This is a genomic window from Roseateles aquatilis (genome assembly GCF_002205645.1).
Classification (GTDB): domain Bacteria; phylum Pseudomonadota; class Gammaproteobacteria; order Burkholderiales; family Burkholderiaceae_C; genus Roseateles; species Roseateles aquatilis.
Window position 1 is genome coordinate 1 of sequence record NZ_NIOF01000022.1, and the last position, 55,954, is coordinate 55,954.

The window sequence follows — 55,954 nt, forward strand, 5'->3', positions numbered from 1 at the left end:
CGTTGAACGTGGTGGCCACCGGCCAGTACGACAACAAGAATGCCGGCACCGGCAAGGCGGTCGACGTGCAGTTCGCGCTGCAAGGCGCGGACGCCGGCAACTACCAGTTGGCGCATCAGACGGCCACCAGCACCGGCGCGATCACCCAGCGCGTCATCGACGTGGCCGGGGTCGGCGTGACCACCAAGGTCTACGACGGCACCCGCACCGCGCAGGTGACGACGCAGGGTCCGACCAACGCCATCGCCGGCGACGCGTTGAGCGTGGTGGCCACCGGCCAGTACGACAACAAGAACGCCGGCACCGGCAAGGCGGTCGACGTGCAACTGGCGCTGCAGGGCGCGGACGCCGGCAACTACAAGCTGGCCTCCGGCACGACCCACGCGACCGGCGACATCACGACCCGCACGATCCAGGCCCCGACCGTGGTGGCCGTGGACACCACCTTCAACGGCAACACCGGCGCCACGCTGGTGATCGGCGCGCCGCAGGGCGTGGTGGCCGGCGATCAGGTGGGGGTCACCGGCAGCGGCCGCTACGACACGCCGTTCGTCGGCACCGGCAAGGCGGTCAACGTGCAGCTGGCGCTGCAGGGCGCGGACGCGGGCAACTACCGCCTCGATCCCGCCTCGCTGACCATCAGCGGGACGGTCAAGGCGCAGGCCCAGTTGCCGGCGGTCGACGCGCTGGTCGTCCAGCCGATCGGCGGCAACGGCACGCAAGGCGGAGGCAACGGCTCGCCGAAGGTGAGCGGCGGCGGTGGCATCGGTGGCGGCTCCGGTCCCACCCTGTCCACCGTGGCGGCCGGCCCGTCGGGTAACGCGGGCGGCACCGTCGGCCTGGGCAACACGGGCACGTCGAGCAGCGGCGGCACTGGCGGTACCGGCGGCAACGCGGGTGCCGGCGGCGCCGGCAACACCGGCTCCGGCCAAAGCGGCACCACCGGCAACGGCGGCGCGCTGGGCGGCGTCGGCGGCAATGCCGGCAACACCGCCGGCACGGACGGATCGGCCGGCGCCGGCCTGAATGGCGGCGCCAACGGCAACGCTGGCGGCACGTCGGTGGGCACCGTCGGCGGCGCCGCGGAGGGGGGAGCCGCCGGTTCGAACGGCGCCAATGGATCCAATGGCGCGAACGGCTCGAACGGTGCGACCGGTGGCAATGGCGCCAACGGCGCGGGCGGCAACGCCGGCACCGGTGGCGACGCGGCGGGCCAGGGCGGCAACGCGGTCGCGCTGGCAACTCTGAGCCTGGAGCAGACGCTGCGCGACGGCGGCCAGATCAGCCTGGCGATGGAGGGCGCGCCGCACGAGCAGGCCCGCCAGAGCCAGCTGCCGATCTACGCCGACGTGGCCGGCGCGACGCCCCAGCCGCTGGGCATGTTCCGGGTCGACGACCTGGGCGACAGCCTCGCGCTGAAGCCGTTGCAACAGCCGGTGCCGACGACGGACCGCTCTTCGACCGGTGTGACCCGCCAGGTGCGCGCGGTCGTGGCGCTGGGCGCCGAGCACTCGACGACGCTGGACATCGTCCTGCTGGCCGACGGCACGCTGCGGGTGCAGGCGCCCGACGCGGCGGCCGGCCTGAGCGACGACCTGGTCGCGGCGCTGGCGCTGAGCGCCCTCAAGCAGCAGGCCGGCGTGGCGCCGACCAGCGTGCGCGCGGTGATGCTGCGCCGAGGCGGCTGAGCCGACCCGATCCCCTGACGGGATCGTGAACCGCCGCGGCGTCCCAGGACGCCGCGGCGGTTTCTTTTTGGGGACATCGGCGTCGCCCCATCGCCTCAGGGATCGGCCCGCGCGGCGAAAGCCCCTATGCTCGGCCCCTCCGCCGATTCGGCGACTCCTGCGCATCTCCGCTCCATGTCCGCCCCCACCGGTCCGTCCATTCGTGCCCGCCTCATCCTCGTGCTCGGCCTCGCACTGGCGCTGGTGGCCGCGTCGGCCTGGCTGGGCTGGTGGCAATCGCGGCAGGTGGCGCGCATCGCGCAGTCGCTGTACACGGACCGGCTGGTCCCCGTGGACCTGCTGCGCGACCTGGAGCACACGCTGGGCGCGCACCAGCTCGGCACGCTGCTCATCACGCAGGCGACGCAGCCCGACGCGGTCAAGTTGGACAGCGCCACCGCCCAGCGCATCGTCGAGGCCACCCGCCAGTCCTGGGACCGCTACATCACCACCCGCATGGTGCCGGCCGAGCGTGCCCTGATCGCGCGCACCCAGCCCCAGCTGGAGCAGCTCTGGGCCGCCATGGCCGCCTACTCGCCGCCGTCGCCCGAGGCGCTGCGCGACATCAACCAGCGCCGCCTGGCCGTGATGCGGATGATCGACGAGCTGATGGCATTCCAGCTCCGGCAGGCCAGCATCGACACCGACCGGGCCCAGGAAGCCGCCTCCGACGCCGCGCGGCGGGGCCTGCTGCTGGTGCTGCTGACGGCGGGCCTGTGCAGCATCGTCGTGCGCACCGTCTGGACGCGCTATGACGAAGAGCGCCGCGCGGGCCTGGCCTCGCGCGACCGGCTCCAGCAGCTCTACATCGCGCTGTCCCAGAGCAACCAGCTGATCGTGCGCCGCGAGGCCGACGCGCTGCTCGACCCGGCCGCCGAGCAGCGGCTCTTCGAGGGCATCTGCCGCATCTGCGTGGAGACCGGCCATGCGCGTTTCGCCGCCATCGTGCTGGCCGACGGCGACGAGTTCGAGCGTGTGGCCGAGCACGGCCCCGGCGATCGCCTGATGCCCGGCGCGCCGAAGCGCTGGTCCAAGGAAGCGCCGTTCGCGCGCAGCTCGATGGCCACGCGCGCGATCACCAGCGGCGCGCATCAGCTCAGCAACCGGCCGCTGCAGGACCCGAGCCTGGTCGTGCCCGGGGCGCCGGTGATCCCGCCCGGGGTCGAGGCGATGGCCGCCTTCCCGCTGCGCCGCCGCGGCGAGGTCGTGGGTGCGCTCAGCCTGCTGGCCGGCGAGCCGGACTACTTCGACCCGCAGGTGCTGGGCCTGATGGACGAGCTGGCCGGCGACCTGTCCTTCGCGCTCGATCATCTGCGGCGCGAGCGCGACCAGGCCATCGCGCTGGACGACGCCCTGAGCGCGCTGCAGCGCTACACCGGCGATTCGCAGATCACCACGCCCGCCGCGTTCCGGCCTGCGGGAGAATCGCCCGATGCAACTCCTGAGCGTTAACACCTCCCGCGCCGAGCCGCTGCCCATCGACGGCCGCACCGTGCTGTCCGGCATCCGCAAGAAGCCGGTCGGCGCCGCGGTCGCCGTCCATCCCCTGGGCCTGGCCGGCGACGAGCAGGCCGACCCCAGCGTCCACGGCGGCCTGTCCAAGGCGGTCTACGCCTACCCCGCCGAGCATTACGACTTCTGGCGCACGGTGCGCGCGCAGGCGCAGGTGGGCGGCTGGGACGACTCCCTGCCCTGGGGCGCGATGGGCGAGAACCTGAGCCTGTCCGGCCTGCTCGAGAGCGACGCCTGGATCGGCGACGTGCTGGTCTTCCCCGGCTGCGAACTGGCCGTCAGCGAGCCGCGCTACCCCTGCTTCAAGTTCAACGCGGTGATGGGCTTCAACAAGGCCTCCAAGCTGATGACGCAGAGCGGCTGGTGCGGGTTCTACCTGGCCGTGCGCCAGCCCGGCACGATCGAGGCCGGCCAGTCCTTCACGGTCCGGCCAGGGCCTCGCGAAGTGTCGATCGCGGAGCTGTTCCGGGCGAAGACGCGCAAGGATTGAGCGTCGGTCGCTGGCACGCCGGGCGGGCGTGCCTTTTCGGGTCGGCGTTCCGCGCCGGCATTCCGGGCTTCTGAGGCCCGGATCGTCCGCTCAGTCCGCCAGCGCCGGATAGTCCGTGTAGCCCTCGGCGCCGCCGCCGTAGAAGGTGGCGGAATGCGCCTTCGCGAGCGGCGCGTTGAGCTTCAGGCGGCGCACCAGGTCCGGGTTGGAGATGTAGGCGCGACCGAAGGCCACCGCGTCGGCGCGGCCCGAGGCGACGGCATCGATCGCCATCTCGCGGGTGTAGCCGTTGTTGGCGATGTAGGGGCCCTTGAAGCGCTCGCGCAGCGCGGCGTAGTCGAACGGCGCCACATCGCGCGGGCCGCCGGTGTGGCCTTCGATGACATGCAGGAAGGCCAGTTGCAGCGGCGCCAGTTGCTCCACCACGTAGTTGAAGAGCGCCTGCGCGTCGCTGTCCTGGCCGGCATCGTTCACCGGCGTGACCGGGGACAGGCGCAGGCCGGTGCGATCGGCGCCGATCGCACCGGCGATGGCGCGCATCACTTCCAGCAGCAGGCGGGCGCGGTTCTCGATCGAACCGCCGTACTGGTCGGTGCGGTCGTTGATGCTGTCGCGCAGGAACTGGTCCAGCAGGTAGCCGTTGGCGCCGTGCACCTCGACGGCGTCGAAGCCGGCCTCGCGCGCCGCCCGCGCCGCATGGGCGTAGGCCTGGATCATGGCGGGGATCTCCTCCAGCGTCAGCGCGCGCGGCGCGGACACGTCGACCATGCCGCCCTTGGCGAAGGTCTTGCTGTTGGCCTGCCTGTCGGTCGAGGAGACGGGCCGGCCGCCATTGGGCTGGAACTCCGTGTGGGAGATGCGGCCCACGTGCCACAGCTGCACGGCGATCTTGCCGCCGGCCTCATGCACGGCGTCGGTCACCTGCTTCCAGGCGGCGATCTGCTCGGGCGAGTGGATCCCGGGCGTGTCCAGGTAGCCCTGGCCGTCCGGCGTGATCTGCGTGCCTTCGCTGATCAGCAGGCCGGCGCTGGCGCGCTGGCGGTAGTACTCGACGGCCAGCGGGCCGGGCACCAGGCCGACGGAGCGGTCACGGGTCAGCGGGGCCATCACGATGCGATTCGCCATCGAGACGGCGCCGAGTTGCAGGGGGTCGAACAAGCTGGGCATGGCGGTTGGAGTTCCGGGCGATCACGGGGACCGCGAGTTTCAGGATGCCGCGCAGCTTAGCCAGATGACCGTCCCGCCGCAGCGCGTTGGCGACAGCCCGGACGCCGGCTGGGGCCTTGCCGAGGTGTCATGGGCGCGCCGGGGCGCTTGGCTACACTCGCCCGGTCCGCGCGCCCGCGGCACCACGCCGGTGCGCCTGCCCAGCCACGAACCGCGCAGTCCGTCTGCGGCCCCGCCATGTCCGTTCGTCCGCCTGCCGCATCCGCGCGCGTCCCTGCCGCCGCCGACACGCTCGATTCATCCGACCCCTGCGGTCTCCTCCACCCGTTGTGCTGGACGCCGAGCCGGCGCCTGCTGCTGCGGGGCGCGGCGCTGGTCGGCGCCGCGTCGTGGCTGCCGGCGGCCTTCGCCGCGCCGGGCAAGGTGCTGAAGGTCGGCCGCGACCATCCGGTGAAGACGCTGGCCGCGGCGGCGTCACAGGCGCAGGCCGGCACCACGATCGAGGTGCAGGCCGGGGACTATGCCGGCGACGTGGCCGTCTGGTCCCAGGACGACCTGACCCTGAAGGCGGTCGGCGGCCGGGTCCGCCTGCTGGCCAACGGCGCGCACGCGCAGGGCAAGGGGATCTTCGTGACGACCGGCAAGCGGATGACCATCGAGGGCTTCGACTTCATCGGCGCGCGCGTGCCGGACCGCAACGGCGCCGGCGTGCGGCTGGAGCGCGGCTCGCTGACGCTGCGCGACTGCCGCTTCCAGGACAACGAGAACGGCCTGCTCGCGGCCAACGATCCCGCGATCGAGCTGCGCATCGAGTCCTGCGACTTCGGCGCCATCGCGCCCGGCGAGGGGCGCACGCACAACTGCTATGTCGGCGCGATCGGCAAGCTGTCGGTGATCGGCAGCTGCTTCCATCACGGCGCGACCGGCCATCTGCTGAAGACCCGCGCGGCGGTGAACCACATCTTCTTCAACCGCCTGACCGACGAGACCGGCCGCGCCAGCTTCGAGCTCGAGTTCCCCAACGGCGGCCTGGCGCTGGTGATGGGCAACGTCATCCAGCAGAGCCCGTCGACCGAGAACTACCACCTGATCGCCTACGGCAGCGAGGGGCTCGCGAACCCACGCAACGAGCTGCACCTGATCAACAACACGCTGGTGGACCGACGCCCGGCCGGCGGCGTCTACCTGCGCATGGCGCAGGGCGCGCAGAAGCTGCGGCTGATCAACAACCTGCTGTACGGCAAGCACGAGCTGCCCGCCGGCCCCGACCGCGAGCAGCACCACAACTACTTCGTCGAGCTGGACAGCTTCGTCGACGCGGACCGCTACGACTTCCGGCTGCGCCCGGCATCGCCGCTGCTCGGCCGCGCGGTGGACGCGGGCTCGGTCGACGGCCAGTCGCTGCGACCCACGATGCAGTACCAGCATCCCTGCGCGCTGAAGGAGGTGCCAGCGGGGACGGCGTATTCGCCGGGGGCGTTCCAGGTGTGACGGCTCAGTAGATGGCCTGCTCGCGGGCCAGCGCCATGCGGCGGCCGCGGGTGATGTCGATTCCGTTGTCCCATGCATCCATCGAGGCATCGCGGTCAACGCGTGAATACCGCAACGGCGCGGGGCTCGCGCCGGCGGCCGCGCTACAGTCCTGCCCATGCTCGCTTACCGACACGCTTTCCACGCCGGCAACCACGCCGACGTGATCAAACACCTCGTGCTGTCCGAGGTCCTCCGCTACATGGGGGAGAAGGACAAGGCCTACACCGTGGTGGACACCCATGCCGGCGCCGGCGGTTATGCGCTCGACGGCCGCTACGCGCAGAAGAACGCCGAACACCTCGGCGGCATCGCCGCCCTCTACAACCGCAAGGACCTGCCCGAGCCGCTGCGCCAATACGTCCAGCTGGTGCGCGAGTTCAACCAGGACGGCCCGCTCAAGCAGTACCCCGGCTCCCCCGCCATCGCCTACATGCTGATGCGCGAGGTGGATCGCCTGCGCTGCTACGAGCTGCATCCGACCGATCAGCGCATCCTCGCCAGCTACCTCGACGAGCGGCCCAACACGCAGGTGCTGCTGCAGGACGGCTTCGCGGCGCTCAAGAGCGAGTTGCCGCCGCCGTCGCGCCGCGGCGTGGTGCTGATCGACCCGCCCTACGAGATCAAGGCCGACTACGGCAAGGTGATCGCCACGCTGCGCGAGGCGCTGCAGCGCTTTGCCGACGGCACCATCGCGATCTGGTACCCGCAGCTGCAGACCGTCGAGTCCGCCCAGTTGGTCCAGCGCCTCAAGGCCTCCGCCGAACCGGTCGCCAAGAAGGGCTGGCTGCACGTGCGCCTCACCGTCGCCCAGGCCGACGAGCGCGGCTTCGGCATGATGGGCAGCGGCATGTTCGTCGTGAACCCGCCGTTCGTGCTCCACGACAAGCTGGCCGAATGCCTGCCGACGCTCGTCGACACGCTCGGCCAGTACGACGGCGCCAACTACCTGCTGGAACAGCAGACCGCCTGATCGATCGGCGGGTCCAGGCCCGCCGCCGATCCTGCGACGACGTGCCCCGAGGGGCACGTTTTCACTTCGGCGCGGCGATCAATACCCGACGGTGAAGCGGCGGCGGATGTGCTGCGGGCGCTCCAGCTCGTCAACGATCGCGACGGCCAGGTCGGCGGTCGAGACATGCGCGGGACCATTGGCGTCCATCACCGGCGTGTCCAGGCTGACACGGTAGCTGCCGCGGCGCTCGCCCGGCTCCAGGTGCACGGCGGGCGACAGGAAGGTCCAGTCCAGCGCGCTCTCGTGGCGGATCAGGTTCAGCGCCTCGCGGGCGGCCAGGGCGCCGGCCTTCCATTGCTCGGGGAACTCCGGCGTGTCGACGATCTGCACGCCCGGCGCCGCATACAGGCTGCCGGCGCCGCCGACCATCAGGAATCGCTTCACTCCGGCGCGCTTGACGCCGTCGAAGGTGGCGCGGGTGCCGGCCAGGAATTCATCGTAGAGGTTGGGGACCGACCAGCCCGGGTTATAGGCGCTGACCACCGCGTCGGCGCCCCCGACGGCGGTGGCCACCTGCTCCGCGCTCTTCACGTCGGCCTGACGGACGGTCAGGCCCGGGCGCGCCTGCAGCTTGGACGGGTCGCGCGCCAGCGCGATCACCTCGTGGCCGCGGGCCAGCAATTCCTTCAGCACTTCGCTGCCAACGAATCCGGTAGGGCCGATCAGGGCGACTTTCATGGGCGTTCCTTTCATGGGGTTGGGAAGCGACCGCCGCCAACCTCGATGACGGGGCGTGTCGCGATGGGATGAACTGTAGGAACTTCACAATCGCCGCAGAAGTCCTCAGAATCCGCCTTCATTCTTTAGATCAACTACAGAATCCTCCGATGCTGGACCAATTGCGCCGCATGGCCGTGCTGGCGACGGTCGTCGAACAGGGCAGCCTGGTGGCGGCCGCGCGGCAATTGCAGACGACGACATCCGCCGTCAGCCAGCAACTGCGCGCGCTGGAGCGCGACATGGGCGTGACGCTGCTGCACCGCTCCACCCGCCGCATCGGCCTGACGCCGGCGGGCGAGCGCTTCGTGCAGGGCTGCCAGGCGATGCTGGCCGCGGCACGCGAGGCGCAGGCGCAACTGCACCATCTGCGCGACGCACCCGACGGCGAGCTGCGCATCAGCGCCCCGGTCGGCTCGGCGCGGCAGATCGGGCCGGCGCTGGCGCCGTTGCTGGCGGCGCATCCGGCGCTGAGCCTGCACCTGGAGGTCGACGACGGCTTCACCGACCTGGTCGCGAAACGCATCGACCTGGCGGTGCGCTTCGGCCGGTTGCCCGACAGCAGCTGGGTCGCGCAGCGGATCGGGCACAAGACGATCGGCCTGTACGCGGCGCCGTCCTACCTGGCGCGGCGCGGCGTGCCGGCCTCGATGCCGGACCTGACCCGGCACGACTGGCTGGCGCTGCGCACCGACGCGGGCGGGCCGCGCGGCATGACCCTGCGCGGCCCCGACGGGCGCGAGGAGGTCCTGCGCGTCACCCCGCGCGGGAGCAGCAACAACCAGCTCAGCCTGCAGCAGCTGTGCGAGGCCGGCATGGGCCTGGCGATGCTGAGCCCCGAGGACGTCGACGAGGCGCAGGCGCAGGGCCGCCTGTTGCCGCTGCTGCAGGGCTGGTCCCTGCCGCTGCTGCCGGTGCACGTGATGACGCCGCAGCGCGACGCGCAGCCGGCCAAGGTGCGCCATGCCATCGAGGCGCTGCGGCTCGCCTTCTCGGGCCCCCGCGGCGACGCTCAGGCCTTGCCCGCATAGAGCCGTCGCACGGCACGGCTACATTCGGCGGATGTCCTTGAGTCCTGCCGCGTGGGCCCGCATCGTCCCGTTCGCGCTCTTCATGCTGCTGTTGGCGCTGCGGGGCGCCATTCCCGAGACAAATGCCTGGGGCGTCGATCCGCGCTGGATCTACGGCCTGAACCTGCTTGTCGTCGGCGGCGCGCTGGCCTGGTACTGGCGCGGCTACGGCGAGCTCTCGCGCCAGAACCGGCCGACGCTCCGCGAGGTGGGGCTGAGCGTCATCGCGGGCCTGGTCGTCTTCGGGTTGTGGATCTCGCTGGATGCGCCGTGGATGCGGCTCGGCGAGGCGACGGCGGCCTTCGTCCCGACGACGCCGGACGGCCGCGTGGACTGGCCGCTGATCGCGATCCGATGGATCGGCGCGGCGCTGCTGGTGCCGGTGATGGAAGAGCTCTTCTGGCGCAGCTTCCTGATGCGCTGGATCGCCAGCCCCCAGTTCGAGACCGTCGACCCGCGCCAGGTGGGAGGGCGCGCGGTGATGATCTCGACCTTCGTGTTCATGCTCGCCCACACCCTGTGGCTGGCCGCGATCGTGGCCGGGGCGGCGTATGCGCTGCTCTATCGATGGACGGGGAAGCTGTGGTGCGCCGTGATCGCGCATGCGGTCACGAACGGCGTGCTGGGGATCTGGGTGGTGTATTCCGGGCGGTGGGAGTTCTGGTGACAGAGACCGGGCATCGGGACGCCCGTCAAGGGCGGCGTCGGGCGCCACGCCTGAATGTGTTTCCATGCTCGGCCGACTATCGCGAGACCAACGAAACGTTGCGCATCCTCGCCGTTCGCCACCAGCGTCGCCGACCCATTGACGAGGTGGCAAGGATCGGTGCCGACCCGGGCGCCGAGTGATACTCCGCGCCAAACAGCACCGGGAAGACCTCTTCCGTGACGACAGTCCCGCCATCGCCACCGGATCACGGTGTCGTCCCCACCGCCCTCACCCAGCGAGCCGTCCCATGAGCGAGCCTTCCCACACCAGCCAGTTCGCCCTGCTGGGCCAACGCCGCTTCGCGCCCTTCTTCTGGACGCAGTTTCTCGGTGCCGGCAACGACAACCTGTTCAAGTTCGCCTTCACCGTCCTCGTGACCTACCAGCTCAACGTCAGCTGGCTGCCGGCCGCCCAGGCCGGCCTGGTGATCGGCGCGCTGTTCATCCTGCCGTTCGTGCTGTTCTCGGCGACCAGCGGCCAGTTGGCCGACAAGTACGACAAGGCGCGGCTGATGCGCCTGGTCAAGACGCTGGAGATCGGCATCATGGCGCTGGCCGCCTACGGCTTCCACGTGACGAACGTGCCGGTGCTGCTGGGCTGCGTGTTCCTGATGGGACTGCACTCGACGCTGTTCGGGCCGGTCAAGTACGCCTACCTGCCGCAGCACCTGACCGACCGCGAGATCACCGGCGGCAACGGCATGGTGGAGATGGGCACCTTCGTGGCCATCCTGGTGGGCAACCTGGCCGGCGGCCTGCTGGTGGCCACGCCCATCGTCGGCGCGCAGCACGTGGCGATCGCCTGCGTCGTCGTGGCCGTGCTGGGCCGGCTGACCGCGCAGGCGCTGCCCGCCAGTCCGTCGACCGATCCGGCGCTGGCCATCAACTGGAACCCGGTCACCGAGACCTGGCGCAACCTCAGGCTCGCGCACGAGCAGCTGGCGGTGTTCCGCTCGTTGCTGGGGATCTCGTGGATGTGGTTCTTCGGCGCGGTGTTCCTGGCCAACTTTCCGGCCTTCGCCAAGGAGGTGCTGCACGGCAACGAACAGGTCGCGTCGCTGCTGCTGGTGGTGTTCTCGATCGGCATCGGCATCGGCTCGCTGCTGTGCGAGGTGCTGTCGCGGCGCCATGTCGAAATCGGCCTGGTGCCGCTGGGCGCGATCGGCATGAGCGTGTTCGCGATCGACCTGTACTTCGCCTCGCGCGGGCTGCCGCCGTCGGCCTCGATGGGCGTGGGCAGTTTCCTGGCGCAGCACGCGCACTGGCGGGTGCTGGCCGACCTGGGCCTGCTGGCGCTGTTCGCCGGCCTGTACAGCGTGCCGATGTACGCGCTCATCCAGATGCGCGCGCAGCCCTCGCACCGCGCGCGCATCATCGCGGCCAACAACATCCTGAACGCGCTGTTCATGATCGCCAGCTCCGTCCTGGCCGGCGCGATGCTGGGCGCCGGGCTGACCATCCCCGAGCTGTTCCTGGCCGTCGGCCTGGCCAACGCGGTGGTCGGCCTCTACATCTTCCTGATCGTGCCCGAGTACCTGCTGCGCTTCATCGCCTTCATCGTCTCGCGCCTGATCTACCGCTTCCGCCTGAGCGGCGACGAGCACATCCCCACGCGGGGCGCCGCGGTGCTGGTCTGCAACCATGTGAGCTTCGTCGACGCGGTGCTGCTGATGGCGGCCAGCCCGCGGCCGATCCGCTTCCTGATGGACCACCGCATCTTCCGCATCCCCCTGTTGGGCTGGATGTTCCGGCTGGCCAAGGCGATCCCGATCGCGCCGCAGAAAGAGGACCCGGCCACCTACGAGGCCGCCTTCAAGGCCGCGCAGGCGGTGCTGGACGACGGCGAGCTGGTGTGCATCTTCCCCGAGGGCGGGATCACCCGCGACGGCACGCTGCAGCCGTTCAAGGGCGGCGTCATGAAGCTGCTGGAAGATCGTCCGGACCTGCCGGTGGTGCCGCTGGCGCTGCAGAACCTGTGGGGCTCGTTCTTCTCCCGCGTGGAGCAGGGACAGGCGATGGTGCGGCCGTTCCGGCGCGGGCTGTTCTCACGCGTCGGCCTGGTCGCCGGCACGCCGATCGCGGCGCGCGACGTGTCGCCGGAACTGCTGCGCGAGCGCGTCGCGGCACTGCTCGGCATGGCCGCGCCCGTGACGCCCGGCGCCCCGCTCAAGGCTTGAGGCCCGAAGCCTGAACCCGGGCCCGCGCCTCCTCAGGCCTGCGGTCGGCGCGATCCGCGCCGCAGCATGCGGCGGATGCGCAGCTTGATGGCACGCGCCATGCGCCAGGCGGCGCTGGCGCGAACCCAGGCGAGCAGCCCGTCCTTCCACACGGTCCAGCGCGTGTACAGGCGCGCGAACCAGGGCAGGCTCATCAGCGCCGGCTGCGTCAGCGCGAACAACCGCGCGACGATCGCGGTGCCCAGCACCTTCGCCAGCACGATCACCGCGACCCCCAGTCCGGGCCGACCGCTGCCGATGACCCACAGCGCCAGCAGCTTGACCGGCAGCAGCAGCAAGCCCGGCAGCAGGAACACCACCAGCGCCACGTAGGGCGGCAGGCGCCGCACCGCCGCCTCCAACTGCCTGAACACCGGCAACCGGCCGATAGCCGCCATCGCGCGCTGCAGCGGCTCCCAGCCCCATTCCTCGAAGAGGATCACCAGCGCCAGGATCAGGCGCACGGCCCAGCGCAGCGGGGCGAACAACAGCTTGAGCATGGCCGGGATCATGCCAGGGCCGCCGCGGGGGGACGCATGACAGAATCGCCGGCCCAGGCCGGGATTCCCGCCACTTGCGATTCACCCGGGACCCATTTTTTCGACCCGTTGCAGGCGCGTCTCCGACGCGCTTCCGACGCGTTCCCATCCCGCCGTCGACCCGCTTCCGACCGTTTCAGACCGGCTCCGCCCTCCCCATGCAAGCTCCGATTTCCTCCCTGCGCGCCGCGGCGGTCGGGCACCTGTCCGCCGGCCGCGCGCCGCAGGCGCTGGCCGCCTATCAAGCCCTGCTGGCCAGCGCGCCGGGCGAGCCGGACGACTGGTACAACCTGGCCTTCCTGCAGCGGCAGGCGCGTGAGTTCGCGGCGGCGCTGGCGTCCTACGGTCGCGCGCTCGAACTGGGCGTCGGCTCGCCGGAGGAGGTCCACCTCAATCGCGCCGTCATCCTGGCCGAGGACCTGCGCCGCGCGGACGACGCCATGGCCGAACTGCGCCGGAGCCTGCACCTGGCGCCGGGCTACGTGCCGGCGCTGGTCAACCTGGGCAACCTGCACGAGCAGCGCGGCGAGCGCGACGAGGCGCGGGCCTGCTACGAACGGGTGCTCGCGGTCGAGCCCGGTCAGGCGTTGGCGCTGTCCCGGCTGGTCAACCTGCGCAGCTTCCGCGACGCCGACGATCCGTTGATCCAACGCTTGCGCCAGGCCCTGTCGCAACCGACGCTGCATCCGGTCGATCGCGCCGATCTGGCGCACGCGCTGGGCAAGGCGCTGGACGACGCCAAGGCCTATGACGACGCCTTCGCCGCCTACGTCCACGCCAACCAGGCCAGCCGCGTCAGCTACGGCCGCCAGCCGCTGCGCTACGACCGCGACGGCCATGAACGCCTGGTCGACGCCCTGATCCGCCAATCGCTGCAACCAGCGCCGGTGCCGGCCGGCGCCGACCCGGCGCCCGCGGTCTTCATCTGCGGCATGTTCCGCTCCGGCTCGACGCTGATCGAGCAGATCCTGGGCAGCCACCCCGGCGTCACCGCCGGCGGCGAGATCGACCTGCTGCCCGCGCTGGCCGGACAGCACCTGCTGCCGCTGCTGCGCCAGGCCGACCGGCCGCTGCCCGCGCCGCTCGCGCAGGAGCTGCGCCGCACCTATCGGGACGGCGTCGCGGTGCGCTTCCCCGGCGCGGGCCTGCTCACCGACAAGCGGCCGGACAACTTCCTGTTCATCGGCCTGATCAAGCAACTGTTCCCCGACGCGAAGATCCTGCACACGCGTCGTTCGGTGCTGGACAACTGCCTGTCGGTGTTCTTCCTGCACCTGGGGCCGACGATGCCCTATGCGCTGGATCTGGAGGACATCGCCCACTGGTACCGCCAGTACCGGCGGCTGATGGATCACTGGAAGGCGCTGTTCGGCGACGACATCCACGATGTCGACTACGACGCGCTGGTCGCGGATCCGCGCCCGCAGATCGAGGCCGCCCTGGCCCATTGCGGGCTGCCCTGGGACGAGGCCTGCCTGAACTTTCACGCCAGCAAATCGCTGGTCGCGACGCCCAGCAACTGGCAGGTGCGGCAGCCGCTGTATCAGCGGTCGTCGGGGCGCTGGCGGCACTACGAACGGCACCTCGGCGCGCTGCGCGCGGCGCTCGGCGCGTTCGCCGACGACAGCGCGAACACGTCAGGCTGAAGGCCCGGGCAAGGTCTGCCTCACTCGCCGCGGCTGATGCGGCCGACGCGGCTCCGATCCGGGAGGCGCGGCAAGGCGGACCGCGGCCATGTCCGGCGCTAGGCCTGGCCTTCGCCCACGGGCATGGCGAAGAGGCCCGCGGCGCGCAGCACTTCGAACGCCGCATCCGCCGCCTCGTCGGGCGTCAGGCGGTCCATCCGCACATGCAGCTCGGGGGCCTCGGGCGCTTCATACGGCGAGTCGATGCCGGTGAAGTCCTTGAGCAGGCCGGCGCGCGCGCGGCGGTACATGCCCTTGGGATCGCGCTGCTCGGCGACGGCCAGCGGCACGTCGACGTGGATCTCGAAGAACTCGCCCGGCGCGAGGCGTTCCCGCGCCGCCTGGCGATCGTGGCGGAACGGCGAGATCAACGCCACGATCACGATCAGCCCCGCGTCCGCCATCAGCGCCGCGACCTCGCCCACGCGTCGCATGTTCTCGACCCGGGCTTCGGCGCTGAAGCCCAGATCGCGATTGAGCCCGCCGCGCAGGCGATCGCCGTCCAGCAGGTAGGTGTGCAGCCCGCGCGCATGCAGGCGCTGCTCCAGCCGGTCCGCGAGCGTGGACTTGCCGGCGCCGGACAGGCCCGTCAACCACACCACCGCGCTGCGGTGCCCCTTGAGCGCGCCGCGCGCGTCGCGGTCGACCTGCGTCCGCGGCGCGACCACGTGGGGAGCGGCGGGCGTGGGCGTCATCTCAGATCCCGCGCGCCCGGTCCGCCGCGAAACGGGCGCGGAAGCCCTCGAAGTCCCCGGCGTCCAGCGACTCCCGGACTTCCTTCATCAGGTTGAGGTAGTAATGCAGGTTGTGCACGCTGGTCAGCATCGGGCCCAGCATCTCGCCGCAGCGGTCCAGGTGATGCAGGTAGGCGCGGCTGAAGTTCTGGCAGCAGTAGCAGGTGCAGGTCTCGTCGACCGGCCGCTCGTCGGCCTTGTAGCGCGCGTTGCGCAGGCGCAGGTCGCCGAAACGGGTGAACAGGTGGCCGTTGCGCGCGTTACGGGTCGGCATGACGCAGTCGAACATGTCGATGCCCTGCCGCACGCCCTCGACCAGGTCCTCCGGCGTGCCGACGCCCATCAGGTAGCGCGGCTTGTCGGCCGGCAGCTGATGGCCGATGTGGTCCAGCACGCGCAGCATGTCCGCCTTGGGCTCGCCCACCGACAGGCCGCCGATCGCATAGCCGGGCAGGTCCAGCGCCTTCAGCCCGGCGAGCGATTCGTCGCGCAGGTGCTCGAACATGCCGCCCTGGACGATGCCGAACAGCGCGTTCGGATTCTCCAGCCGGCCGAATTCATCCTGGCAGCGCCTGGCCCAGCGCAGGCTCATCTCCATCGACAGGCGGGCTTCCTTCTCGGTGGTGAGCTGGCCCTTGGACTCGTACGGCGTGCACTCGTCGAATTGCATGACGATGTCGCTGTTCAGCACGGTCTGGATCTGCATCGAGATCTCGGGCGTCAGGAACAGCTTGTCGCCGTTGACCGGGGACGCGAACTTGACGCCTTCCTCGCTGATCTTGCGCATCTCGCCGAGCGACCAGACCTGGAAGCCGCCCGAGTCCGTCAGGATGGGCTTGTTCCAGCTCTCGAACCGGTGCAGCCCACCGAACTGCTTCATGATGTCCAGGCCCGGCCGCATCCACAGGTGGAAGGTGTTGCCCAGGATGATCTGCGCGCCCATCTCCTCCAGCGAGCGCGGCATCACCCCCTTGACGGTGCCGTAGGTGCCCACCGGCATGAAGATGGGGGTCTGCACGACGCCGTGATTGAGCGTCATGGTGCCGCGCCGCGCGCGGCCTTCGGTCTTGAGCAGTTCGAACTTCAGCATGATGGGGCGGGATTGTCGCAGGCCGCCATAATCGCCGCCCATGAAAGCGCTGCTGGTCGACGATCACGCCCTGTTCAGCGAGGGCCTGGCCCTGCTGATGGCCCAGGCCTTCGACGGCGTCACCTGCCTGCAGGCGGGCACGCTGGCGCAGGCGCTGCAGGTCGGCGCGGCGCATCCGGACCTGGGCCTGATCCTGTTCGATCTGGGGCTGCCCGACAGCCAGGGGCTGTCCGGCGTGCGGCGCCTGCGCGAGGCCCTGCCCGGGCCGGCGCTGGTGGTGCTGTCCGCCGACGACGCGGCGCGGACGGTCCTCGACTCGCTGGATGCCGGCGCCGCCGGCTTCATCCCCAAGAGCGCCCAGCCGGGCCTGATGCGCGAGGCGCTGGGCCGCGTGCTGGACGGCCAGATCTACCTGCCGCAAGCCCTGCTGGGCAAGCCCGAGCCGGGCGCCGCCGACCTGTCCGAGCGCCAGCTGGAAGTGCTGCGGTTGCTGATCGCGGGCCACTCCAACAAGCACATCTGCCGCGAGCTGGACCTGTCCGAATCCACGGTCAAGACCCACCTCACGGCGCTGTTCCGCAAGCTGGACGTGCACACCCGCACGCAGGCCGTCATCAAGGCGGCCAGCCTGGGCCTGCGGATGACCCGCTGACCGGCGCGCGGCCCCGGCGCCCCGCGGCGCGGGACCGCGGAGCCGCCCGGAAGGTCCGCCCGTTCAGGGCTGGGTGATGCTGATGCCGAAGCTGTCGGACCCGTCCGCGCTGCCGTTCACCGTGAAGCCCATGCCGGGCAGCGGCATCACCAGGTTGGCGCCGAAGCGCTTCACGCCGGTGGGCGTCTGGCTGCTGCCGGCGGCGCGGTAACGCAGGCCGTTGCGCGGCTGGTTGATGGTGAAGCCGTCGACGCGCGCGTCGACGGCCCGCTCGCGGGTGTAGCTCTGCGCGGTGGTGTCCACCGTCTTCACCGTCATCTGCGTGTCCACCGGCGCGGTCAGGCCGGCGAAGGTCATGCTGGCGTCCCAGAACTTGTCGACCTGGCCGACGGTCGGCAGCGCGAGCGCCTGCTGGCGCGACGCCACCGCGATCAGGCCGGTGCCCGCGGCATCGACCTCGATACCGAACCACACCACCTGGCCGTTGGCGCCGACGAACGGGAACAGGCGCGCGCCCTCGCCGTTGGCATAGCCGCCATTGGCGTCCGCGACCCAGTTGTCGGCGGCGGGCCGGGGAATCCACGGCACGCAGGCCGCGAGGCCCAGGCAGTCGGCGCCGGCCGTGACCTCGCCCTTGGCGTTGATCGTGTGCACGCTGGTACCGACGCCGCTGGTGGCGATGTCCTGCGATTCGTGGCCGTAGAACATGACGTTCCAGTTGCCCTCGACGGCGGCCAGCGGCACGTCCTGCTCGGGCACCAGCACGATCGCGCGCAGCACCTGCCGGGCATCGGGCGCGGCCAGCACGGCCAGGCCGGACTTGGCGACATACAGGCGCGAGGCCCCCGCATCCATCGAGAACTGGCAGGCGCCTTCGTCCTTGAGCGCCTTGGCCGGCGTGCCGGCGGCGGTGTAGGTCAGCGCCTTGACGTCCAGCGTCACGCGCGTGGCGGCCAGTGCCAGGGTGGCGGCGCGCGGATTCAGCGCGCGGTAGTTGCCGCTGCGCAGGCCCGCGCAGGTGGCGGCGGCGGGCTTGAGCAGCGTCTGCGCGCCGGCCGGCGCCTTGTCGTTGGCCACCACGGCGGCGGCCAGGTCGGGCAACGTGGTGCCGGCCGACTTCAGCGCGGCGCCGAGCGCGTCGAGCTGCTTGTCCAGCGCATTCCCTTCCTTGCCGCCCGAGGCGGCCACCAGCGGTGCCTTGATCGGATCGACGCCCGTCAGGTCGATGACGCCCTTGAGGGCGGCGGTGATGGCGGAGCGGGCGTCGCCCAGGCCGGCCGCGGTGAGCTTGGCCTGCGCGGCCGCGTCGAAGGTGGTGAACAGCGCGGCGGCATCGCCACCGGCCAGGCGCGCCACGATCAGCTCGCTGAGCGGCGTGATGTTGGCCACCGCGTTGGTGCCTGTGCCGGCCTCGGCGACCGAGCGCAGCGTGGTCGTGCCGCCTGTGACGCTGAGCACGCAGGGCAGGCTGGCGCCGGTGATGGCGACGTTGAAAGTGCCGTCCGCCGCGGTGGTGCCGGTGCCGCTGGCGCCGACGCACTTGATCGACACGGCGGCCAAGCCCAGCGCGGCGCCGGTGGCGGCGCTGCCTGTCAGGGTGAGGCTGGCGGCCACCGGAGGAGCGACCGGCGCGGGACTGTCGCCGCCGCCGCCGCCGCAGGCGGTCAGGATGAACAGCGCGGCGGCTGCGGGCAGCGCGGCCAGGCGCAGGGCGGTGGAATGGATCGACGTGGGCATGGGCTTTCCCTGGGGTTCTGAGACAGGGGCCGATCCTAGGAAGCCGGGGTACCGTCGACCTATCGGCCAAACGGTTGAAGCGCGTGCGGTAGTTGGCGGCGTTCAGGCCGGCGCGCGCGTCTCGTGGGGCGTGGACAACGGGCCGGATCGCCGCGACGGCGGTGGTGTCGAGAGCAGGCGCAGCAGCGTGTCCGCGTCGAACGGCTTGTGCAGCACCGGCACGCCGCGCGCCGCGTAGTCGGCGAACAGCCCGGCCAGGCGCGGACCGACATCGCCGGTCATCACCACGGCGGTCGAGTCGAAACGCGCGCCGAAGAGCGCCAGCGCCTGAACGCTGTCGCCGTCGGGCAGGCGGTGATCGCTCAGCAGCACCGGCGCCGCTGGCGGCGCGGACGGATCGGCATCGACGTCGATATCGGCGAGCGCTGCTCGCAGATCCGTCAGGCTGGCCATCGGGACGACCTCCGCGCCCCAGGCGACGAGCCGCTCGACCAGCGCGTCGCGCAGGGCGCCGTCGTCCTCCAGCAACCAGACCGCGCGCCCCTGCAACGGCGCCGCGGCCGGTTCGACCGCCGCCGCCGGGCGGGCATCCGCCGGCGCGGACGGCAGCTCGATCCAGAAGCAGCTGCCCCGCCCCGGCCGCGACGCCAGCCCCAGCGCGTGGCCCATCAACGCGGCGCTGCGCCGCACGATGGCCAGGCCGAGCCCGAGGCCCTGATTGCGGTCCCGCTGCGGGTTGTCCAGCTGCACGAACTCCTCGAAGACCTGGCGCTGATCGGCGGGTGCGATGCCGCGTCCGCTGTCCCAGACCTGCAGCAGCCACCGCGAGCCGCGCCGGCGCACGCCCACCAGCACCCCGCCGCGCGACGTGTAGCGCAGCGCGTTGCCCACCAGGTTGCGCAGCATCTGGTCCAGCAGCACCGGATCGGAAGCCACGACCGCGTCGGTCGGGCGCAAGCGCAACCGCAGTCCACGGGCCTGGGCGTGGGGCTGCTCGTGCAACGCGATGGCGTCGAACAGCGGCTGCAGCGCCACCGGCCGCGGTGTCGGCGCGGCATTGCCCGCGTCCAGGCGCGAGAGGTCCATCAGCCCGCGCAGCAGATCCTCCAGCGCCAGCACGGCCTGGCTGAGCTTGTCCATCAAGGCCAGCGCCGGGCCGCCCATCGCGGCGACGCGCTCGCGCACCAGCCCGGCCAGCAGGCCGATCGCCGCCACCGGCTGACGCAGGTCGTGGCTGGCCGCGGCCAGGAATCGCGACTTGGCGGCGTTGGCGTCGGCCAGCTCGATGGTGCGCTCGGCCACGCGGCGCTCCAGCATCAGGCTCAGTTCCTCGGCCCGCTCCAGGCCGCGGACCAGCCGGTTCAGCAGCATGCCGGCGTAACCCGCCAGCGCGAACGGCGCGGTGTAGGCCATCCAGAAGAAGTCGGTGACCGGGAGCCAACTGCGCAGGAAGGCGTAGTCGTGCGCGCCGGACAGCACCAGCGCGCCCACGCCCAGGCACAGCATCGCGAGTGCCAGACCCCGCTGCCCCCGCAGCAGCCGTGCCATCAGCAACAGCGCGCCCACGCCCATCACGATCAGCAGCGGATAGACCACCTGCCGCACCGGCGCGAACAGGCCGACCGCCGCCGCGACGGCGCCCAGCAGCGGCAGACCCGGCAGCGCCAGGGCGTACACCCGTCGCAGGCGCGGACGCGGGCGGCCCGCCAGCTCGATGGAGAACAGGCCGAGCAAGGCGACGGTGCCGCACTGCGCGGAGTAGTAAAGCCAATCGCTGAGCCCCGACGAGAACGGCGACGCGGCGATGAAGTAATCGAAGTTGCGCATCGACGCGATCAGCCAGAGCGCGCCGAACAGCCCGGTCGCGCGCTCCTGCGGACGCCGCCACCACAGCAGCAGCATGCAGGCCGCCAACGCCGCGCCGGCGATGTTGAGGTGCTGCGGCCAGCGGGTGTCCCAACCCCGGTCCGACTCGTAGCGCGGCCGCAGGTCGGTGTCCGGACCGATCTCCACGGGCGACAGGCCGGCGCGGGTGCTGAAGGTCAGCTCCAGGCGCAGTTCGTTGTCGCCCCGACGAAACAGGGTGGGCGCCAGCGGGAGGTAGGCCGGCAGCAACCGAAGCCGCGCGCTGCCGTGGCCGCCCTGCTCATGGACCAGGCGACCGTTCAGGTAGATGCGATGCACGCTGGCCAGTCGGTCGATGCGCAAGCCCCAAAGCGTGTCGCCCGGCGGCTGGTCGAGGTGGAAGCGCAGCCGGTAGCGCGCGCCCCTCAGCGCGCCGCTGGCCGGCCCGGCCCAGGTGTCGGGCAGCGCCACGGTCTGCGCGACGGCCTCGCCGTCCTTCAGGCGCTCGGCCTGGCGAATCTCGATCGCGAGCGCGGGACGCGCCCAGAGCAGCGCGAGGAACAGGACCACCGCGACCAGCCATCCGACGGCGTCGCCGGCGGCGCGTCCGGCTCGACCGACGTCACCGCGCGCCCGATCCGGGCTGTCCATGCGCATGCCTCTCTCCCGATGCGCGGCGAGTCTAGCCGGACAATGCGCGCCCATGCCCCAGAGTCTTTCCGCTCCCGTCCACAGCGAGCTGGTGATCAAGAAGAGCCGCTTCCTCGGTTGCGTCGAGGCCGTACCGGATCGCGCGGCGGCGCTGGCGCGGGTCGAGCAGCTGCGCGCGCTGCACCCCGGCGCGGCCCATGTCTGTTGGGCGCTGATGGCGGGCGGCCAATCCGCCGCCAACGACGACGGCGAGCCCGGCGGCACCGCCGGCCGGCCGATGCTGGAGGTGCTGCGCCACCAGGATCTGGAGGGCGTGCTGGCCACCGTGGTGCGCTACTTCGGCGGGGTGAAGCTGGGCGCGGGCGGGCTGGTGCGGGCCTACACCGACGCGATCGCGCAGGCGCTGCTGACGGCGGAGAAGGTGCCGGTGGTGCGCTTGCGGACACTGCGCTGCACGCTGCCCTACGCGCAGGAGGGCCTGCTGCGCCGCGAGGCGCAGCGGGTCGGCGCCGAGCTGGTCGACGTGACGCACGGCGCGCTGGTGGAAGCGACGCTGCGGCTGCCGGAGACGGCGGCGGACGGCTTCGTCGCGGGGTTGAACGAGGCCGGGCAGGGGCGGATCGGGTGGTTGCGCGACAGGCCCTGAACCGCCTCGCGTCAGGCGTGGATCACAGACCGGTCATCAGCCGGATGCGTTCCAGCACGACGGGTTTCCTTCCCGCATCGCCGCCGAGCAGCCAGAGCAGTTGATCGTCGAAGGTCGGATCAGCGATCAGCGCCTCGAATTCATCGGCGATGAAGTCACGTGCTTCGCTCGGCGCCGCCAGCACCTCGGACACGATCTCGGGCCGCCCGTCGATCACGTTGATCACGTCCTCCAGATCATGGTGCAGATAGTCACCGCCACCTCTTGATCGGAACGCCTCGAGCTTGGTGGCCAGGAACATCGGTGCGGCGATGACACGGATCGTTCCGCCGCCGGGCAGCTGACGCGCCATCGCGGTCCTTGCGGCCAGGGCGTACCAACTGTTGGTGAAGTTCAGGATCCCCTCTTCGGTGGGCATGATGTCCACGATCGTGCCGCCCAGGTGCCACCGACAGATCACCTCCGCATCCGCCGACTCGCGGAACCCGCGCTGCTTGAGCCGCTCGCAGAACTCGTAGTACGACGCCCTAGGCGTCACTTCGGTCACCAGATCGACGTCCAATGTCGCGCGCACCACCGGCCGCGCGGCATCGGTGATGAGCATCCCCGTCGCGCAACCTCCGACGAGGATCACCTCGTCGACCAGAGCGCCCAGGGCATGGGCGACCAACTCGACGCCCGGGAGGTTCGGATCATCGTGCCTCATGCGAAGTAGCGGGGCAGGTGCTGATGAGCCAGCTCGCGTTCCCGCGACGCCCCCGCGCGGATGGCATCGATCAGGGCCATCACTTCGTAAAGACGCCGATCGCGCCTGGCGGCCTCTGGCACGGTCGGGTACAGCGGACACAGCGCGATGCCCCGCGTCGTGCCGTCCTTGTCGGGCCAGACCACGCGCAGATCGTCCGCGGCGGCGAACGCCGCGGCCAACGGCGGCGCCGATCCTGCCGTCGGGCAGCCCGTCGTCACCGGGCCGAAGACTGGCGGGAACGCGTACTTGAGCCCATGGACGATGAACTCCATCAGCGCCACGCGATTCGCGCGCAGCTCCCCGAACTCCCGCACCAAAAGGCCCGAGGCCTGGCCGCGTTGCACCGACGCATGGGCCTCGGAGGCGGACAGGTTCAAGCTGGCGGCCAACGTCGCGAAGGTCAGGCTATCGCCCGCCGTGGCCATCGCCACCCGACCCGCCATCAGGAGGTCTTGCGGCTTCAGGGCCGTCTGCTTCAACTGAACCGGTGCATGCCTCACGACGTTCGGGATTCGGAAATAGAGAATGACCGATCGTCGCATCACGGACCTAGAGAGGCAAGCCCGACGAATACGGGGATTCGATGCCTCGTGGAGGCCATGCGTTCCCCATTCCCGAATGACGAATGTGCGATGGATGCCTTAATTATTCTAAATTTAGAATAAATTGCAGTTGAAATGCAAAATCCGTTGGTTTAATCTCGATACGTCAAGTTTAAGCAGGACGGCGGTGCCATGCAGGTGATTCGCAGGAGAAGTCCCCGAGGCCCGACCATGCCGTTGGACGAAGCCATCGAACGGGTCGGCACCGCCCTCGAGCGCCAACAGCTGGAGGCTGCCTCGACGGAAGTCGTCGCGCAGCATCTGGGCTACAAGTCCGCCAACAGCGGCACCGCGCTGTCCGCCATCGCCAGCCTGAGGTACTTCGGGCTGCTGGACCGTCCCGAGGACGGCATGCTCGCCGTCACCCCGGCTTTCAAAGAGTTCCGCTTCAACCCAGACGAGCACCAACGACGAGAACTGCTGATCCGGTTCCTGCGAACGCCTCCCCTCTTCGCGGAACTGCTCGATCTCTACGTCGGCGGCCTGCCGTCGGATGCGAATCTGCGATATGAGCTGATCCAACGCGGCTTCCTGCCATCGGCAGCCGAGGCCTGCGCGACTGTCTTTCGCAGGTCCGTGGAATGGGTGGACTATTTCCGCCCCCAGCGGGAGAACGGATCGCCGGCTCCGGCGTCGTCGCCAATGGTCACCCCGCTCCCGGGCAATGGCGCGGCAAGCGCCCCGCCCCTGGAAGCCCCGGCCGCCATCGCCTCCACGTCGGACGCCGACGCCATCCCCGTGCGGCTGTCGGGGGGGCGTCGCGCCTGGATCGTGGTGCCGCCCCGACTCTTCGAGGCGGACAAGCTGCGTCTCAAGGCCCAGATCGATCTGCTGTTGACGGTCGAGCAGGAGACGGGCGAGGCCTGATCCGCAGGCGCCGCGGCGCCGTGCGCGACACCCGGACGCGGGGAGCACGGAGGATGGCCCCGTCATGAATGGCGAAGCCTCGCGGGCGCGCCCGGCCTAGAATCGCGGGCTGCTTTCCCCCACCCATCCTTACTGCGCGAGACGTTCCGTGGCCGCAACCATCCTCCAAAAGATTCCCGCCGGCGAGCGCGTCGGCATCGCCTTCTCCGGCGGCCTGGACACCAGCGCCGCGGTCCACTGGATGCGCGCCAAGGGCGCCGTCCCCTGCGCCTACACCGCCAACCTCGGCCAGCCCGACGAGAGCGACTACGAGGACATCCCCCGCAAGGCCAAGGCCTACGGCGCCGAGATCGCCCGCCTGATCGACTGCCGCGCTCTGCTGGTGGCCGAGGGCATCGCCGCCATCCAGTGCGGCGCGTTCCACATCAAGAGCGGCGGCGCCACCTACTTCAACACCACCCCGCTGGGCCGCGCCGTGACCGGCACCGCCCTCGTGGTGGCGATGCGCGACGACGGCGTCAACATCTGGGGCGACGGCTCGACCTACAAGGGCAACGACATCGAGCGGTTCTACCGCTACGGCCTGCTGGCCAACCCGGCGCTGAAGATCTACAAGCCCTGGCTGGACCAGACCTTCATCGACGAGCTCGGCGGCCGCAAGGAGATGAGCGAGTACCTCATCGCCAACGGCTTCGACTACAAGATGAGCGTGGAGAAGGCCTACTCGACCGACTCCAACATGCTGGGCGCCACCCACGAGGCCAAGGACCTGGAGTTCCTGAACAAGGGCATGAACATCGTCAACCCGATCATGGGCGTGGCCTTCTGGAAGGACGACGTCGCGATCAAGGCCGAGACGGTGTCCGTGCGCTTCGAGGAAGGCGTGCCCGTCGCCATCAACGGCCAGACCTACGCCGACCCGGTCGCCCTGTTCATGGAGGCCAACCGCATCGGCGGCCGCCACGGCCTGGGCATGTGCGACCAGATCGAGAACCGCATCATCGAGGCCAAGTCCCGCGGCATCTACGAGGCCCCCGGCATGGCGCTGCTGCACCTTGCCTACGAGCGCCTGGTCACCGGCATCCACAACGAGGACACGATCGAGCAATACCGCATGAACGGCATGAAGCTCGGCCGCCTGCTGTACCAGGGCCGCTGGTTCGACCCGCAATGCCTGATGCTGCGCGAGACCGCCCAGCGCTGGGTCGCCCGCGCCATCACCGGCGAGGTGACCGTCGAGCTGCGCCGCGGCAACGACTACACGATCCTGGACACCGTCAGCCCCAACCTGACCTACGCGCCGGAACGGCTGTCGATGGAGAAGGTCGAGGACGCCGCCTTCACGCCGGCCGACCGCATCGGCCAGCTCACCATGCGCAACCTGGACATCGCCGACACGCGCGAGAAGCTGGGCGTCTACAGCCGCGCCGGCCTGCTGGGCGCGCAGTCCGAAGGCAGCATTCCGCTGCTGACCGGCGGCGGCGAATAAACCGCCCGCCGCCGACCGCCCTCCCGCGCCCGACCGGCGCGGGCCGCCCGAAAAGACAAAAGCCGCTGATCACTCAGCGGCTTTTTTGTTGGCCGGCGCCTCGGGTCCTCGGGTCCTCGCGGGCCGGGCCCGCGCTCAGCGGCGGCGACGGCGGGCGATGAAGCCCAGGGCGCCCAGGCCGGCCAGCATCAGCGCGTAGGTCTCCGGCTCCGGCACGGCGGAGGTCAGCGCGGTGACGTTGGAGCTGAGGAACTCGGTGCGCAGGCCGGTGAAGTTGTAGCCGGCGGTCGCGGTGTTGTTGACGATGAACTCCAGGGTGTTCACGCCGGCCACGAAGCCGCTGCTGGCCGCGAAGGTGGTCCAGTCGAGGTAGCCCTTCTCCGCGCCCATCGTCGAGATGACGTTGCCGTTCAGCAGCACCGTGCCGTTGTTGTCCGCCGACCAGCGGCCGGTGAACGAGGCGGTGCTGGCGTTGAAACCGGTCAGGTCGAAGGTCAGCGTCCACTTGAACACGCCGGCCGTCGAGCCGGTGTCGAAGACGTCGCTCTGCGTCGCGGTCGGGACCAGCCAGGACGAGGTGGCGGAGTTCGCGATCCAGTTCGGGAACGGCGCATCGTTGCCGTTGGTGACGTAGCCGTGGCCAGACAGGCCGGTCGAATCGCCCGCGATCGCCGCGAACGAGTAATGCCCGTCGGCGCTGCCGGCGCCCAGGCCGCTGCCGGTGTTGACCAGGCCGCCGATGGTGGCGGCCGAGGCCAGGCCGCTGACCAGCGCGGCGGCGACAGCGATCGAGGTACGGGCAAGCAGCGTCATGTCGATTCCCGATGGAAAGGTGAATGCGGGGTGAGAGGCACGTCCCGTCGGTATTTTTTTCCGATCGTGGCCGTCGCGCGGAGCGCGCCGACACGGATAGCAGGATTCGGGCCTTGTGCGGTCCATTGTCCCTAAACCAGGCGGCCGGCAGTCCCCCATGGGCGCGGGGGTCTGTGGCGTGCGTGCCGATTCAGCGCCGGCGCTCCAGCAGCATCGCGTCGCCGTAGCTGAAGAAGCGGTACCGCTGCGCGATCGCGTGGCGATAGAGCGCCATGACCGGCTCGTAGCCGGCGAAAGCCGACACCAGCATCATCAGCGTGCTCTTGGGCAGGTGGAAATTGGTCACCAGCCGGTCGACGACCTGGAAGTCGAACCCCGGGGTGATGAAGATGTCGGTCTCCCGCGCGCCGGCCTTCAGGGTGCCGCCCAGCGCGGCCGATTCCAGCGCACGCAGCGTCGTCGTGCCGACGGCGGTGACCTTGCCGCCCGCCGCGCGGCAGCGGGCGATCGCGTCGACGGTCTCCGGCGCGACCTGGAACCACTCGCTGTGCATCTTGTGGTCGGCCAGCGACTCCACCCGCACCGGCTGAAAGGTGCCCGCGCCGACGTGCAAGGTCACATGCGCGGTGCCGACGCCGCGCTCCGCCAGGCGCGCCAGCAGGGCCTCGTCGAAATGCAGCGCGGCCGTGGGCGCGGCGACGGCGCCCGGCTCGCGGGCGAAGACGGTCTGGTAGCGGCGCACGTCGTCGGCCGAGTCGCCGTGCTCGATGTACGGCGGCAACGGCACATGGCCGTGCCGCTCCAGCAGCTCGAACGGGTCGCCCGACAGGCGCAGGTGGAACAGGCCGTCGTCCGGTCCGCAGCGGCCGAGCACCTCGGCGTCGAAAGCCTCGGCGAAACGCACCACCGCGCCGGCCTTGGGGCTCTTGCTGGCGCGCATGTGGGCCCAGACCTCGCGCGTGCCGGGCAGCACGCGCTCGACCAGCGCCTCCACCGCGCCGCCGCTGGACTTGGCGCCGTACAGCCGCGCCTTGATGACCTTCGTATTGTTGAAGACCAGCAGGTCGCCGGGGTTCAGCAGGTCCGGCAGCTCGCGGAAGATGCGGTCCACCGGCGGTTCGGCGCGGCCATCGAGCAGCCTCGAGGCGCTGCGCTCGGCGGCGGGATGCTGGGCGATCAGCTCGGGAGGCAGGGCGAAGTCGAAATCGCTCACCGTATACGGACGGGACATGCGCATGACGGGCCGGACGGACCCGTGACTGTCGAGAAATGGAAGCCGGGGATTGTCCCACGCAGCCCGGCGACGGGCGCCGCGCGCGGGGCCGCTACTGCCAGCGCGCGCCTTGCTGCAGCAGCGCCGCGAGGCGGCCGTTGCTGTGCAGGTCGCCCACGCCGCGCGCGAAGGCGGCGGCGAAGCGCTCACCCTCGGGGCGGGTCCGCGAGAACACCGTGTACAGCGGCAGCTCGGAGATCGCGGGCTCGACCCAGACCAACTTGCCGGCGCCCTCGCGCAACTGCGTCTCCAACAGATGGGCGCCGACGCCCTTGTCGATCAGCGCCAGGTCGACGCGACCGGCCAGCAGCTTGCGCAGGTTGGCCAGGTCGTCGACGGCGGTCTCGACCGGCAGCTTCGCAGCCTCGAAGCGCTCCGGGTTGGCGTAGCCGTTGACCACGCCGATGCGCTGGCCGCGCAGCGCGCTCATGTCGTCGACGCGGATCCTGTGGTCGGCGCGGCACATGAAACCGACCTGGTTCAGGATGCCCAGCGGCGGTGGGAACAGCATCGTGCGCTCGCGCTCGGCCGAGCGCCAGGTGCCGATGACGCCGTCGTGCTCGCCGCGCTGGAACTCCAGCAGCGCGCGCGCCCAGGGACGGAAGCTCAGCGTCATCGACTGCCCGGCCTGCCGCAGCGCGGCGCGGGTGATCTCGCAGGCGATGCCGCCGCCGGGCAGGGTGCTGCCGGTGTAGGGCGGGAACTCGGTCGCCACCAGCCGCACCGGCGTGTCCGCCGCGCGCGCCACCGTCGGCAGGACGGGCAGCGCGGCGACGAGCCGGCGAAGGCAATCACGACGGGTGGTCATGGGCGCGAGGCGGATGGCGAACTGCAGGTGGCGGCGGTGAGGTTCCTGGACGCGGCCCTTCAAGGCCGCATGGGTCCAGCCTAGCAGGCGGCGCTCCCGCGGACCTCCCCTCGGACCCGCAGGACGTGGCGAAGACGCCGCGTCGCGGCGGCAATCGGTCACGCGCGGCCATGAAAAATGTCCGCTGTCAAGTCTTTTGTGAGGTCATGCAGCGGCGCAAAAGGTCTTATGGGGCAATAGGTTAGCCTAGATTCGGGCTGCGGCGCGCGCTTGCTGCATTTCTGGCTAGGTGCCACATGGGCGCTTTGCGGTGGCAAACGCAGGGGCGCCGCAGCGGGCAAGATCGCATAGCCATCTTATGCCCCGGCCTGTCGCAATCCATCCCCAGAAAGCGAAAGCGCAACCCGAGGGCTGCGCTTTCATCGTGAGTGGGTGGTGGATGCGTCCACATCGTCAACCCGACTTCGGCGGTGCGGCCTTGCCCCTGCTTCCCTTTCTGAATCCCCGATCCCCCGCCATGAACGTCTCCAGCATGTGCGGGATCAACGTCGTTGCATCGACGGCCTCGCCATACGTCTGCGCGTGCAGTGCGGCGTAGGCGTCCAGGTCGGCTTTCAGGCTGGCCGGGCAGGTGAACGTCAGCTTCGTGCTACCGCTGGACGGCAACGGGCCGAGGCGGAGTTTTCGGGCGGTACTCATCGCGCACCTCCAAGCTGATAGAACATGGGTTGGTAAGGACGCAACACGAGGTCGCGCGCCACGATCACCCGAACCGGCAAGCCCGGTCGTGCTGTCAGCGTCGGCTGGATGTTCATGTTGCGCCGAGTGATCTCCTGGCCGACCTGATTGATGCTGTCCTGTGCGCTGTCGCGCCCGGCGATGACGATGCGGTTGCCGTCCTGGCGGTTCTCCGGCGCGGCCAGCTCGGCGCCCACGCCCAGCAGCGTCGTCAACACGGCGCCGGCGAAGACGCGGTTCCAGTGCCAGTCCACGTCGTCTTCCAGGCCGGCGTAGCCGGCCGGGTCGGTGCCCACGAGGTTGTCGAGCGTCAGCGATGACGTGTCGGGCAGGATGACCCGGTTCCATACCACCTGTACGCGGCTCTGCCCGTAGCTGACCTGGCTGTTGTAGCGCCCGAGGATGCGCGATCCCTGCGGGATCAGCAGGAACTTGCCCGTGGCCGTGTCATAGACGGGCTCCGTGACGGTGGCGATCACATCGCCCGGAAGATCGGACTTGATGCCTGTGACCAGCGCCCCGGCGATCACCGTACCGGCCATCACCTGATACGGCGACGCCGGCAGCGCCAGGTTGCCGGAATTGCGGGTTTCCGTAGAGCCGCCTTTCAGGAACGCCTCCTTCTGGTCTTGCCGGTTCTGCGTGGCGGTCGGGTCGGCGGGCTGGGCCGCCGTCGAGGCCGGCCCGGCGGCGAGCGGGTCGAAGGCTGCGAGCGCGCTTGCAGCACCCGGCGCACCCGGCGCCGCCTGCGCCACCGTTGCGGCCTGGCCTTGGCCCTGGCCGCCGGAGCGGAAGAACACCGACGAAGCCGCAGCGGCTTCCGCCTCTTTGCGCAAAGCGTCATTCGGATCGTGGCCGGGGGCCGCGTAAGCGGCTACGGCCGGCTGCTGCGAAGCGACGATGGCGGGGCCAAGATCGCCCGGCAGCGGCGGCCCCAACTCGGGCACCTTCCGCAGCTTCGAGTAGTCGGAAGGCAGGCCATCCAGCCCCTCGGACTTCGATACGCGATCCACGTTGTAAAGCTCGGTCTGTTCGCCAGTGCCGCGCCGATGCGGCTGCAATGACCAGATCGTGGCCCCGAGCACGGCGACCGACAGGCCGCCGACGAGGACGGCCAGCGTGCGCCGGTTCAGGCGCGTGACCGGACACGGCTGGGCGCGTAGCGCCACCGCCTCGGGCGCGACCTTGCCCGCCTGCGGCGTGGTGAGGTCGGGGGTGTCGTCCTGGCTCATGGTCAGTTCCCCCGCGTGCCGTCGGTGCGCTCGATCCGCACCACGTCGCCCTTGTCCCCGCCCAAGCGCAACTCGGCAGCGCCGAACAAGCGATCAACGATGAAATACGGCGAGCGGAAGCGGTAGTTCACCAATTGCCCGTCGCCCTGCGCACCGATCACGAACAGCGGCGGCAACTCGCCCTGGGCGATGCCGGCGGGAAACTGGATATATACCTTCTCGCCGTCATCGAAGGCGCGCAGCGGCTTCCACGGCGGATTGCTGCCACTGATGGCATAGCGGAAACGGATCTTCTCCAGCGACAGCCCGGTCTCGACCGGCGCGGCGGCGCTGGCCGCCTGCGCCTGGCGCTGCAAGGCGAGCATCTTGTCCTTGGGGTACTCCCAGGATATCGACGCCATCCATGTCTTCTCTGTCGAGGTCAGTTCCAGCAGATAGGTGCGTCGGCTGGTGGTTACAACGAGATTCGTCTTGAGGCCCGAGCGGATGGGCTTGACCATCACGTTCACGCGCAGCGCATCCCCGCTGCCGCTCGATGTGTCGCCCACGATCCAGCGCACCGTGTCGCCAGCGGCCACCGTCACCAGTTCCTCACCGGGCTGGAGCGCGATCACGGTCACGCGGCCCACGGCCGCATAGACCTGATACAGCGCGCCGTCCGTGAAAGGCCACACCTGAATCGCGTTGACGTAGCCCTCGCGCGTGGGCGCGACGCGCGCCTCGGTATTGGCCCGTGAGACGCGCACCTTCTCGTCGACCGGCTCCGGCGCCGGCTTGGCTTCTTCGCCCTCGGGCGCTGGCTTCAACTGTGCCGGCATCGGCAGCACCTCGGGCACAGCGACCGCCTCCACAGGTGCAGGCGGCTCCGGCAGCGGCTGCGCCTGCACCGGCTCATCGAGCGAGATGGTCGGCGGCGGCTTGCCCTGGGTGGCGCAGCCCGCCAGGGCCGCGAGCGCCAGCACGGAAACGTAAGTACGGAAAGACGGGTTCATGGCTTGGCTCCTTCGGAAGAATCCAGTTCGCGGCTCCACGACAGGCCGTTGACGTAGATGCCCAACGGGTTCTTGCGCAGGCGCTGTTCGGTGCGCGGGGTCTGCTGCACGATGGAAATCACCGCGTTCCAGCGTTCGGTGCCAGCAGGAGCGCCGTTGACGAAGCGTTGTTCCGTCCAGCGCACGTTGAAAGAGGCGTCGCTGGCGCGGGTCACGCTGGTGATCTGCACCGTCACCGACTCCTTGCCGATGCGCGCGAACGGATCGTTCACGCGGGCGTACTCGTTGAGCACCACGGCGCCCTTGTCGGTGGTGTAGTCGTAGGCGTCCAGCCAGTTCTGCCGCACCACGATCGGGTCGATGGACAGCGAGCGCACCAGGCCGATGAAGCGGCCCAGGTGGTAGGCGATCTGCGCATCGCTGGGCCGGTACGGCGTAGCGGCCTCGCCCACGGCGCGCACTTGGCCCGCGTTGTCCACCTCGATGACATAGGGTGTCACGATGGATTGCGCCGAGCGCCAGACCAGGCCCCCGGCCATCAGCACGGCCAGCGTGAGACAGCCGAAGGCCATGAAACGCCAGTTCTTCGCCTGCACGCGGGCCGAGCCGATGCGCTCGTCCCACACCTGTGCGGCGGATTGGTACGGAGTAGCAGGCTGCGGCGTGTCGGCATAGCGCACCTGCGGTCGTTTGAATCGCATGGGTGTTCTCCTTGAAGATCAGGAATCGGAATCGCGCAGACTCGGCCCCTGGCTGGAACTGCCGCCGTCGCCCCCGCGCAGCGTGTGGGCGGCGGTGGTTGCGGCATGGGTGAGTTGCTGGCGGCGATGCAGGCGTTTGGCCCAGGCGGGTTGCTCCTGCGGCGCGGTGGAGGGCGTATCACCACCAGACGCTGGGCCGCCCGATGCGGCGGCTGTACCGCCTCCCGCCGAAGTCGTGCCTTCCTGGCGGAAAGCTGCGGCGGCACGTTCCTTCATCGAACGCGCGCCATCGGCCACCTTCTGCCCGGCTGCCTGAGCGCCTGTCTTGGCGACATTGCCGAAGCCCGCAGCGGCACCCTTGAGGCCGCCGCCGGCCGAAGCGGAACCGGCCTGGAACGCCGACCGTGCACTGCTGGCAGCCCCAGCGGCAGCCCGCGCGCCGCTGCCGGCCAGCTTGGCGGCAGCGGGCGCCATGCGCGCTCCAGCAGCTACCGCGCCGCCGACGCCCGTGGCTGCGGCGCCGACGGCAACGGCAGCGCCCGCAGCGCCCAGCGCAGCACCGGCCATCGCACCCGCGCCAAGCTGCGGCCCGCCAGACACCAGCCCGGTTGCAATGCCTGGCCCGAAGATGCCCAAGGCCAGCAGGGTCAGCGAGGCCAGCATCACGACCACGGAGTGGTCGATGGATGGCTCGGCGGGATGTACCTGAAACTCGGCGAACAGCCCCGAGCCGATGCCCACAATGACGGCGAGCACCAGCACCTTGATGCCGGACGACACCACGTTGCCCAGCACCTTTTCGGCGAGGAACGCGGTCTTGTTCCACAGCGCGAACGGCACCAGCACGAAGCCGGCGAGCGTGGTCAGCTTGAACTCGATCAGCGTGATGAAAAGCTGGATCGCCAGCACGAAGAAGCACAGGATGACGATCAACCACGCGAGGAACATCACGACGATGGGCGTGATGTTCACGAACACCTCGGGGAAGCCCGCCATGTTGCCGATCTGCTCAAGGATCGGCGCACCGGCGTCGATGCCGACCTTGGCCAGCCGCCCAGGGTGTAGGAAGTTCTCCATGCTCAAGGTCGAGCCGCTGGCCGTTAGGCCCAGCCCGGCGAAGGAGCGGAACAGGATGCCGGCCAGCGTGTTGAAGTTGCCGATGATGTAGGCGAAGGCACCGACGTACAGCACCTTGCGGATCAGCTTGGCGATCACGTCCTCGCCCTGGCCGACGGCATGGCCCATCGCCCAGAACAGCCCGGCGATCGTCATGTCGATGACGATCAGCGTGGCGGTCAGAAACGCCACCTCGCCATGCAGCAGTCCAAAGCCCGAGTCGATGTAGCGCGAGAAGGTATCGAGGAAGCGGTCGATGATCGTTACGTCGTTCATGGTGAGTCCTCCTGCCCAGGCGCATCGGCATCGGCGGGTTCATCGAAGCTGGGCGGAATCGGCGGCAGGTCGGCTAGCGTCTGATACTCGCTCGGCCCGGTCTGGCCGGAGAGAAAGCGCCGCAGGTCGGCCTGGGCCACCTGCGCGCAAAACGCGCCGTCGTGCGCGCCCGTGCGGCACTGCGCGCGCAGCGTGTGCAACCGGGATGGATCGGCGGCCAGTGAAGCCACCGACAGCGGCTGATCGCAGCCGGACAGCAGGAACGCGAGAGCGAACACGACAGGCGCGTACTTCATGGCCGCACCTCGTCAGTGGTTGTAGAAATCGACGGCTTGCGGCGTGTACGGCGTGCCACTGCCCAGGAAGCGGCGCGTCATCTCACGTCCGCGCTCCGTGGCCGCCGCCTGCCGCGCCAGTTCCAGCGCGGCAGCGCGATCCTGCGTGATCTGGAGCCGCTGCGACTGGATCGACTGCTTGGCCTGCAAGGCCAGCAACTGGTTCATGGCCTGCATCGCCTGCAACGCACCTTCGGCTGACTGGCTCTTGCCCACGAGGTCGGCGAGCACGCTTTCGTCTTCGCCCAGGTTCTGCGAAACCTGGGCCTGCATCCGCATCGTGGTCTGCAAGCCGTTGAGCGTGTTCTTCCATCGCTCCTGCGTGTCGCGGTACATCTGGTCGCCGCTCACCGTGGCGGCGTACTGCTCGGGATACAGGCGCTGAAACTCCCGATCCAGATTCGTCACGTCGTAGGCCAGGCCGCGCGCCTGGTCGATCAGCCGCTGCGTGGTCGCCAGATTGGCGCGCAACTGGCCGACCACGCTGGATGGCAGGCTGGCGAGATTGCGCGCCTGGTTCATCAGCATCTGCGCTTCGTTCTGAAGCTGCTGGATCTGGTTGTTGATCTGCTCCAGCGTGCGGATCGCGGTCAGCGTGTTCTGCACGAGGTTGGTGGGATCGACCACGACCCATTGCGCATGGGCGGTGGCGGTGCAAAGCATGGCCGCGATTGCGGCGGCGACAAGACGCTTTTTCATGACAGGTTCTCCAGGGGTTGATCAGCGAGGGAACCCGGCGCAAGGCCGGGGAACGAGGGCAGCAGGTCGGCCGCCCAATCGAGGCCGCGATGGCGCAGCCAGGCGCCCGCGAAGCCGGGTACGCCGGCGTCCAGCAGCACGCGGTCTATGTCGCGCTGGTCTTGCGGCGTGGAAGCGCCCGCAAACGCCAGCGCGGCCGGCCCCAGGTCGAGGTCGAACAGGCGGTTGCCGAGGCGGGATTGGTAGTAGTAGTCGCGCTTGGGCTGCGCGGTGGCGACGATCTCGATCTGCCGGCTGTTGAGGCCGAAGCCTTCGTAGATCGTGCGAATCTGCGGCTCAGTCGCCTGCGGGTTCGGCAGGAAGATGCGGCTGGCGCAGCTTTCGATAATCGCGGGGGCGATGCTCGAATCCTTGATGTCCGCGAGCGACTGCGTGGCGAAGATCACCGACACGTTTTTCTTGCGTAGCGTCTTGAGCCACTGGCGGATACGCGCGGCAAACACCGGGTCATCGAGGAACAACCACGCTTCATCGAGGATCAGCAGCGTGGGCGATCCGTCGAAGCGTTCATCGAAGCGCGCAAAGAGGTAATGCAGCACGGCCATGACGGCGGCCTTGCTGTGCATCAGCTCCTCCATCTCGAAGCACTGCACGTCGGCCATGCCGAGCCGGTCGTGGTCAGCGTCCAGCAGCTTGCCGTGCGCACCACCGAGCACGTAGGGCGCGAGCGCCTGGCGCAGCGCGTTCGATTGCAGCAGCACCGACAGGCCGGTCATCGTGCGCTGCTCCACCGGCGCACCGGCGAGGCTTCCAAGCGCCGACCAGATAGCCGCCTTCTCGTCGGGGCCGACCGCCACGCCTTCGTGCAGCAAGCGGCCTTCGACCCATTCTGCGGCCCAGGTGCGGTAGCCCTCGCGGTCGATGCGTGCCAAGGGCTGGAAGGCGATTTCGCCATCCGTGCCCAGGTCGTAGTGTTCGCCGCCCAAGCCCAGGATCGTGGCCCGCATCGAGCGGCCCATGTCGAAGGCGAAGATGCGCGAACCGCGATAGCGACGGAACTGCATCGCCAGCGTGGCGAGCAAGACCGACTTGCCCATGCCGGTCGGGCCTGCGACCAGCGTGTGGCCCACGTCGCCGATGTGCGTCACCAGCCGGAACGGCGTCGCGCCATCGGTGCGCGTGACGATCAGCGGCGGGCCGTCGAGGTGGTCGTTCTTTTCCGGCCCCGCCCATACTGCGGACACCGGCATCATGTGTGCTAGGTTCAGCGTCGAGACGATGGGCTGGCGCACGTTGGCGTAAGCGTTGCCCGGAATGGATGACAGCCACGCATCCACGGCGTTGAGCGTTTCCGGGATGGTGACGAAGCCGCGCCCCTGGATGACCCGCTCCACCATGCGCAGCTTCTCGTCGGCTACGGCCGGGTCGGCATCGAGCACCGTCACCGTGGCGGTGAGATAGCCGAAGGCGACCTGATCGCTGCCCAGCTCCTGTAAGGCGGCATCGGCGTCGGTCGCCTTGTTGCTGGCGTCAGTATCGACCAACGGGCTTTCCTGCTGGAAGATCGTTTCGCGCAGCAGCGCGATGACGTTCTTCCTTTTTGCAAACCACTGGCGGCGCAGGCGGGTGAGTTCCTTTTCCGCCTCGGATTTGTCGAGACAGAGAAAGCGCGTACTCCAACGATATGCAAAGCCCAAGCGGTTGAGGTCGTCCAGAATCCCCGGCCAGGTCGAGGTCGGAAAACCGCGCACCGACACCACGCGCAGGTGCTGGTCGCCCAGCATGGGCGCCAGGCCACCGACCAGCGGCGAGTCGGTCAGCAGGGCGTCGATGTGGAACGGCACTTCGGGCACACCGACGCGGTAGCGCCGCGTCGAGATGGTCGTGTGCAGGTAGGTCAGCGTCTGGCTGTCATCCAGCCAGACGATTTCCGGCATCACGCCGTCGAGCAGGTCAAAGACGCGATCCGTTTCCGCGACGAAGGCTTGCAGCCGCTCGCGCCAGTCCACGCCATTCGTCGGTGTGTTCTCGTAGAGCATCTTGGCTGCACGGGCGCGGGATTCTTCCGGCGGCAGGTAAAGCAACGTCAGGTGATAGCCGCTCTCGAAGTGATGGCCCGATTCCTCGAAGGCGGCCCGGCGTTCTTCCTCCACCACCCACGAAAGCGGCTCGGGAAACTCCGAGTGCGGATAGTCGGCCGCAGGCCGGCGCTCGGCTTCGATGAACAGCGCCCAGCCCGATCCCATGCGGCGCAGCGCGTTGTTCAACCGCGCCGACGTGGCGATCAGCTCGCCTTGCGTCGCGCTGTCGAGGTCAGGCCCGCGAAACCGGGCCGTGCGCTGGAAACTGCCGTCCTTGTTCAAGACGACGCCCGGTGCGACCAGCCCGGCCCAGGGCAGCCAGTCGGCAAGCAAGGCCGGGCGCTGGCGGTATTCGGCGAGGTTCAGCATCGCGGCGTCCTCCCCTCACACGTCCAGCAGCGGGCGGTGCTTGATGTGCCGGGCGAAGACCTGCATGAACTGCGGATCGACGCGCGCACCCCACACCGCCAGCGAATGGCCGACGATCCAGAGCACGACGCCCGGAATCCACAGTTGCAGGCCCAGGCCGACAGCGGCGGCCAGCGTGCCGTTAGCGATCGCTACGGTGCGCGGCGCACCGCCCAGCAGAATCGGCTCGGTCAGCGAGCGATGCAGCGGCACCTCGAAGCCGTCCGCGAAGGTGTCAGGGGCACTCATACGACCGCCCCGCCGGAGAAGCTGAAGAACGACAGGAAGAAGCTCGAAGCGGCGAACGCGATGGACAGACCGAATACGATCTGGATCAGCTTGCGGAACCCGCCGGACGTGTCGCCGAACGCGAGCGCGAGGCCCGTGGCGATGATGATGATGACCGCGACGATGCGCGCCACCGGCCCCTGGATGGATTCGAGGATGGATTGCAGCGGGCCTTCCCACGGCATCGAGGAACCGGCGGCCTGCGCGGCTCCGGCCAGGAACAACAGCAACGCGGCCAGCAGCAGCCCTTGCCCCGCAGGACGGGCCAGGCAGCGCAGCCGCGCAAGACGCAAAGCCGGATTTGCAGAAAAACGGAAAGCAGGAATGGTCATCTGCGTCATGGCAGTTCTCCAAGTGAGTCAAGGGATGAGGAAGTCGCCGCAGCGGGTACGGCATCGGGGTTTGGCGACAACTCGGGAAACGGCGTGTCCAGCGCGTCCGCCTCCCAATCCGCCAATCGGTAGCCCACGCCGTCAAAGCCGACGACGCGGGCGATGCTCTCGATGCGGCGCTTGCGCCCGCGCCCGGCGATATGGATCACCACGTTGACCGCCTCGGCGATCAGCGCACGCGGCGGGTTCACCGCCACTTCGAGAATCAGTTGCTCCAGGCGCAGCAGCGCGCCGAGCGCGGAGCCGGCGTGGATCGTGGCGATACCGCCCGGATGGCCGGTGCCCCACACCTTGATGAGATCCAGCGCCTCGGCGCCGCGCACCTCGCCGACGACGACGCGATCAGGCCGCAGGCGCATGGACGACCGCACCAGTTCGGTCATGGACACGACGCCGGCGCGCGTGCGCAGCGGCACATGGTCGCGGGCCGCGCATTGCAACTCGATGGTGTCTTCGAGCACCAGTACGCGGTCGCCCGTGGCGGCGATCTCGGCCAGCAGCGCATTGGCGAGCGTGGTCTTGCCGCTGCTCGTGGCTCCTGCGATCAGGACGTTCTGGCGCTCGCGCACGGCGCGAACGAGAAAGCCCGCCTGCTCGGCGGTCATCATTCCGTCCTCGATGTAGCGCGACAGAGGGATGACGCCGATGGCGCGCTTGCGCAGCGCGAAGGCCGGCCCCGGCGCAGCGGGCGGCAAGATGCCCTCGAAGCGTTCGCCGGTTTCGGGCAACTCGGCGGACAGCAGCGGTTGCCCGCGATGGACTTCTGCGCCAACGTGGGCCGCGACCAAGCGGATGATTCGCTCGCCGTCCGTCTCCGGCAACTCCGCGCCCATCGGCGCGCGCCCACTGGAAAGCCGATCCACCCAAAGGGTGCGATCGGGGTTCAGCATCACCTCCACCACGTCCGGGTCTTCGAGCGCGGCGGCGATCAGCGGCCCCATCGCCGTGCGCAGCATCTGGATGCGGCGGTCGAGCGAGGTGGTGAGGGATGAAGGCGCGGCGCTCATGAGGCACGCTCCTGCGCTTGCGCGGCTGCCGCCGCGTCTTCCATCCGCATTGGGTCGGGATGCAGTTCCTCCACCACGTCGCGCACCAGGCTGCGGCCCCGCAGCAGGTGGCGGCCAAGCTGCTCGGTGAACTGCTCGAAGCGCGCCTTGCCTTGCGCGCGTGCCGCGTCTTGGTGCGCCTCGGGAACCGGAGTGCTCACGGTCAGGTAGTAGCGGATGAACAGCGCCAGCGTTTCGATGGCGATGTTCTGGTCGCGCTCCATGCGATCGGCCTGGCGCGAGAGGCGATCCAGCCGCTTGGCAATGGCCGCCTCGCGCTGGTCGGCGGCATCGGGCGACAGCCATGATGCGAGCGCCGCCGCGACGATGGACGACTTGGACACGCCTTTCTTGGCGGCCAGCTCATCGAGCCGCTTGGCGTGCTCCGGCTGGATGAACAGGTTGAGGCGATAGTGGCTCATAGCTCGATTCCGTCGTTGGGGTCGAGGGAAGCCAGCCGGGCGCTGCGCTGCATGGCCGGATCAAGCTGGCGAGGAAGGGGAAGCGGCAGGTCGTCGTCGTCATCGAGCAGCGCGAGGTCGGCCGTGGGAGCGGCCAGCTCGGAGTCGTAGGCGACGGTTTCGGAGAGTTCGGGCTGACGGCGCGGGCCGCCGTCGTCGGCCGAACCCAAGTTCTCCAGGCCATCAGCGGACGCGGCGGCCAGTGCAGCGGGCACGGACGGAATCGCCAACCCGCTCCAGTCGTCGGGCCGCAATGGCGGCGCGTCGGCGTACTGCCCATCCGCCAGCGCGGGCGGTGGCAGCACGCGACGCTTGAAATTGGCGTCCGCGTAGTAGCGCAGCTTCTTCGCCTTGATCGGCGCCACGCTGGACACCATCACCACGGCCTCGTCAGGCGGAAGCTGCATGACTTCGCCCGGCGTCAGCAGCGGGCGCGCGGTTTCCTGGCGCGACACCATCAGGTGGCCCAGCCACGGCGCGAGCCGATGGCCCGCGTAGTTGCGCTGCGCGCGCAGCTCGGTAGCGGTGCCGAGCGTTTCGGAAATGCGCTTGGCCGTGCGCTCGTCGTTCGTGGCGAACGTCACGCGCACATGGCAGTTGTCCAGAATCGAATGGTTCTGGCCATAGGCTTTGTCGATCTGGTTGAGCGACTGCGCGATGAGGAAGCTGCGGATGCCGTAGCCCGCCATGAAGGCCAGGGCCGTCTCGAAGAAGTCGAGCCGCCCCAGCGCCGGGAACTCATCGAGCATCAGCAGCAGCTTGTGGCGGCGCTGAATGCCGTCGGAGCCGTCGAGCGATTCGGTGAGGCGCCGGCCGATCTGGTTGAGGATCAGGCGAATGAGCGGCTTCGTCCGCGAAATGTCCGAAGGCGGCACCACGAGGTACAGCGATACCGGATGCTCGGCAGCGATCAGGTCAGCGATGCGCCAATCGCAACGCGAGGTGACTTCGGCCACCGTGGGATCGCGGTACAGGCCGAGGAACGACATGGCCGTGGACAGCACGCCCGAGCGTTCGTTATCGCTCTTGTTGAGGACTTCGCGCGCAGCGGATGCCACCACGGGATGTGGGCCACCACCTTCCTCGTTCACGAGGTGCGGCGTAGTCATCATCCGATGCAAGGTCAGCTCGAACGGACTGGCCGGGTCGGAGAGGAAGTTGGCGACGCCGCGCAGAGTCTTGTCTTCGCCTGCGTAGAGCACATGCAGGATGGCCCCAACCAGTAGCGCGTGCGAGGTCTTTTCCCAATGGTTGCGCTTCTCCAGCGCACCTTCGGGATCAACCAGAATGTCCGCGATGTTCTGCACGTCGCGCACCTCATGCGCGCCGCGCCGTACCTCCAGCAGCGGGTTGTAGGCCGCTGACTTCGCATCGGTCGGGTTGAACAGCAGGCAATGCGAGAAGCGCGAGCGCCAACCGGCGGTGATCTGCCAGTTCTCGCCCTTGATGTCGTGGATGACGGCCGAGGCTGGCCAGGAAAGCAGCGTCGGCACCACCAGGCCCACACCTTTGCCCGAGCGCGTGGGCGCGAAGGTCAGGACGTGTTCCGGGCCTTCATGCCGCAGGTACTGGCGGTCGTGCTGGCCGAGGAACACGCCGGCCGGCTGCGTGAGGCCAGCCTTGCGAATGTCATCCGCGTTCGCCCAGCGTGCCGAGCCGTAGGTCGTAACCAGCCGCGATTGGCGCGAGCGCCAGATCGACATACCGATGGCGACCACCACCGCCAGCAGGCCACTGCCGCCCGCGATGGCGCCGCCGGTATCGAACACGCGCGGCGCGTAGGCATCGAAGAAGAACCACCACTCGAACAGTTTCCACGGGTGGTAGATCGGTGTGCCGAGAAGATCGAACCAGGGCGAGCCAAGGCGTAGCTGGTAGCCAAGGGCTGCTGCTGTCCATTGCGTGGCGCTCCATACGCCAGCGATCACGATGCCGAATACCACGGCGATCTGACCGAACAGCACGTTCGTCCCTTGCATAACCTCGCCTCCGATCACGGCACACAGAGGTGCCGCAGCACTGAGGATCAAGGCGTTCGCGCAGGTCGGTCAAAGGCCGATGTGGCGGCAATTTAGGCCCAAAAAGTCAGATTTCCTTTAGTGGCGAAAGCAATAAAAACGCCGCAAGCGCGAGCGCATTGCGGCGTAGTGAGGTAACAGCGAGAACTTCGTCGCAGCGAAGCGACCGAGAGATAACCTACTTGGATTTTTGCTCGGGCCGATCACCGAAAAATCGCCGTTTGGCGGCTTCGGCAGCACGCAGACATAGTTCGTCGCCAACCTTCGCGCGGTCTTCCTTGCATTGACGTTGAATCTCTTTGATGCGTTCGGGATTGGCTACGAGCGCATCCACGGTTTCCGAAGGTTGAGAAGGACCGCATGCAGGCAGTGCAGTGACCAATATCAGCAATATCACTTTGTTCATAGCCTTATTCCTACTATCGGTCGCGTGGAAGGTCTTCGGGGATGCCGAGTTCATCAGCCGAATCAATAAAATCTACTCGTTCGATAAATCGAGCCAGCATTTCGGACGGCTCCGTATCGCGGCGCAGCAGATAGGTCATGAGCATAGTCGGCTTGCCCGCCAAGCGCCGGGCCACGACTCCCGGCTCGCGGCTGGAAGCAATGTGCGCCTCGCCCGCCAAGCCCAATGCTAAGCCGGCGGAGACTAAAGTCATCATCACGTCGAAGGTCGCCACGCGCTGCGCGATCAGCGGCTCTTGTCCGCATGTGCGTAGGAACCGATCGACCTGGCGCGCGTGGCCTTCGCACACTGCTGGGTCGCCCAGCGCCAGCGGATGGCGCAACACCTCCTTCAGCGGGATCTGTTTGAAGGCAAGCACCGGATGGCGGGCTGGTACCGCCACCATCAATTCGTCTTCCCATGCAGGAGTGACGATGATGCCATCACCTGCATCCTCTGCCATCGAGAAGCCCGCGTCATACAGGTCGCTATGAAGCCCCTTGATCTGCTGATCCAAAGGCACCTCGAACAATCGGATTTCCACCTCGGGGTCCTCTTCGCGGCTGCGCGCCAGCAATGCCGGCAGGCGCGAAGGCGTGACGCCATCGGACAAGGCAATACGCAACTGGCCGCAAAAGCCGTTGGCGGCGGACTTGACACTATCGCGGGCCTGCTCCAGCACTGTAAAGACTCGCTGAACGTGCTCCAGAAACAGCCGTCCAGCGCGGGTCAGTTGTGTGCTGCGAGTGGTGCGGACAAACAGGCGTGCGCCGAGTTCTTCCTCCAACTCCTTGATGGTGCGAGATAACGGAGATTGGTCGATGTGCAACCGCTCGGCAGCGCGGGCAAAGTGAAGCTCCTCTGCTACAGCGAGGAAACACCGTAGATGACGAAGCTCCACAAATCAATCTCCTATTAAGTGTTATTTGAACCTACACATTGAATCTTCTGTCCGGGGTAGTCACCGAAGGCCATGCGCCTATCCGAATCGGACAGGCGCTGGGACTTCTTTCTGACGCCATTGGGAGGCATCAGCAGATCGCGCGAATTACCCGCCGTGCTCCTGTTCAAGCAGCGAGCTGAGGCGAGCAACTTCATTGCTGGTAATGGCAATGTTCCGCCCGTCCTTCGTCGCCACTGAGGCGCCGATGGATTGATACACGGCGCGTCCGAAGCGACTTTCCTGTGCCATCTTTCCATCCTTGAAGACGTACAGCGTTCCCCCGTCAGCCAGCGGAACCATCTCCTTGGCTGCCTGGGCTGCTGCATGACCGGCGAAGGCAGGCACGGAGAGGGCGCTCAACAGGGCGGCAATGACAATTTGCGATTTCATGATCGACTCCTTTGTGAAAACGACGACAACTTGCGCCGCGCCGTTAAATGTAGAAGCGCGCGATCTACAGATCGCTTACCCGTGCATTACATTCAATTCATGTGCTGTCATTTGGTGCCAGTCAAGGATTAGGTGCCGTTGGGAGAAAGGATGCCAAGCCACGCAACGCTCGCCAAAACCAGAACGGCTAATGTCGCCTCCGTGAACAGACTCTGCCGTAGCTTGACGACCGCGTGTGCGTGGTTGCCTGTTCTCAATGCCGCCTCCAGACTTGGGCTCAGTCGAAACCGATTGGCTGCCGCCAGCGCGAGCATTCCTCCGAACAACAGGAGTTTTCCTACGAGCAGGCGGCCATAGAGCGTTGAGAAGAGCGGATCAAGCGATGGCCCAGCGATCAACAGGTAATTCAGGGCTCCGGTCACGACGAGTGCCGCCACGATCACAGTACCTATCCGAGCGAAACCATTGGATGTTCGGCTCAGGATCTCTACTGAGCCTTGCCCGGTATTTGGTTTGTTCGCCGCAAGCACCAAGAACGCGATCAATGCGCCTACCCAGGCACCGGCCGCCCAGAGGTGCGTGATGTCCGAAGCGAGATGAATGTATCCGCGCACGCCGTCATCCATGGCGCCATGTCCCGCCCATGCAAGGGTCGCCAACGCCACACCACTGGAAGCGGCCATCGCTGCAAAACGCAGTGTTGAATTCATGCGCAACACTGCGATGAGCACACACGTCACTAACGCCAGGATGCGAATGCACCAGGCGATGCCCATGTGCGTGCCCGTAATGAGCATGTCGAAAACGTGCGTTGACAGCTCCGCGTAGCTTTGGGCGCCGGACATGGCCTTGGCCATGACCGTCATGCCCCACATCGACAGGACAATGCCGATGGCGGCGGATGCGCCAATGAGTACGCGATAGCGGCGCGAGATCGTCGAGGATCGCTCGTCGTTGCCCAAAGCATAGAGTCCGAACATGGCGACGCCAAACGCCGCCGCCAGGTCCAGATAAAGCGCCAGGCGCAGGACGATGGTCAACCAATCCCCGGCCATGGGCTTACTTCACCTTGAAGGTGACGTTACCCGTGATCGGATGCGTGTCCGAGGAGACGGCACGCCATTCGACGCGATAGTCGCCCGGCTGGAGCGCCTGTGCCGGCGTGATGACCATGGTCTTGCCGTCGCCGGCACCCGCGACGCTGGCGTTGATCTTCATCGGGCCATGGCTCGCCATTCCCGGCATGCCCGTCATGACAAGGCTTGCGGCGGAGAACTGCGGCACCAGCGTTTCGGAGAACTTCAGCTCGATGGTGGCTGGCGCGGAAACCTGCGACTTGTCGGCCGGCGTTGAAGACACCAGCGAAGGATGCGCGAATGCGGCGGTGGCGAACAGGCCAGCAGCGATCGGCGCGACGAGCTTGGCGATGAAATGTGAACGGGTCATAGAAGTTTCTACCTGGATGTGTGAGGTGTGGTTTAAGAACGAAATGCCGAGATAAGGCTTGCACCTTCGCAACGGCGTGGAACGAAAGAAACGGTTCGCTGGGCGATAGCAGACTCCTGTTGGTTCTGAAAGATGTTTCGGTCACAGTCGGCTCGCTCTCAGCCGCAAGGCGTTGCCCACGACCGATGCCGAACTCAGGCTCATCGCCAATGCTGCGATCAGGGGCGACAGCAACCAGCCCGTGAGGGGATAGAGAACCCCGGCGGCGATGGGGATGCCCAGCGCGTTGTAGAGGAAGGCGAACATGAGGTTCTGCTTCATGTTGCCCACGGTACTCACCGAGAGCGTGCGAGCGACAGCAATGCCACGCAGGTCGCCCTTGACCAGCGTGACCTGAGCGCTGTTCATCGCCACGTCGGTTCCCGTTCCCATGGCGATGCCCACGTCTGCCTTCGCCAAGGCCGGCGCGTCGTTGATGCCGTCTCCGGCCATGGCGACGATGCGGCCTTCTTTCTGCAGCCGCTCGATCAACATGAGCTTGTCCGCCGGCTTGACCTCACCATGCACCTCGTCGATGCCTAGGCGTGCACCGACGGCTTTGGCGGTGGTCTGCCCGTCCCCGGTGGCCATGATGACCCGCAGGCCCGCAGCCTTCAACGCGGCCAGGGCCTCGGGGGTGCTGCCCTTGACCGGGTCGGATACGGCGAGCAAACCCGCGAGTTGCCCGTCCACAGCCAAGTACATGACGCTGGCCCCTTCGCCGCGCAGAGTTTCGGCCTGGGGTACGAGCGGTTCCACCGATACGCCAGACTGTTCCATCAGCACTGTGTTGCCCAACGCCAGTTGCCGGTGCTCAACCTTTCCGCGCACGCCGATGCCGGTTCCCGATTCAAAGCTCTGAGGCTTCACGAGTTGGAGGCCCTGGGCACGCGCGGCCTGCACGATGGCGTCGGCCAGGGGGTGTTCACTGCCCTGGTCCAGGCTGGCCGCAAGACGCAGCACCTCATCGTTCGTAAAGCCGCGTGCTGCGACGACCTGATCGAAAGCAGGTCGGCCTTCGGTCAGGGTTCCTGTCTTGTCGATGACGAGGGTATCGACCTTGCGAAGATTCTCGATCGCCGCGGCATCGCGGAACAACACGCCCTGCGTGGCGCCACGGCCCGTTGCGACCATGATCGACATCGGCGTGGCCAGACCCAGCGCGCACGGGCAGGCGATGATCAGGACGGCCACCGCATTGATCAGTCCATAGACCCAGGTGGGCTGTGGCCCGAAGAATCCCCATACAAAGAGCGTCGTGACCGCAATGGCGACGACGGCCATCACGAAGTAGCCGGCAACGACATCGGCCATGCGTTGCATCGGTGCCTTGGAACGCTGCGCCTGGGCGACCATCTGGACGATCTGCGATAGAACGGTGTCCGAGCCGATCCGCTCCGAACGCATGACCAGCGCGCCGTTGGTGTTGAGTGTGGCCCCGATGACCTTGTCGCCCGCGCGCTTGCTGACGGGCAGCGGTTCGCCGGTCAGCATGGATTCGTCAATCGAGCTGCTGCCCTCGTGCACGATGCCATCCACCGGCACCTTCTCGCCGGGTCGGATGCGCAGCAGGTCGCCGACGTGCACATGGCTGAGCGGCACGTCTTCCTCGCTGCCGTCCGCATTGATGCGCCGCGCGGTCTTGGGCGCCAGCCCCAGCAGCGACTTGATAGCCGCCGAAGTCTGGGAGCGGGCCTTGAGTTCCAGCACCTGGCCGAGCAGTGTCAGCGAGATGATGACGGCGGCGGCCTCGAAATACACGCCGACCCGTCCCATGGACATGAAGGAGGCTGGAAACACTTCCGGCGCAACGGTTGCCACGACGCTGTAGATGAATGCCGCACCCGTTCCCAGGCCGATCAGTGTCCACATGTTCGGGCTGCGGTTGACCACGGACAGCCAGCCGCGGGAGAAGAAGGGCCAGCCGGCCCACAGCACGATCGGCAACGACAGCACCAACTCGACCCAGCTCTGCGTAGCCATGTCCATCAGGTGCAGCCGCTCGCCCAGCATCGCCAGCGCCAGGACCACGAGCGTCAACGGCAAGGTCCACCAGAAGCGACGCGAGAAGTCACGCAACTCCGGGTTGTCGTCGTCGAGGTCGGGCAGCAGGGGCTCCAGCGTCATCCCGCACTTGGGGCAGGTTCCCGGATGATCCTGGCGGATCTCCGGGTGCATCGGGCAGGTGTAGATCGTTCCGGGTGCGGTTGGCGATGCCGCCGGGGCCGGTGAAACTGCGGTGCTGGCATGGTGATGCGGCGCATGGCCGCTGCCTGTGCCTATGCCCGCGCCACCGCTGGCATATCGCGCCGGATCGGTGTCGAATTTGGCCTTGCATCCGGTGCTGCAAAACAAGTACGTGTTCCCCAAGTGCGTGGAGCGGTGCTCCGACGCCGCCGTGACCGCCATGCCACACACCGGATCGCGCGTCGCGGCATCGGGCTGCGAGTGGCTTGAGGACCCGCCCGCGTCGTCACTGCCGGCATGGCTGGCGTGATGGTGGTGCGTATGCGGGCCGGACGTTGTGGCACCCGCCGCCATGCCTGCGTGCTCATGTCCTGAAGACTTGCTGGGTGAATTCATAGTGACAAGTGCCCTCCGCCGTTAACCGTTGGTGTCTGGTGATCGCAGCAGGCCGCAGGCGCGCAAGGAGACAAGCGCGGCGTCGCGTGCTCGCACGGTGCGAGCACGCGACTCATTGCTTCTGCTCCTTGGCGGGTGCGGCACCTTCCTCACCCTGACGCGCGGCATGATCGTGTCCGCCGTGGCCGTGACCACGGTGCATGAACAGGTGCATCAGCGGACAAGCCGCCAGCAGCAGGAAGGGGAGATAGCCGGCAACATGTGCCGTGTGCTCCTTGAGCAGGAAATACGCGGCGACAGCGGCGATGATGAGGAACGCCACGCCGTAGCGCGATCGCCAGAACCGGGGACGATCGCTGGGGGTCTGTGTGTGCTGATGCTGCATGGCATATCTCCACGGAAAAGGGTTGATGGATGGTCAGCGATGCGACTGATAGACCGTGCTACTACCGTTTTTCCCGATCAGCAGCACGTCGTAGGCGTCCTTGCGTCCACCATAGGCCGGACCATCCATGCCGGGCGAACCGACCGGCATGCCCGGCGCCGCGAGGCCGATGGCCTGCGGGGCTTCGCGCAGCAAGCGTTGAATGTCCGAGGCAGGCACATGACCCTCGATGGCATAGCCGCCGATCTGCGCCGTGTGGCACGAACCGTACTTCTGCGGGATGCCCAGCCGCGTGCGCGCTGCCGTGTTCCCGGTGTCAAGAACCTGCACATCGAAGCCTGCGCCTTGCAGGTGTGAGACCCAGTCCTTGCAGCAACCGCAGCTCGGGTCCTTCCACACCTTGGCGATCGGTCGGCTCTGCGCCAGGCTCGGTCCTGCGAGTGCCATCACCAACAAGCCAGCGATCAATGCTTGGCGTCTCGGCACTTTGCCCTGGCTTCTGTCGTAGTGCATGTTCATAGATTGCCTCTCATCAGATGATCAAACCCACAAGGTTCTAGAACCAGAATCGCACGCCAGCCACCCAGCGCGTCTGCTGCGCGCGGCCACCTTCGGCGCGCACATAGTCCGCGGTGCGTCCGAAGCTGCCCGCCCGTTCCACGCCGATGTAGGGGGCGAACTGGCGACTGAATTCATAGCGCAGGCGCAAGCCAGCAGACGCTTCGGCCAAGCCCTTGCCGATACCGCGTTCCGGGTCGTCCTTGCCATAGAACTGCAATTCGGCACGAGGCTCCAGAATCAGTCGCTGGGTCAGCAGCAGCTCGTAGCTGCCTTCGACACGCAGCGCCGTACGTCCGCCACTTCCCACGTAGCCCGTCGCCTTCAGCTCGAACCAGTAGGGGGCGAGGCCCTGGATGCCGAAAGCCAACCATTGACGGCTCGGGCCTTTTCCGTTATCCACCCGAACGCCGAGCTGGGTGTCCCAGTACGGTGCGACGGCGTGCCCCCAGAGAAGCTCGGTACGCGATTTTTCGAGCTTTCCTTTGGCGATATCGCCTTCGGCCTTCACGACGGCCTTGTTGTAGGTCGTCCCATACCAAGCCTGGAGGTTGTAGGCCGTGGAATCGTCCCCTTTGCGCGTGAAGCGGCGTTCCAGGGTTTCGCCGCGCAACGAGAAGAACCTGTGTTCGTCGGCCAGCATCAGCCGCGGCACACCGGGTACGGCGTAGTCGCCCGATCCCAATGTCAGGCCATTGGAGTAGCCATGCGGATCGCGGGCGTCAGGAGGCGCCGACCCGCCCTGCATCTGCATGTTGCCGTGATCCATGGCCGGGGCCGCGGTCGAGCCGCTCGCCGACGTCGCGTGACCCGCGTGCGGGTCGGCGGCAGGAGCCACGGTCTGAGTGGATGGCGCGGCCGTTTGAGCGTCGGCCTGGCCGTGCGCTGCATGGTCGTTCTGTGCTTGTGCCTGGGCGGCGACGCTTACCAGGGCCAGAAGCGTCGTGGCCAGTGCGCGAGTGGGGAGTGCTTTGGACATTCTTGGTCTTCCTTGTGCGCTGGGTTCAAGACACCACGACTTCGCGGAACATGCCGGCATCCATGTGGAACATCAGGTGGCAGTGCCACGCCCAGCGGCCGAGCGCGTCGGCTGTCACCAGGAAGCTGATGCGTTGTGCCGGCTGCACCGGCAGGGTGTGGCGGCGCGCAAGGAAGCGACCGTCGGGGCTTTCCAGCTCGCTCCACATGCCGTGCAGGTGCATGGGATGGGTCATCATGGTGTCGTTGTGCAGAATGACCCGCAGCCGCTCGCCGTGTTTGAAGTGCACCGGCGTGGACTTTCCGAACTCCAGCCCGTCCAGGGACCATGCGTAGCGTTCCATGTTGCCCGTGAGGTGCAGTTCGACCTCCCGGCCAGGGCCTCTCTTGTCCAGCGGCCCCGACGGGGTATGCAGATCCGCGAGGGTCAACACTCGCCGACCGTTGTTGCGCAGTCCGATGCCGGGGTCATCGAGGTTGGTGCGCGCCATGTCAACGCGCATGTCCGTGCTGGCACCATACTCGGTGCGAGCGTGGCGAGCAGTAGTGCTGGGCACGGCCAGTCCCCCCGCCGCCGCGGCGTGTTGGCTGTGATCCATCGCCATGCCACCGTGGTTCATGGCGCCGTGATTCATGCCAGCCATCGCCCCATGATCCATCCCGGACATCGAACCCGAGCCCATCCCGGTCATCCCGGTCATGCCCGTCATGCCCGTCATGCCCGTCATCTCCATGGCTTGGCCGGACCCGCCGTGGTCCATGCCCCCCATCATGCTGCCCATCATGTCGTTCATGGTCAGCCATTCGACCGGATCGAGGGCAGGCACGGGAGCTTGAAGACCTTCACGCACGGCCAGCGTGGCCCGCGCGTAGCCTGTCCGGTCCATCGCCTGGGCGAAGATCGTGTAAGCGTCATCCCGTGGCTGGACGATCACATCGACGGTTTCGCCCGGACCGAATCGGAACTCATCGACCGTCACCGGCTCCATGTCAACACCATCGACGTGCACCACCGTGAGTTTCAGTCCGGGAATGCGTACGTCGTAGAAGGTGTTGCCCGCACCGTTGACCATGCGCAGCCGCACGCGCTCACCCGGTCGGAACAGCGCCGTCCAATTGCCGGCGGGGGTGACGCCGTTGGCCAGATAGGTCAGCGTGGCGGCAGACAGATCGGCGAGATCCGTCGGATTCATCCGCATCTCGTTCCACATCTTGCGCTTGTCGATCGCAGCGGCCATGCCGTCGCGCGAGGCGTCCCGGAAGAAGTCGAAGACGGTAGGTTGGTTGTAGTTGTAGTAGCCGCTTTGGGACTTGAGCTTGGTGAACACCCGCATCGGGTCTTCGTCGGTCCAATCCGAGAACAGCAGCACGTGGTCACGGTCGGCGCGGATGGTCTCGGCACCAGCGGGGTCGATGATGATCGCCCCGTACATGCCCGTGAGTTCCTGGAAGCCGGAGTGCGAGTGGTACCAGTAGGAGCCGCTTTGCTGAACCTTGAAGCGGTACGTGAAGGTCTCGCCGGGAGCGATGCCATTGAAGCTGATGCCCGGCACGCCATCCATCTGATACGGCAGGATGATCCCGTGCCAGTGGATGGATGTGGCTTCACGCAGCTTGTTGGTCACACGGATTGTGACGGTGTCACCCTCACGCCAACGCAATGTCGGTGCCGGCAGCGAGCCGTTGATGGTCGTAGCCACGCCTGGCTTGCCCGTGAAGTTCACGGGCGATTCGGCGATCACCAAGTCGAACTCGGTGCCCTTCAGCACAGGGGCGGCACCGCGCGTCGCGGAGCCTTGTTGGGCAAATGCCCTGAGCGCCGGGGTGGACAGCCCGGCCAGGACGCCGCCAGCGGCCAGCCCCTGAACAAAACGCCGACGAGACAGGCCCAGTGGGGGCGCGATTACAAAGGGCGAACGAGGCGGCATGGCCTGAAATCCTCCATAGATAACTTGAAAGTCGTCTTTAGAGCCGCCTTTGGTCTTGGGCGGCACGGTTCGACGCATGGAGGTCATGCTATGGAGTGACCACTTTCGGATGAATGACCCTTGGATTACATTCATGTAATGGTCGCGTCATCTTCGTGGCAGGAAGCGACTATTACATTGCCCCTAAGAAGCAGATGAATGGGGCATCGTGGGCGGCAAAATTCCTTACGCCGCAGCGATTTCATGGGGCATGCGATGAAGCTGTTGGTCGTTGAAGACGAGAACAAGACGGCGGATTACGTCCGCCAAGGTCTCATGGAGGCAGGGTTCGTCGTGGATCTGGCGCGTAACGGATTGGACGGACACCACTTGGCCATGAGCGAGACCTACGATTTGGTGGTCTTGGATGTCATGCTGCCGGATGTCGATGGCTGGCGCATCGTGCGTTCGCTGCGAGATGCTGGCAAACAAGTCCCTGTGCTATTTCTAACCGCACGTGGCAGCGTAGATGACCGCGTCAAGGGGTTGGAACTGGGGGCAGACGACTATCTCGTCAAGCCGTTCGCGTTCTCGGAATTGCTGGCGCGGGTGCGGACGCTGCTGCGACGCGGAAGCGCTCCGAGCCAGCCTGATCGCATCCAAGTTGCCGATTTGGTGCTGGACTTGCCGCGCCGACGTGCAACGCGCGCTGGTCAGCGCATCAATCTCACCAGCAAGGAGTTCGCGTTGCTCGAACTGCTGGCACGCCGACAGGGTGAAGTTCTGCCGCGTTCGTTGATTGCGTCTCAGGTATGGGACATGAATTTCGACAGCGACAGCAACGTCATTGATGTGGCCATCCGTCGTCTGCGCGCAAAGATCGACGATGCGTTCAATCCAAAGCTCATCCACACTGTACGTGGCATGGGATACACGCTCGATGCGCCTGATGATGACCTCGCGCCATAAGCCACGGCGAAGCCGTCCCGCGTCGCTTGCATTGAGGGTCACGGCCCTGGTTGGCATTGCCACTACCTTGGTATTTCTAGCGTTCAACTGGGTTGTCGTTAGATCCCTGGAGCACCACTTTGCCCAACAGGACGCCCATGAACTGGACGCAGTGGTCACGGCCTTGGCAGAGCCGTTGCGACAGATCGCTAATGACATGGACAAAGATGAGTTGCGGCAGCATTTAGCCAATGCAGTGGCAGGACATCATGGGATGACCTATGGTGTCTATGATCGGCCGGGCAATACCATCTATGCCACGCCGGGTCCTGACCTGTCGAAACTTGCCAGCAGCAAAAAGTTGGTCAACCGCATCACCGCCGACGATTTGACGGTGTGGCAAGAGAATCAGAGGTCTTATCGAGGTGTGGCGCTACAACTGCCTGCCGACGATTCGGCGGCACCTGGCTACCGCATCGTCGCTGCCATGGACATCGGCTTTCATCTCGATTTCTTGGCAGAGTTCAAGCGCATGCTCTGGTGGGCGACCTGCCTTGTTCTCTGCATTGCGCTCGGGGTGGCTTGGCTGGCCGTGCAATGGGGCCACCTTCCAATCCGCAAGGTCAACGAGGAGATTCGCACGATCCGCTCTTCAAAGCTAGATGTGAGACTTGATCCTCTGGACGTACCTATAGAACTGGCTGAACTTGTGGTCGCCTTCAACGACATGCTGGCCAGAATCGAGGAAGGGTTTGTCCGCCTGTCGCACTTTTCCGCCGACATTGCGCACGAGTTGCGTACACCCGTTACCAACCTGATTACGCAGTCCCATGTGGCGCTCGGGCAACCCCGCAGTGCAGAGGAATATCGGGAGATCCTCTACTCCAACTTGGAGGAGTTTGATCGCATGAGTCGCATGATCGGCGACATGTTGTTTCTAGCTCAAACGGAAAATGACCCTCGAAATCTCCGCCTCGGCGAAATCGACTTGGCTGAGTTGATCCGAGGTTTGTTTGACTACTTCGAGGCATTAGCTGAAGACCGCAACATCACACTTTACGCAAAGGGTGCTGCCGAACCAATACGAGCGGATCGTGAGATGTTGCTGCGGGCGCTCAACAATCTTCTTTCCAACGCAATCCGTCATACTCCCTATGGGTCGCGTATTACAGTCGCTTTGGCGCAAGATGAGCGATGGACAACGATAAGTGTCGAAAATCCGGGCGAGCGAATTTCGGAGGCTGATCTGCCGAAGTTATTCGATCGCTTTTTCCGAGTAGATCCTGCCCGCCAACGAAAGAACGCAGGTGCAGGGCTAGGGCTGGCCATCGTCAAATCAATTGCCGAAGCTCATGGTGGACATGTGCAGGCAACGTCCAGCGATACAGCGACTAAATTTGATCTAACGCTGCCTCGCATCGCTTAAGTTGGCCTCTCGCCATTGCGGGAGAATGCAGATCGTGGATGGGCGCAGTTTCGACTCGTCGGAAGCAGGTTGCTCGTCAGATGATGGACATGCCTTTCTGCCGTCCAATCTCCCATGACACGCCACCGCCGCGTACAGTGGCAGCAAGTTGCTGACCTAGCCGTTGCTCGATCACTGGTTTCCACGGCACTAGGCTGAATCCCATGCCGTCATCGAGCATCGCGTAGCGCCCGCTGGCGAGCATGACGCTGCGCCGGTAGATGCCGGCCACGCGCTGCCCATCGGCCACCGGGCGATGCTCCAGGCCGGTTTCGCCGGCAATGTCCTTCGCGGCCTGTGCCAGTTCCCGGTTGCGCAGCGTGCCCAGCAGGTTGCGCGCCAGGATCACGCGCTGCCCGCGCCGCTCGGCCAGTCCCTGTTCGGCCAGGAAGTCGGCGCGCTGCTGCATCGCCTGCTTGGCCTCGCCGCCAAAGCCCAGGTCGCCCAGACCCGAGCCGCCGCCGATCAACTGCTGGTCGAGCCAGGTGGCCCCGATCACTCGGGCCTGCCGCTCGATGGGCAGGTGCGATTTCAGCTCCACGGCCACGCCGCCCAGGCGCTGCGCGTCGTAGCGGCGGCCCTGCTCGGGCAGATCGTCCGGCACCTTCCATAGACCTTCGGCCACGCGCTCCACAATGCCGGCGCGGCGCAAGGCTTCCAGCCGACGGACATGGGCTGCGACGACTTCCTGTGGATCGCGGCCGGGCATGGCCTGACCCTGCGCGATGGCGAGGTGGTGGTCGGTGCGGTACAGGCCATCGCTCGCCAGCGCGGCGATGTTCTTGTCGGCCGCGCGCACATCGGCCGATCCCTTCACCTCCACCACCGCGCCGGCCGGATAGTTCGCCAGTTCGTCGCGGGTGTTGAGCGCGACGTAGTGGGCCTTGCCGTCCACGCCGTCGATGACCAGATAGCCCCGGTCGCGCAGCTCGTCGGCCAGCCCCTTCGCGGCCACGCGGCCGAGGATGGTTCGGCCATCGTCGCCCGCCTCGAACACCGCCAGCTCGCGCGGCTCGCCGCGCATGGCCCGCTGCATGGTGCGGATGATGTCGCCACGCTCGCCCAGGGCGCGCAGCGTCTTTTCGGCATCGGCGTGGACGGCCCAGGTGCCCGGCTGCATCTCGTCGGCCAGGCCCAGGCGCTGCAAGCGTTGCAGGCGGCCGATCAGCAGCAGGCGCTGGCGTTGCAGCCGCGGTTCGTTGAACCGTTCGACATGCACCAAGCCATCGTCGCCCAGTTCGCGTTTGAGCGTGCGATCCAGGCTCGTCCATCGCTCCTGATCCACTTCACGCTGCAAGGTCTGCTGGATCTCCAGCTCGGTGCGTGGCCCCAGCCATTCGGTCGCCAGCTCGGACGCGCGATGCCGGAAGCCATCGGCGATGTAGTCGCCCGCGATGATGAGGTCTTTGCCGGTGTCGTCGCGTCCGCGCACGATCAAGTGGGTGTGCGGGTTGTCGGTGTTCCAGTGATCGACCGCCACCCATTCCAGCCGTGTGCCCAGGTCGGCTTCCATGCGGCCCATGAGATGCCGCGTGTAGGTGCGCAGGTCGTCCAGTTCCGCGCCATCCTCCGGCAAGAGGATGAAGCGGAAATGGTGCCGGTCGTCGGCGCAGCGTTCCTTGAAGGCGTCGAGGCCGGCAGCATCGGTCTGCGGCCCATAGGCTTGGCCTGGCTCGCCGTCGCGGCCGGCGCCGTCGCGCTCGATGTAGCGCAGGTGCTTGGCGAGCGACTGCGGACTGGCCCGCTGCTGATTGACCAGCAGCGTCTTGATGGTCACGCGCCGCGACATGGGCGTGAGCTTCGCGCCCGCGAAGCGCGCCGCCGTGTGGCCGCGTCCCAGCCGCGAGCCGGGCCGCTGGCCGATGCCGGCGCCCTTGCCACTGCCGCCAGGACGGCGCACCGCCGACTTGCCGCTGCTGGCCTTTCCTGCCTGCTTGAGCACCTTGGAAACGAAGCCCTGGCCCCGGTTCTTCGGGGCGCTGGGGCGGATGCGGAAATCGTCATCGCGGCGGTTGGTCATGGCTGGGCTCCCTGCAAGCTCTGGCGTGTCCGGGCGTGCGAAGCACGTGGACATGACTGCATCGGCGCGGGCTTCGCGCCCCAAGCGGCACGGCGGCAAAGCCGCTCCGTGCCGCGCCACCCCCACGTGCAGACAGGCTTTCGACGCGGCCCGGTGCCGCGTCCTTTTGTCTTGCCTTCCGCATTTGCCTCCCGCATCCGCTCCCGGCAATCGCGGCCCGGTGGCGCTGCTGCACCAGCAGCCAGCGCGCCGGCGAACGCGGATACGGCCGCAGGCCGGGCGCGTTCGAGGCAAGACGCCTGCACGTTGGACGGCTGCGCCGGAGACAGCGCGAAGTGCGGTGCGAATGCACCCGCACTGCACGCGCGACGACACGGCGACGACCAGCAGGACGACACGCCCGATGGCACGATGAGATGCATGGCAACGTGCAGCGAATCGACGGCCATCATGGGCGGGATTCCAGCCAGATCGGATGCGCGACGCCGATCACGGCGGATGCGCTGACCGGCCCGAAATACCGGCTGTCGAACGACGCCGGGTTGGTCACGCTCAAGAGGAACAGTTCGCCAGGCCGAAGCTGGCGGCACTGCCGCCAGGAAGGCAGCGGACGGCCCAGCCGGTCGGCGGGCAGCACGGCGGCCACCGGCACGCCGTCGATCCAGACCAGCGCATCAAACACGCACACCGTTTGCGGCGCGACGGCGCCCACGCGCTTGAGCAGCGGCACGCG

At 67.8% G+C, this 55,954-nt stretch carries 53 protein-coding genes (1 of these 53 cut by a window edge); 15 read left to right on the forward strand and 38 right to left on the reverse strand.

Features of this window, described 5'->3' with window-relative positions:
* From CDN99_RS28835 to CDN99_RS26580, 3 genes are all read left to right on the forward strand, one after another.
* A partial coding sequence (locus tag CDN99_RS28835; protein ID WP_238139725.1) for a YDG domain-containing protein occupies positions 1-1,688 on the forward strand: 1,688 nt, incomplete at its 5' end.
* A 174-nt stretch (positions 1,689-1,862) separates the two neighbouring features.
* Positions 1,863-3,179 (forward strand): GAF domain-containing protein, encoded by a 1,317-nt coding sequence (locus CDN99_RS26575; RefSeq protein WP_158218977.1) that lies wholly within the window; start codon positions 1,863-1,865, stop codon positions 3,177-3,179.
* Positions 3,160-3,729, forward strand: a complete 570-nt coding sequence (locus tag CDN99_RS26580; RefSeq protein WP_088388535.1) for an MOSC domain-containing protein — start codon at positions 3,160-3,162, stop codon at positions 3,727-3,729. Before CDN99_RS26575 ends, CDN99_RS26580 begins: the two co-directional genes overlap by 20 nt.
* A gap of 90 nt (positions 3,730-3,819) precedes the next feature.
* On the opposite strand, the gene CDN99_RS26585 is transcribed toward CDN99_RS26580, so the two are convergent.
* Positions 3,820-4,896, reverse strand: a complete 1,077-nt coding sequence (locus CDN99_RS26585) for an alkene reductase (RefSeq protein ID WP_088388537.1) — start codon at positions 4,894-4,896, stop codon at positions 3,820-3,822.
* A gap of 237 nt (positions 4,897-5,133) precedes the next feature.
* Here CDN99_RS26585 and CDN99_RS26590 point away from each other — a divergent pair, with 237 nt between their 5' ends.
* Complete coding sequence (locus tag CDN99_RS26590) at positions 5,134-6,387, forward strand: right-handed parallel beta-helix repeat-containing protein (protein ID WP_141101010.1); 1,254 nt, start codon at positions 5,134-5,136, stop codon at positions 6,385-6,387.
* Positions 6,388-6,391: 4 nt separating this feature from the next.
* Here the strand turns inward: CDN99_RS26590 and CDN99_RS28875 are convergent, their stop codons facing one another.
* Complete coding sequence (locus tag CDN99_RS28875) at positions 6,392-6,601, reverse strand: hypothetical protein (protein WP_162296496.1); 210 nt, start codon at positions 6,599-6,601, stop codon at positions 6,392-6,394.
* On the opposite strand from CDN99_RS28875, the gene CDN99_RS26595 reads away from it, so the two are divergent.
* On the forward strand, positions 6,590-7,399 hold the full coding sequence (locus CDN99_RS26595; protein WP_310732496.1) for a 23S rRNA (adenine(2030)-N(6))-methyltransferase RlmJ: 810 nt from the start codon (positions 6,590-6,592) through the stop codon (positions 7,397-7,399). The two genes, CDN99_RS28875 and CDN99_RS26595, sit on opposite strands and share 12 nt — an antisense overlap.
* A gap of 78 nt (positions 7,400-7,477) precedes the next feature.
* Here the strand turns inward: CDN99_RS26595 and CDN99_RS26600 are convergent, their stop codons facing one another.
* Positions 7,478-8,119 (reverse strand): NAD(P)-dependent oxidoreductase, encoded by a 642-nt coding sequence (locus CDN99_RS26600; protein WP_088388543.1) that lies wholly within the window; start codon positions 8,117-8,119, stop codon positions 7,478-7,480.
* A 149-nt stretch (positions 8,120-8,268) separates the two neighbouring features.
* Here CDN99_RS26600 and CDN99_RS26605 point away from each other — a divergent pair, with 149 nt between their 5' ends.
* The 3 genes from CDN99_RS26605 to CDN99_RS26615 all read left to right on the forward strand — a co-directional run bounded on the left by CDN99_RS26605 (position 8,269) and on the right by CDN99_RS26615 (position 12,113).
* A complete protein-coding gene (locus CDN99_RS26605) occupies positions 8,269-9,189 on the forward strand; it encodes a LysR family transcriptional regulator (RefSeq protein ID WP_088388545.1) in 921 nt (306 codons plus the stop codon).
* A gap of 31 nt (positions 9,190-9,220) precedes the next feature.
* Positions 9,221-9,895, forward strand: a complete 675-nt coding sequence (locus CDN99_RS26610; RefSeq protein WP_088388547.1) for a CAAX prenyl protease-related protein — start codon at positions 9,221-9,223, stop codon at positions 9,893-9,895.
* 289 nt (positions 9,896-10,184) lie between these two features.
* On the forward strand, positions 10,185-12,113 hold the full coding sequence (locus CDN99_RS26615; RefSeq protein WP_088388549.1) for an MFS transporter: 1,929 nt from the start codon (positions 10,185-10,187) through the stop codon (positions 12,111-12,113).
* Between the two features lie 32 nt (positions 12,114-12,145).
* Here CDN99_RS26615 and CDN99_RS26620 read toward each other — a convergent pair whose 3' ends face one another.
* Positions 12,146-12,652, reverse strand: a complete 507-nt coding sequence (locus CDN99_RS26620) for a hypothetical protein (RefSeq protein WP_088388578.1) — start codon at positions 12,650-12,652, stop codon at positions 12,146-12,148.
* A 197-nt stretch (positions 12,653-12,849) separates the two neighbouring features.
* Between CDN99_RS26620 and CDN99_RS26625 the strand changes: the two genes are divergently transcribed.
* Positions 12,850-14,337, forward strand: coding sequence for a tetratricopeptide repeat-containing sulfotransferase family protein (locus CDN99_RS26625; protein ID WP_088388551.1), 1,488 nt, complete (start codon positions 12,850-12,852; stop codon positions 14,335-14,337).
* 98 nt (positions 14,338-14,435) lie between these two features.
* On the opposite strand, the gene cysC is transcribed toward CDN99_RS26625, so the two are convergent.
* Entirely contained in the window at positions 14,436-15,044 is a 609-nt protein-coding gene (cysC, locus tag CDN99_RS26630; RefSeq protein ID WP_259374734.1) for an adenylyl-sulfate kinase, read from the reverse strand.
* Between the two features lie 28 nt (positions 15,045-15,072).
* The gene (gene tgt, locus CDN99_RS26635; protein ID WP_088388580.1) at positions 15,073-16,200 is read right to left on the reverse strand and encodes a tRNA guanosine(34) transglycosylase Tgt; all 1,128 of its coding nucleotides are present in this window, start codon (positions 16,198-16,200) and stop codon (positions 15,073-15,075) included.
* Positions 16,201-16,240: 40 nt separating this feature from the next.
* Here tgt and CDN99_RS26640 point away from each other — a divergent pair, with 40 nt between their 5' ends.
* Positions 16,241-16,852 (forward strand): LuxR C-terminal-related transcriptional regulator, encoded by a 612-nt coding sequence (locus CDN99_RS26640; protein WP_088388555.1) that lies wholly within the window; start codon positions 16,241-16,243, stop codon positions 16,850-16,852.
* 63 nt (positions 16,853-16,915) lie between these two features.
* On the opposite strand, the gene CDN99_RS26645 is transcribed toward CDN99_RS26640, so the two are convergent.
* Positions 16,916-18,589 carry a hypothetical protein gene (locus CDN99_RS26645; protein WP_088388558.1) on the reverse strand — a complete coding sequence of 558 codons (1,674 nt, stop codon included), beginning with the start codon at positions 18,587-18,589 and terminating at the stop codon, positions 16,916-16,918.
* A gap of 102 nt (positions 18,590-18,691) precedes the next feature.
* Positions 18,692-21,091 carry an ATP-binding response regulator gene (locus tag CDN99_RS26650; RefSeq protein WP_158218978.1) on the reverse strand — a complete coding sequence of 800 codons (2,400 nt, stop codon included), beginning with the start codon at positions 21,089-21,091 and terminating at the stop codon, positions 18,692-18,694.
* 46 nt (positions 21,092-21,137) lie between these two features.
* On the opposite strand from CDN99_RS26650, the gene CDN99_RS26655 reads away from it, so the two are divergent.
* Entirely contained in the window at positions 21,138-21,731 is a 594-nt protein-coding gene (locus tag CDN99_RS26655; RefSeq protein ID WP_088388562.1) for an IMPACT family protein, read from the forward strand.
* Between the two features lie 22 nt (positions 21,732-21,753).
* Here the strand turns inward: CDN99_RS26655 and CDN99_RS26660 are convergent, their stop codons facing one another.
* Complete coding sequence (locus tag CDN99_RS26660; RefSeq protein WP_088388564.1) at positions 21,754-22,437, reverse strand: hypothetical protein; 684 nt, start codon at positions 22,435-22,437, stop codon at positions 21,754-21,756.
* On the reverse strand, positions 22,434-22,958 hold the full coding sequence (locus CDN99_RS26665; protein WP_088388566.1) for a hypothetical protein: 525 nt from the start codon (positions 22,956-22,958) through the stop codon (positions 22,434-22,436). Before CDN99_RS26665 ends, CDN99_RS26660 begins: the two co-directional genes overlap by 4 nt.
* A gap of 294 nt (positions 22,959-23,252) precedes the next feature.
* On the opposite strand from CDN99_RS26665, the gene CDN99_RS26670 reads away from it, so the two are divergent.
* Positions 23,253-23,948 carry a hypothetical protein gene (locus CDN99_RS26670; RefSeq protein WP_088388568.1) on the forward strand — a complete coding sequence of 232 codons (696 nt, stop codon included), beginning with the start codon at positions 23,253-23,255 and terminating at the stop codon, positions 23,946-23,948.
* Between the two features lie 148 nt (positions 23,949-24,096).
* Positions 24,097-25,437 (forward strand): argininosuccinate synthase, encoded by a 1,341-nt coding sequence (gene argG / locus CDN99_RS26675; RefSeq protein ID WP_088388570.1) that lies wholly within the window; start codon positions 24,097-24,099, stop codon positions 25,435-25,437.
* A 135-nt stretch (positions 25,438-25,572) separates the two neighbouring features.
* On the opposite strand, the gene CDN99_RS26680 is transcribed toward argG, so the two are convergent.
* From CDN99_RS26680 to CDN99_RS26805, 26 genes are all read right to left on the reverse strand, one after another.
* On the reverse strand, positions 25,573-26,250 hold the full coding sequence (locus CDN99_RS26680) for a PEP-CTERM sorting domain-containing protein (RefSeq protein ID WP_088388572.1): 678 nt from the start codon (positions 26,248-26,250) through the stop codon (positions 25,573-25,575).
* Positions 26,251-26,440: 190 nt separating this feature from the next.
* Complete coding sequence (queA, locus tag CDN99_RS26685) at positions 26,441-27,481, reverse strand: tRNA preQ1(34) S-adenosylmethionine ribosyltransferase-isomerase QueA (protein WP_375134512.1); 1,041 nt, start codon at positions 27,479-27,481, stop codon at positions 26,441-26,443.
* Between the two features lie 94 nt (positions 27,482-27,575).
* On the reverse strand, positions 27,576-28,331 hold the full coding sequence (locus tag CDN99_RS26690; protein WP_141101011.1) for a substrate-binding periplasmic protein: 756 nt from the start codon (positions 28,329-28,331) through the stop codon (positions 27,576-27,578).
* Between the two features lie 453 nt (positions 28,332-28,784).
* Entirely contained in the window at positions 28,785-29,030 is a 246-nt protein-coding gene (locus tag CDN99_RS26695) for a DUF2274 domain-containing protein (RefSeq protein ID WP_012202365.1), read from the reverse strand.
* Positions 29,027-30,301 (reverse strand): TraB/TrbI/VirB10 family type IV secretion system protein, encoded by a 1,275-nt coding sequence (locus CDN99_RS26700; RefSeq protein ID WP_012202366.1) that lies wholly within the window; start codon positions 30,299-30,301, stop codon positions 29,027-29,029. The genes CDN99_RS26695 and CDN99_RS26700 overlap by 4 nt, the downstream gene beginning before the upstream one ends.
* A gap of 2 nt (positions 30,302-30,303) precedes the next feature.
* Entirely contained in the window at positions 30,304-31,293 is a 990-nt protein-coding gene (trbG, locus tag CDN99_RS26705) for a P-type conjugative transfer protein TrbG (protein WP_012202367.1), read from the reverse strand.
* Positions 31,290-31,994 carry a conjugal transfer protein TrbF gene (trbF, locus tag CDN99_RS26710; RefSeq protein ID WP_012202368.1) on the reverse strand — a complete coding sequence of 235 codons (705 nt, stop codon included), beginning with the start codon at positions 31,992-31,994 and terminating at the stop codon, positions 31,290-31,292. The genes trbG and trbF overlap by 4 nt, the downstream gene beginning before the upstream one ends.
* Positions 31,995-32,012: 18 nt before the next feature.
* Entirely contained in the window at positions 32,013-33,386 is a 1,374-nt protein-coding gene (gene trbL / locus CDN99_RS26715) for a P-type conjugative transfer protein TrbL (RefSeq protein WP_012202369.1), read from the reverse strand.
* Entirely contained in the window at positions 33,383-33,682 is a 300-nt protein-coding gene (locus CDN99_RS26720) for an EexN family lipoprotein (RefSeq protein ID WP_012202370.1), read from the reverse strand. The genes trbL and CDN99_RS26720 overlap by 4 nt, the downstream gene beginning before the upstream one ends.
* Before the next feature lie 12 nt (positions 33,683-33,694).
* Positions 33,695-34,420, reverse strand: coding sequence for a P-type conjugative transfer protein TrbJ (gene trbJ, locus CDN99_RS26725; protein ID WP_012202371.1), 726 nt, complete (start codon positions 34,418-34,420; stop codon positions 33,695-33,697).
* Positions 34,417-36,870 (reverse strand): conjugal transfer protein TrbE, encoded by a 2,454-nt coding sequence (trbE, locus tag CDN99_RS26730; RefSeq protein WP_012202372.1) that lies wholly within the window; start codon positions 36,868-36,870, stop codon positions 34,417-34,419. The genes trbJ and trbE overlap by 4 nt, the downstream gene beginning before the upstream one ends.
* Positions 36,871-36,885: 15 nt before the next feature.
* Entirely contained in the window at positions 36,886-37,158 is a 273-nt protein-coding gene (locus tag CDN99_RS26735) for a VirB3 family type IV secretion system protein (protein ID WP_003103993.1), read from the reverse strand.
* Positions 37,155-37,538 carry a TrbC/VirB2 family type IV secretion system protein gene (locus CDN99_RS26740; protein WP_012202373.1) on the reverse strand — a complete coding sequence of 128 codons (384 nt, stop codon included), beginning with the start codon at positions 37,536-37,538 and terminating at the stop codon, positions 37,155-37,157. The genes CDN99_RS26735 and CDN99_RS26740 overlap by 4 nt, the downstream gene beginning before the upstream one ends.
* Positions 37,535-38,596, reverse strand: coding sequence for a P-type conjugative transfer ATPase TrbB (gene trbB, locus CDN99_RS26745; protein WP_012202374.1), 1,062 nt, complete (start codon positions 38,594-38,596; stop codon positions 37,535-37,537). Before trbB ends, CDN99_RS26740 begins: the two co-directional genes overlap by 4 nt.
* On the reverse strand, positions 38,593-39,057 hold the full coding sequence (locus CDN99_RS26750; protein ID WP_012202375.1) for a ribbon-helix-helix protein, CopG family: 465 nt from the start codon (positions 39,055-39,057) through the stop codon (positions 38,593-38,595). Before CDN99_RS26750 ends, trbB begins: the two co-directional genes overlap by 4 nt.
* Entirely contained in the window at positions 39,054-41,075 is a 2,022-nt protein-coding gene (locus CDN99_RS26755; protein ID WP_012202376.1) for a conjugal transfer protein TraG, read from the reverse strand. Before CDN99_RS26755 ends, CDN99_RS26750 begins: the two co-directional genes overlap by 4 nt.
* Before the next feature lie 217 nt (positions 41,076-41,292).
* Positions 41,293-41,520, reverse strand: coding sequence for an EexN family lipoprotein (locus CDN99_RS26760; protein WP_016451559.1), 228 nt, complete (start codon positions 41,518-41,520; stop codon positions 41,293-41,295).
* A gap of 13 nt (positions 41,521-41,533) precedes the next feature.
* On the reverse strand, positions 41,534-42,460 hold the full coding sequence (locus tag CDN99_RS26765) for a LysR family transcriptional regulator (RefSeq protein ID WP_012202378.1): 927 nt from the start codon (positions 42,458-42,460) through the stop codon (positions 41,534-41,536).
* A gap of 147 nt (positions 42,461-42,607) precedes the next feature.
* Entirely contained in the window at positions 42,608-42,892 is a 285-nt protein-coding gene (locus CDN99_RS26770; protein WP_016451563.1) for a CopK family periplasmic copper-binding protein, read from the reverse strand.
* A gap of 128 nt (positions 42,893-43,020) precedes the next feature.
* Positions 43,021-43,947: a copper homeostasis membrane protein CopD gene (gene copD, locus CDN99_RS26775; RefSeq protein ID WP_008063304.1), complete on the reverse strand. Its 927-nt coding sequence runs from the start codon at positions 43,945-43,947 to the stop codon at positions 43,021-43,023.
* Between the two features lie 4 nt (positions 43,948-43,951).
* Positions 43,952-44,338 carry a copper homeostasis periplasmic binding protein CopC gene (gene copC / locus CDN99_RS26780; RefSeq protein ID WP_008063308.1) on the reverse strand — a complete coding sequence of 129 codons (387 nt, stop codon included), beginning with the start codon at positions 44,336-44,338 and terminating at the stop codon, positions 43,952-43,954.
* A gap of 141 nt (positions 44,339-44,479) precedes the next feature.
* Positions 44,480-46,918: a heavy metal translocating P-type ATPase gene (locus CDN99_RS26785; protein ID WP_079383069.1), complete on the reverse strand. Its 2,439-nt coding sequence runs from the start codon at positions 46,916-46,918 to the stop codon at positions 44,480-44,482.
* 154 nt (positions 46,919-47,072) lie between these two features.
* Complete coding sequence (locus CDN99_RS26790) at positions 47,073-47,345, reverse strand: DUF2933 domain-containing protein (protein WP_008063316.1); 273 nt, start codon at positions 47,343-47,345, stop codon at positions 47,073-47,075.
* 33 nt (positions 47,346-47,378) lie between these two features.
* Positions 47,379-47,864, reverse strand: coding sequence for a DUF411 domain-containing protein (locus tag CDN99_RS26795; RefSeq protein ID WP_003090303.1), 486 nt, complete (start codon positions 47,862-47,864; stop codon positions 47,379-47,381).
* Positions 47,865-47,901: 37 nt separating this feature from the next.
* The gene (locus CDN99_RS26800; protein ID WP_012202381.1) at positions 47,902-48,882 is read right to left on the reverse strand and encodes a copper resistance protein B; all 981 of its coding nucleotides are present in this window, start codon (positions 48,880-48,882) and stop codon (positions 47,902-47,904) included.
* Positions 48,883-48,907: 25 nt separating this feature from the next.
* Positions 48,908-50,809: a copper resistance system multicopper oxidase gene (locus tag CDN99_RS26805; protein ID WP_012202382.1), complete on the reverse strand. Its 1,902-nt coding sequence runs from the start codon at positions 50,807-50,809 to the stop codon at positions 48,908-48,910.
* A 255-nt stretch (positions 50,810-51,064) separates the two neighbouring features.
* Here CDN99_RS26805 and CDN99_RS26810 point away from each other — a divergent pair, with 255 nt between their 5' ends.
* Together CDN99_RS26810 and CDN99_RS26815 are read left to right on the forward strand one after the other, a co-directional pair.
* Complete coding sequence (locus tag CDN99_RS26810; protein ID WP_012202383.1) at positions 51,065-51,757, forward strand: heavy metal response regulator transcription factor; 693 nt, start codon at positions 51,065-51,067, stop codon at positions 51,755-51,757.
* Positions 51,741-53,162, forward strand: a complete 1,422-nt coding sequence (locus tag CDN99_RS26815) for a heavy metal sensor histidine kinase (protein ID WP_428148544.1) — start codon at positions 51,741-51,743, stop codon at positions 53,160-53,162. The genes CDN99_RS26810 and CDN99_RS26815 overlap by 17 nt, the downstream gene beginning before the upstream one ends.
* 76 nt (positions 53,163-53,238) lie before the next feature.
* Here CDN99_RS26815 and CDN99_RS26820 read toward each other — a convergent pair whose 3' ends face one another.
* Together CDN99_RS26820 and CDN99_RS26830 are read right to left on the reverse strand one after the other, a co-directional pair.
* Positions 53,239-55,221 carry a relaxase/mobilization nuclease domain-containing protein gene (locus tag CDN99_RS26820; RefSeq protein WP_033945451.1) on the reverse strand — a complete coding sequence of 661 codons (1,983 nt, stop codon included), beginning with the start codon at positions 55,219-55,221 and terminating at the stop codon, positions 53,239-53,241.
* A 448-nt stretch (positions 55,222-55,669) separates the two neighbouring features.
* Positions 55,670-55,954, reverse strand: partial view of a S26 family signal peptidase gene (locus CDN99_RS26830; RefSeq protein WP_012202386.1) — the 3' portion only. The gene runs 303 nt beyond the window's last position; only the last 285 of its 588 coding nucleotides appear in the window; the start codon falls outside the window, past its right edge; the stop codon is at positions 55,670-55,672.

Bases quoted from the DNA above. Each gene is read 5' to 3' on its own strand.
- CDN99_RS26575 (WP_158218977.1), top strand. From the start codon at position 1,863: ATGTCCGCCCCCACCGGTCCGTCCATTCGTGCCCGCCTCATCCTCGTG.
- CDN99_RS26580 (WP_088388535.1), top strand. From the start codon at position 3,160: ATGCAACTCCTGAGCGTTAACACCTCCCGCGCCGAGCCGCTGCCCATC.
- CDN99_RS26585 (WP_088388537.1), bottom strand. From the start codon at position 4,896: ATGCCCAGCTTGTTCGACCCCCTGCAACTCGGCGCCGTCTCGATGGCG.
- CDN99_RS26590 (WP_141101010.1), top strand. From the start codon at position 5,134: ATGTCCGTTCGTCCGCCTGCCGCATCCGCGCGCGTCCCTGCCGCCGCC.
- CDN99_RS26600 (WP_088388543.1), bottom strand. From the start codon at position 8,119: ATGAAAGTCGCCCTGATCGGCCCTACCGGATTCGTTGGCAGCGAAGTG.
- CDN99_RS26605 (WP_088388545.1), top strand. From the start codon at position 8,269: ATGCTGGACCAATTGCGCCGCATGGCCGTGCTGGCGACGGTCGTCGAA.
- CDN99_RS26610 (WP_088388547.1), top strand. From the start codon at position 9,221: ATGTCCTTGAGTCCTGCCGCGTGGGCCCGCATCGTCCCGTTCGCGCTC.
- CDN99_RS26615 (WP_088388549.1), top strand. From the start codon at position 10,185: ATGAGCGAGCCTTCCCACACCAGCCAGTTCGCCCTGCTGGGCCAACGC.
- CDN99_RS26620 (WP_088388578.1), bottom strand. From the start codon at position 12,652: ATGCTCAAGCTGTTGTTCGCCCCGCTGCGCTGGGCCGTGCGCCTGATC.
- CDN99_RS26625 (WP_088388551.1), top strand. From the start codon at position 12,850: ATGCAAGCTCCGATTTCCTCCCTGCGCGCCGCGGCGGTCGGGCACCTG.
- tgt (WP_088388580.1), bottom strand. From the start codon at position 16,200: ATGCTGAAGTTCGAACTGCTCAAGACCGAAGGCCGCGCGCGGCGCGGC.
- CDN99_RS26640 (WP_088388555.1), top strand. From the start codon at position 16,241: ATGAAAGCGCTGCTGGTCGACGATCACGCCCTGTTCAGCGAGGGCCTG.
- CDN99_RS26645 (WP_088388558.1), bottom strand. From the start codon at position 18,589: ATGCCCACGTCGATCCATTCCACCGCCCTGCGCCTGGCCGCGCTGCCC.
- CDN99_RS26650 (WP_158218978.1), bottom strand. From the start codon at position 21,091: ATGCGCATGGACAGCCCGGATCGGGCGCGCGGTGACGTCGGTCGAGCC.
- CDN99_RS26655 (WP_088388562.1), top strand. From the start codon at position 21,138: ATGCCCCAGAGTCTTTCCGCTCCCGTCCACAGCGAGCTGGTGATCAAG.
- CDN99_RS26660 (WP_088388564.1), bottom strand. From the start codon at position 22,437: ATGAGGCACGATGATCCGAACCTCCCGGGCGTCGAGTTGGTCGCCCAT.
- CDN99_RS26670 (WP_088388568.1), top strand. From the start codon at position 23,253: ATGCCGTTGGACGAAGCCATCGAACGGGTCGGCACCGCCCTCGAGCGC.
- CDN99_RS26680 (WP_088388572.1), bottom strand. From the start codon at position 26,250: ATGACGCTGCTTGCCCGTACCTCGATCGCTGTCGCCGCCGCGCTGGTC.
- queA (WP_375134512.1), bottom strand. From the start codon at position 27,481: ATGTCCCGTCCGTATACGGTGAGCGATTTCGACTTCGCCCTGCCTCCC.
- CDN99_RS26690 (WP_141101011.1), bottom strand. From the start codon at position 28,331: ATGACCACCCGTCGTGATTGCCTTCGCCGGCTCGTCGCCGCGCTGCCC.
- CDN99_RS26695 (WP_012202365.1), bottom strand. From the start codon at position 29,030: ATGAGTACCGCCCGAAAACTCCGCCTCGGCCCGTTGCCGTCCAGCGGT.
- CDN99_RS26700 (WP_012202366.1), bottom strand. From the start codon at position 30,301: ATGAGCCAGGACGACACCCCCGACCTCACCACGCCGCAGGCGGGCAAG.
- trbG (WP_012202367.1), bottom strand. From the start codon at position 31,293: ATGAACCCGTCTTTCCGTACTTACGTTTCCGTGCTGGCGCTCGCGGCC.
- trbF (WP_012202368.1), bottom strand. From the start codon at position 31,994: ATGCGATTCAAACGACCGCAGGTGCGCTATGCCGACACGCCGCAGCCT.
- trbL (WP_012202369.1), bottom strand. From the start codon at position 33,386: ATGAACGACGTAACGATCATCGACCGCTTCCTCGATACCTTCTCGCGC.
- CDN99_RS26720 (WP_012202370.1), bottom strand. From the start codon at position 33,682: ATGAAGTACGCGCCTGTCGTGTTCGCTCTCGCGTTCCTGCTGTCCGGC.
- trbJ (WP_012202371.1), bottom strand. From the start codon at position 34,420: ATGAAAAAGCGTCTTGTCGCCGCCGCAATCGCGGCCATGCTTTGCACC.
- trbE (WP_012202372.1), bottom strand. From the start codon at position 36,870: ATGCTGAACCTCGCCGAATACCGCCAGCGCCCGGCCTTGCTTGCCGAC.
- CDN99_RS26735 (WP_003103993.1), bottom strand. From the start codon at position 37,158: ATGAGTGCCCCTGACACCTTCGCGGACGGCTTCGAGGTGCCGCTGCAT.
- CDN99_RS26740 (WP_012202373.1), bottom strand. From the start codon at position 37,538: ATGACGCAGATGACCATTCCTGCTTTCCGTTTTTCTGCAAATCCGGCT.
- trbB (WP_012202374.1), bottom strand. From the start codon at position 38,596: ATGAGCGCCGCGCCTTCATCCCTCACCACCTCGCTCGACCGCCGCATC.
- CDN99_RS26750 (WP_012202375.1), bottom strand. From the start codon at position 39,057: ATGAGCCACTATCGCCTCAACCTGTTCATCCAGCCGGAGCACGCCAAG.
- CDN99_RS26755 (WP_012202376.1), bottom strand. From the start codon at position 41,075: ATGCAAGGGACGAACGTGCTGTTCGGTCAGATCGCCGTGGTATTCGGC.
- CDN99_RS26760 (WP_016451559.1), bottom strand. From the start codon at position 41,520: ATGAACAAAGTGATATTGCTGATATTGGTCACTGCACTGCCTGCATGC.
- CDN99_RS26770 (WP_016451563.1), bottom strand. From the start codon at position 42,892: ATGAAATCGCAAATTGTCATTGCCGCCCTGTTGAGCGCCCTCTCCGTG.
- copD (WP_008063304.1), bottom strand. From the start codon at position 43,947: ATGGCCGGGGATTGGTTGACCATCGTCCTGCGCCTGGCGCTTTATCTG.
- copC (WP_008063308.1), bottom strand. From the start codon at position 44,338: ATGACCCGTTCACATTTCATCGCCAAGCTCGTCGCGCCGATCGCTGCT.
- CDN99_RS26785 (WP_079383069.1), bottom strand. From the start codon at position 46,918: ATGGCGGCGGGTGCCACAACGTCCGGCCCGCATACGCACCACCATCAC.
- CDN99_RS26790 (WP_008063316.1), bottom strand. From the start codon at position 47,345: ATGCAGCATCAGCACACACAGACCCCCAGCGATCGTCCCCGGTTCTGG.
- CDN99_RS26795 (WP_003090303.1), bottom strand. From the start codon at position 47,864: ATGAACATGCACTACGACAGAAGCCAGGGCAAAGTGCCGAGACGCCAA.
- CDN99_RS26800 (WP_012202381.1), bottom strand. From the start codon at position 48,882: ATGTCCAAAGCACTCCCCACTCGCGCACTGGCCACGACGCTTCTGGCC.
- CDN99_RS26805 (WP_012202382.1), bottom strand. From the start codon at position 50,809: ATGCCGCCTCGTTCGCCCTTTGTAATCGCGCCCCCACTGGGCCTGTCT.
- CDN99_RS26810 (WP_012202383.1), top strand. From the start codon at position 51,065: ATGAAGCTGTTGGTCGTTGAAGACGAGAACAAGACGGCGGATTACGTC.
- CDN99_RS26815 (WP_428148544.1), top strand. From the start codon at position 51,741: ATGACCTCGCGCCATAAGCCACGGCGAAGCCGTCCCGCGTCGCTTGCA.
- CDN99_RS26820 (WP_033945451.1), bottom strand. From the start codon at position 55,221: ATGACCAACCGCCGCGATGACGATTTCCGCATCCGCCCCAGCGCCCCG.